Here is a 50,269-nt window from a genome sequence, read left to right on the forward strand (position 1 = left end):
ATAATAGGTTAGTCCGCTCGCTCCGCATCGCGTCCGTTTTGCTCCGCAAAACCGTCCGTTGGAGTCCGCCGACTGCAATGAATTTTACAAGAGTGCAAAATTGGTAAAGAAAATGTCGATATCAGGGATATATTTTAAACTCATTTCTTGAGATAATATAAACATATTAAAGCTTTATAAAAACTTAATAAAGGATATCTTAAAAGCTAAGGAGGTTCTAATTGCAATGAAAGTAGGATGTGTGAGAGAAATCAAGAACAATGAGTTCCGCGTAGGTATGACTCCGGACAATGTAAAGAGCTATGTAAATGCCGGACATGAGGTGTATATCGAAAAGGATGCCGGCGTAGGATCTGGTTTCATGACGGATGAGTATGTTGCGGCGGGAGCAGTGATTCTTGACACAGCAAAAGAGGTTTGGGACACCGTTGAAATGATGATTAAGGTGAAAGAGCCCCTGAAAGAAGAATACCAGTACTTCCACAAAGATTTAATCCTTTATACCTATCTGCATCTGGCTGCTGACAGAGAGCTGATGGATGCTATGCTTGAGGCGGGAGTAAAAGGTGTTGCTTATGAGACATTGATTGAACGGGACAGAAGTATTCCGCTGCTGGCACCTATGAGCCAGATCGCAGGAAGACTGAGTATCCAGGAAGGTGCGAAATACCTGGAAAAACCCTTTGGAGGATCTGGTGTGCTGCTTGCCGGCGTTCCCGGAACACCTAAGGCAAATGTAGTAATCCTGGGTGCTGGTACCGTGGGAACCAATGCATGCAAAGTGGCAGTAGGAATGGGAGCCAATGTTACAATTATTGACATCAGTCTTTCCAGACTTGCATATTTAGATGATATCTTCGGCGCGAGAATTCAGACGTTGATGAGCACAGACGCCAATATTGAGAATGCAGTTGCACAGGCAGATTTGGTAATCGGTTCTGTGTTGATTCCAGGAAAAGCAGCGCCTAAGCTGATGAAAAAAGCTTATCTTAAAAATATGCGTCCCGGCAGCGTAGTAGTGGACGTGGCTGTGGATCAGGGCGGATGCTGTGAGACAACAAAGGTTACATATCACGATGATCCTACCTTTGTAGTGGATGGTGTGGTTCATTACTGCGTTGGCAATATGCCTGGGGCGGTTCCAAGAACATCTACCATTGCACTGACAAATGCCACACTGAAATATGGTCTCCAGATTGCAGGAAGCGGACTGGAAGAAGCCTGCAGGAAAAATGATGTATTGTATTCTGCAATTAACACCTATGAGGGTGAGATTACCTGCAAGAACGTGGCTGACAGCTTTGGTCTTCCCCACAAGGAGGCGAAAGAATTAGTTGGTTAAACTAAAATGAAGGAGGTAGTATATGGATACTTTTGTAAGAATAGTTACTAAGATTAATGATTTAGTTTGGAGTTTGCCTCTGGTACTTTTATGTCTGGGTGCAGGCATCTTCTTTACCATTATGCTGAAGGGATGTCAGTTCCGTTTGATAAAAGATATGTTCAGGCTGATACGTTCAAAGTCTGAAGCTGAGAAGGGCGAAGGCGGTATCTCCGCATTCCAGTCATTTGCAACAACCGTTGGTTCCCGTGTAGGAATGGGAAATATTGCAGGCGTTGCAACCGCCCTTTATTTTGGCGGTCCTGGTGCCATTTTCTGGATGTGGTTAATCGCTCTTATTGGAGCCAGTTCATCTTTTGCAGAGTGTACATTGGCACAGGCTTATAAAGATAAAACCGGCAATGAGTACATAGGTGGTGCCCAGTTATTTATTACAAAGGGACTGAAATCAAAATCCATTGCAAAAGTTATGGCAGTTTTATTCGCCATTGCAGCTGTACTCGGGCCTGGTACTTTAATGCCTGGTCTGCAGATTTATCAGATTGCTTCTACATTCCAGAGTGCTTTTGGCACACCTCAGATGGTCATTGGTATTATCAGTACGATTTGTATTGCTCTTGTAGTTTGGGGAGGAATCAAACGTATAGGGCGGGTGGCTGAGTTATTAGCTCCTGTTATGTGTGTGATTTACCTTATCATGGCTATTGTGATTATTGGAATGAATATAACAGTACTTCCCTCTGTTCTTGCAACAATTTTTAAATCAGCATTTGGTGCAGATCAGGCGTTTGCAGGTATCATTGGTGCCGCTGTTTCCAATGGTGTAAAACGTGGTGTGTATTCTAATGAGGCTGGTCAGGGATCCGGAGCAATTGTATCCGCGGCAGCTGAGTGTTCTCATCCTGCAAAACAGGGCTTGATCCAGGCGTTATCCGTATATATTGATACGATTGTTGTATGTACAGCATCTACCATGATCATCATGGTTACAGGTAACTACAATATCGTGGATAAAGCAGGTAACTTTATTGTAAATAATACAATGAGTGAAAAAGGTGCACTTTGGGCCCAGGATGCAGTGAATCAATCATTAGGCGGCTGGGGCGGAAAGCTTCTGGCAGTTATGATTGCTTTGTTTGTATTCACCAGCCTTATGGGTTACTATTATCAGGCAGAAAGTAATATGCGTTTCCTGTTTAAAGAAAAGCCGGCAGGTACTTATCTGATGCGTGGTATCTTCCTGGTAGCAGTGTTCTCTGGTGTTATCGTAGATGGACAGACAATCTGGAGCATGGCTGATTTAGGTGTTGGTTTAATGGCTTGGGTTAACATCATAGGTGTCTTGATACTCTCGTCGAAGGTAAAAGCAATCCTAAAAGATTATGAACAGCAGAAGAAGGCAGGGCTTGATCCGCTCTTTGATCCTGCAAAATTTGGAATTAAAGATGAATCAGGAGCCTGGGATAAATATGCAGGTTTACTGAAAAAGAGAGAAGCAGAATCAGGTAAATAAACAAAGAAAATGGAGGAAATTATATGTTAAAATTTACAAAACAATCTGACCCTGAAATTGCAGCACTGGTTGGTGAGGAATTAAACCGCCAGGAACACAACATTGAGATGATCGCTTCTGAGAGTACTGCTCCCTTGGAAGTAATGGAGTTAAGCGGCAGCGTATTTACCAACAAAACTCTGGAAGGATATCCGGGAAGAAGATTCCAGGCTGGATCTGAAATTGCAGATAAAGTAGAGAGGCTTGCATGGGAAAGAGCAAAAGAACTGTTCGGCGCTGAGCATGTAAATATCCAGTCCTATTCCGGTTCAACCGCAAACTACAGCGTATTTGCATCCGTATTAAATCCTGGAGATAAGATTTTGGCTATGCGTCTTGACCAGGGCGGACATCTGACTCACGGTTCACCGGCAAACTGGGTTAGCAAGATTTATAACCATGTATTCTATGGGGTAGATAAAGAGACAGAGAGAATCGATTATGATGCACTTGACAAACTGGCAAAAGAGGAAAAACCGAAAATGATTATTGCCGGTGCGAGCTCCTATCCCCGTCTCATTGATTATGAAAGAATTGCAAAAACAGCAGAAGAAGTAGGCGCATACTTTATGGTAGATATGGCTCATATTGCAGGTCTGGTAGCTGCAAAGGTGATTCCGAGTCCTATTCCTTATGCAGACTTTGTTACTTCTTCTACAACAAAGACTTTCTGCAGCGCAAGAAGCGGTATGGTATTCTGTAAAGAAAAATATGCAAAGATTTTGGATAAAGGTACATTCCCCGGAAGTTTAGGATCCCTGATGTTCCATACAATGGCTGCCAAGACATGGTCCTTCAAGTATGCAGCTTCCCAGGAATTCCATGATATTATGCAGCAGGTAGTTGTAAATGCCCAGAAGCTGGCAGAAGAGCTTGCTGGCTATGGATTCCGTATTGTGAGCGGCGGCACAGACAACCATCTTTTAGTTGTTGATTTAAGAGGAAAAGGAATCACAGGTACTGTTTTCCAGGATGCGCTGGATGCAGTGGGAATTACTGTAAATAAAAATATGATTCCATTTGATCCGGAGAAACCGTCAGTGACAAGCGGTGTGCGTATTGGCCTTACATCCGTGACACAGAGAGGATTAAAAGAGCCTGAAATCGTAGAAATCGCCAGCATTATGAACCAGGTTGCCGAGGCACCTACAGATGAAGCAAACCTGGCAGCATGCAAGGAAAGGGCAGAGGCTCTTATCTCCAAATTCCCTCTGTATCCTGCAGGAGCATTTGAAGACTGATTTGAATCCCCATATAAAGCACCTCCGTTGTACCGGTAATTGCCCAGGCAGTTACAAAGGTTAATGTGCGAGGACATGAGCGCCGCAGCAAGGTGATATTCCCCTGTTGTGGCGCTTGTGCTTTTTGTGGAAGGCGGCTGGAAGGAGGTGTGGCCATGAAGATTCAGAAAACGGACTGGGGGTATATAGAATGGATTCAAAGGTCTGAGAACCAGCCCTCTATGAATATCGGAAAAGTTGTCTGCTATCCGGGAAAGCAGATGTACCCTCACATTCATTATGAAGAACAGTTTATCTATGTGCTGGAAGGATGCGGGACCGGATGGGCAAACGGATCCCTGCAGAGGATTCAACCCGGCGCCATGTATTATATGGAGTGCGGGTGCGAGCACTCCATGAAAAATGAGGGAGACGGCCCTATTATCCACCTTTTGGTTTCCAACCCGGTGCAGGTGGAAATGGACAGCTTTATTGACAAAGAGGAAACCTACAAAGAGCTAAGCAGCGAGGATCTCATTGTGGCCATTGAGGCGGTGAGGGGACAGTTTTTGGACAATCTCCACTCAGCATACGTGATATTTACAGAGCGTGGGAATCTGCTATATCAGGGCAGTTATTTTCCCACATACTGCAGGAGAACATGCAGCCCCCAGGAACACCCGGGAGAGTGCCGGTGTATGAAGAACTGGATGCATTTTCTGGAGACGACAGAACAAACCATAGAATGTCCCTATGGCCTGCTGGTATACAGAATCCCTATCTTTTTTAATAAAAGAGTGGTAGGATATATACTGGGCGGCTACATCAGGATATCATCGGAGGAAGAAGAGCCCATTGAAGGCGTTTATGATACCCCGGAAAGTACCGCGGAGGGACTGAAAAGCCTTCTGAGGAAAGCTTCCAGAGCGATCCGGACCTTCTGTGAATTTAACCAGTACAGAAAGGCACTGTTTGAAAAAGAGGCACTTCTGGAGGACAGCAAAAATTCCAGGGAGGCACTTCTGCATGACCTGAAGATGGCAGAGAATACGGTAACGGACCTGAAAATTAATCACCATTTTCTGTTTAATACCCTGAACCAGATGGCATCCCTGGCGCTGGAGGGGGGAGGAGTCCCCCTGTACGAATCCATTATCCATCTGGCCAGAATGTTTCACTATTCGTCTCAGACACAGGGAAACCTGGTATCCTTAAGACATGAGCTGAAGTATGTGGACTCCTATCTGCAGCTTCAGAAGTTTCGATATAAAGATGCTTTGGATTTCCGCTACGATATAGATGATGAGGCGCAGGATACTATTGTGCCGTTTAATTTCCTTCAGCCTTTGGTCGAGAATGCTTTTGTCCATGGCTGCGAGGCAGAGGAAAGAAAATATCTGGAGATAGAAATCAAAGCCAGGAAGGAATATGTTGACATATGGGTAAAGAATCGGGGAAAATGTCTGACTTCCCAGGACTGCTACCGGATTAATGTGGGGATGAGAGGAAATACAGTCCACGGACTGGGAATGATATACCATAAGCTGGGGTCTATCTATAAGGGCGGATTTACTATGAAAATAGGCACCAGGGAGAATTCTACGGTTATGTTTGTCAGATTACCAAAATAATTTAAGAAAAAGAGGCAGATACAAATGAAGGACAAAGAGCAGCAGCACAGAAGAGTATGCGCGTATGTAGATCTGGATGCCATTGTGTGGAATCTGGAACAGATACATTCCAATATAGCAGAGCAAACCCAGGTGGTTGCAGTGGTCAAGGCGGACGGGTACGGCCATGGGGCGGTTCCTATTGCCCGTAAAGTGGAACATTTACCTTATATCTGGGGATTTGCCTGCGCTACGGTGGAGGAGGGAGTAAGCCTTCGCGAGGCGGGAATCCAGAAGCCTGTATTGATTCTGGGATATACTTTTGAAGAACATTATGATATTATGTGTAGAATGGACATTATTCCTGTGGTATTTGAGACGGATATGGCAAAGAAGATGTCAGATACTGCGGTAAAGCTTGGGAAAAGGATGGAGATTCACCTGGCAGTGGATACCGGTATGGGAAGAATCGGCTTCCGGGATGATGAATCTTCTATTCCTGACTGTGTAGAGATCTCAAAAATGCCCGGACTGCTCATATCTGGGCTATTTACTCATTTTGCGAGGGCAGATGAGTGGGACAGCGCGCCGGCCAAAAGACAGATGGAGCGGTATCTGCACTTTGTAAGGCTTTTGGAATCGGCAGGCATCCGGATTCCTTATAAACACTGCTCTAACAGTGCAGGGATTATGAATCTGCCGGAGGCTAATATGGATTTGGTGCGGGCGGGAATTATACTGTACGGTCTGTTTCCCTCCGATCAGGTGTATACAGATAAAATCAAGCTGAAACCGGCGATGTCACTGAAAAGTCATGTGGTTTATGTAAAGGATATAGATCCGGGTACCCCAGTCAGCTATGGAGGAACCTATGTGGCCGAAGAACCCAGACGGGTTGCTACCATACCGGTGGGGTATGGAGATGGATATCCCCGATCTCTTTCTAACAAGGGATATGTACTGATCCATGGAAAGAGGGCTGACATTATAGGAAGAGTGTGTATGGATCAGTTTATGGTGGATGTCACAGATATTCCGGAGGTTAAGACAGGGGATGAGGTTACCCTGATAGGCACTGACGGGGGAGAAACCATTACAATAGAAAATATGGGGGATATAAGCGGCAGATTTAATTATGAGTTTGCCTGCGACTTGGGAAAACGAATCCCCAGAGTATACTTATAAGAAGGGACGGAAGCGTGTGATTAGAGCGGTTATCTGCGATGATGAGGCAGCAACAGTAAATATTATCCGGTATTATATAGAATCCAAGAATTTTCCCCTGGAGATTATTGGAACGGCGGAAAATGGCAGGGACGCATTGGCTTTGATTCAGAAAACCAAGCCCAATCTGGTCTTTATGGATATCCATATGCCGTATATGGACGGATTCCAGGTAATACAGAGTATAGAAAACTGTAAGGTGATTATCGTGACAGCGTATGATTCCTTTGAGTATGCCCAGAAGGCTCTCAGGGCGGGAGTCTGCGACATCATTGCGAAACCGATTGACTTTGAACAGCTGGAACAGGCCATCTACCGGGCGATTGGGTGGAGAGTGACACCCAATGAGAGTGTAAATGCTATCATAGAATTTATTAATTCTCACTATAAGGAAAAGATTGAGCTGGCCCAGCTGGCGCAGCTGACCTTCAGTACCCAGAGCTACATTACGAGACTGTTTAAAAAGCACATGAATATGACAATTATTTCGTACGTGCACATGGTGAGAGTGGAAAAATCAATAGAATTGGTGGAAAGTAAGAAGATGAGTCTGCAGGAGGCTGCGGAGGAAGTGGGTTACGGGAATCTGAAAAATTATTATAAGTATTTTAAGCTGTACAAAGGGCAGACACCCGCAGCCTATTTCCGGGAGTTAAATAATAAGGGGTTTGAAAAGTAATAGAAAAAGGGTACGGGCAGAAGCGCGGGAGTGGCGCTTCTGCCCGTACCCTTTTCCTGTAATTCCCCTGTTTTGCGGAAAAAGAATATGATATAATGAGCGATAGCGGGCCATGGGGAGCTTTGCTCATCTTTGGCGAGCGGCGAATGGCGATCATGCTGAAGGCATGATATAATGGACATGATCTAAAATACAAGGAGGACATGTATGAAATTTATTTCTTGGAATGTGAACGGGCTCAGAGCCTGTGTACAGAAAGGTTTTACAGAATTTTTTGACGGGATAGATGCTGACTTTGTTTGTGTTCAGGAGACAAAGCTTCAGGAAGGACAGATCGATTTGTCTTTGGAAGGATATGAGCAGTACTGGAATTATGCTGTTAAGAAAGGATATTCCGGAACCGCAGTCTTTACCCGGCATACCCCGCTAGGGGTCAGCTATGGAATTGGAATCGGGGAGCATGATCAGGAGGGCAGAGTGATTACTCTGGAATATGAGAACTTTTACCTGGTAACGGTATATACCCCCAATTCCCAGAGTGAGCTGGCACGCCTGGAATACCGAATGAAGTGGGAGGACGATTTCCGTGCATACCTGGCAGAGCTGGATCAGAAGAAGCCTGTAGTAATGTGCGGAGATCTGAACGTTGCCCACAGGGAGATCGATCTGAAAAATCCTAAGACAAACAGAAGGAATGCGGGATTTACAGATGAGGAGAGGAATAAATTTACAGAACTGCTGGAGGCAGGTTTTACAGACACATTCCGCTACTTCTATCCGGAGGCAGAGGGGATTTATTCCTGGTGGTCCTACCGGTTCCGGGCGAGGGAGAAAAATGCAGGTTGGAGGATTGATTATTTCTGCGTGTCAAAACGGCTTGAAGAGAAGCTGCTCTCCGCGGCAATCCATACAGAGGTTTTCGGATCCGACCACTGTCCTGTGGAAGTGCAGATAGACTTGTAAATGGATTGTATTGAGGGACAAGATCTGATAGAATAGAACCATTGAGATGAGAAAGGAGGAGCCCCATGAACGGAAAAAAGGATGTAAGACTTACGCAGATGACAAAAACAGCAGGGTGAGCGGCCAAGATAGGTCCTGAGACCCTTGCCCAAGTTTTGGGCAAGCTGCCGAAGTTTTACGATGAGAAGCTGCTGGTGGGGGTGGAAACCTCCGATGATGCGGCAGTGTATCAGATTACAGATGAGATTGCAATGATACAGACAGTAGATTTTTTTACGCCTGTAGCTGACGATCCTTTTACTTTTGGCCAGATTGCGGCGGCCAATTCCCTGAGTGATGCTTATGCTATGGGAGGTGAACCCAAGATTGCACTTAATATTGTAGGATTTCCCAATTGTCTGGATCCGGAGATTTTGGGAGAAATCCTGGCCGGCGGAGCTTCTAAAGTGCAGGAGGCCCAAGCTGTGCTGGTGGGCGGCCACTCGATTCAGGATGACGAGCCGAAATATGGCCTGTGTGTGACAGGATTTGTACATCCTGGTAAACTGTGGAAGAATTATGGAGCAATGCCAGGTGATGTGCTGATCCTGACGAAGCCTGTGGGAAGCGGTATTATCAACACTGCCGTAAAAGCCGGGATGGCTTCCGGTGAGGCAAAACAGGCAGTGATCAAAGTGATGACCGCACTTAACAAAACGGCGAAGGAGGTTCTGGAACGATATCCGGTACATAGCTGTACAGATATTACCGGATTCGGACTGGGGGGCCATTGCCTGGAGATGGCAAAAGCAAGCGAAGTTACATTGGAAATTCATACCCGGAAGATTCCTCTGATCCCGGAGGCAGATGCTTATGCACGCATGGGGCTGGTGCCTGCGGGGGCTTATCAGAACAGAAGCTATGCAAAAAACGATGTGATGCTGGCAGAATTGCCGGAATATCTGACCGATCTTGTCTTTGATCCCCAGACTTCAGGGGGACTTCTGGCATCTGTGGAGGAGAAGTATGCGGAGGATATCCTGCATGGATTTGCACAGCAGGGACTTGCCGGACAGGCCGCTGTGATTGGAAGGGTACTGCAGAAGGATAAAAAGTATCTTCATTTGTTATGACATGAGGGAACCGGACAGCTCCAAAAGGGGTGTCCGGTTTTTTAGGAAGTGAGAAAAAATGTATGGATAAAGGTAAATATTTCCGAAGAATACCTAAAGTAGATATTCTGTTGGAAGAGGCAAAGAAGGAAGGACTTTTGACTAAGTATGACAGAGATCTGGTGGTGGCTGGGATTCGCCAGGTAACGGATGAGCTGCGGAGCTTCCTCGGAGGATGCGAACAGGAACAAGCGGCAGAAAGAAGACTGGATACGGTTATGGAATTGCTGAAAGAGAGGCTTGAGGAGCAGGACAGATGCCGGGTTCAAAGAGTGATCAATGGAACAGGAACACTCCTTCACACGAATCTGGGAAGATCCCCTATTGGGGAAAAGCATGCAGAGTACCTGAGGCATGTGGTCACCGGATACTCAAACCTGGAATATGACCTGGATACTGGGGGACGGGGAGAGCGGTACAGCCATTTTGAGGACCTCGTATGTCAGATTACCGGGGGAGAGGCGGCTGTGGCGGTGAACAACAACGCGGCAGCAGTACTGTTGATACTAAGCGCTCTGGTAAAAGGAAAGGAAGCCATTGTTTCCAGGGGAGAGCTGGTAGAAATCGGCGGCAAATTCAGAATACCCGAGGTCATGGAGCAAAGCGGAGGAATTCTCAGAGAGGTTGGAACCACCAATAAAACCCGTCTGGAAGATTACAGAGCGGTTATAGGAGAGAACACAGGGGCGATTCTGAAGGTTCATACCAGCAATTACCGAATTACCGGGTTTACGGAGAGTGTGGGGATTGAGGAACTGGCGGGACTTGGCGCCAAATTTGGGGTGCCTGTGATTGAGGATTTGGGAAGCGGCGTAATGGTGGACTTGAGAGCTTATGGGCTTTCCCACGAGCCCATGGTTCAGGAATCTATAAGGCGCGGCGCCGATATTGTCTGCTTCAGCGGTGATAAACTGCTGGGAGGACCACAGGCGGGGATTATTACAGGAAAAAAAGAGTATATTGATAAGATGAAGAGACATCCTCTGATGAGAGCGATGCGGATAGACAAGTTTACAGTGACTGTGCTGGAACAGATTTTCAGGGAATACCGTACTCCCTCGAGGCTGGATCAGAATCTTCCGGTCTTTGCAATGTTGTCCCAGAGCGTGGAGCAGCTGAAAGAGAAGGCTGTCCGGCTGGCAGATTCTCTGCACATACATGAGAAGGATGCTGTGGTACAGGTGGAGCCCTGTGCTTCCCAGGTGGGAGGCGGAGCGCTGCCTGGAGAGGTTATTGAGAGTTTCGGGGTTACGGTACAGGGGAAAACCATAACCTGTGAGGAACTGGAGGAAAGGCTGAGAAAAGGGAATCCGCCTGTTATCTGCCGTGTGGAGAAAGACAGGATTTGGCTTGATATGAGAACCATCCAGGAGGAGGAGATTCCCCAGGCGGCTGAAAGGATGAATAAAATATTTGGAGACACTCACTTATGAAAAATATAATTATAGGGACTGCCGGACATATTGATCATGGAAAGACCACTCTGATCCGTGCACTGACAGGGCGGGAAACGGATCGTCTGAAGGAAGAAAAAAAGCGGGGAATTACCATTGATTTGGGCTTCACATACTTCGATCTGCCAGATGGAAGCCGGGCAGGTATCATTGATGTCCCCGGCCATGAAAAGTTTGTCCATAATATGGTGGCAGGGGTGGCAGGGATGGACATGGTCCTTCTGGTCATTGCAGCTGACGAGGGAATTATGCCCCAGACAAGAGAACATCTGGATATTCTGGAACAGCTGGGAGTTGAGAACTATATTATCGTTCTGAATAAATGTGACTTGGTGGATCCTGACCGGATGGAAGAAATGAAAAGAGGAATCCTGGAAGGACTGTCTGATTCCAGAGCCGCCAGTGCGCCCATGGTGGAAGTATCGGCGGCCACAGGTTACGGAATCCAGGAGCTGGTCCATGTGATCCAAAAGACAGCAGTCCTGCTTCCGGAGAGAGACAGAGACACAATTTTCAGGCTCCCCGCGGACCGTGTGTTTTCTGTGGCTGGCTTCGGAACCGTGGTAACAGGAACGGTTCTGTCAGGAGCGCTCAGCAGAGGAGAACAGGTGGAATTATTTCCCAGGGGGACGGTATGCCGGGTCAGAAGTATTCAGGTGCATGGTCAGGACTGCCAAAGCTGCAGTGCAGGGCAAAGGGCTGCCATTAATCTTTCAAATGTAAAGAGAGAGGAGGTTGCCAGGGGGGACGTCCTGGCGGCCTGCGGGAGCATGAAGAAAACCATGATGCTGGATGTGCGTCTGCATATGCTGCCTTCCTCCTCAAGAGTTTTGAAAAATAGAGCCAGGGTACATCTATTTACGGGAACCAGCCAGGTTCTCTGCCGTGCCGTGCTGTTAGAGACAGAGGAACTGAAGCCGGGAGAGTCTGCATTGGCGGAACTTCGGCTGGAAGATGAAGTAGCGGTGAGAAAGGAGGACCGGTTTATCATCCGTTTCTATTCCCCTGTGGAAACTATAGGGGGCGGCATTGTCATTGAGGCAAACCCCAGAAAAAAGAAGAGGTTTGAAGAAAAGGGACTTGAGGAGCTTAGAGGAAGGGAGCATGGCTCTCTGTCTCATATATTGGAACTTCAGGTGAAAAGCCATTGGGATACAGGAATTACTCTTCAGGAGCTTGCACAGATAGCCGGAGTATCAGAGGAGGAGGCAGAAGAGGGGATTTGCGTTCTGGAAAAACAGGGCAGTATCCTTCGATTTCCTATGAAAAATCAGGTTTATTTGTGGCACAGAAGCTATGCACAAGAGCTGTTGGAGAGAGTACGAGATAATTTGCGGGAATTTCATGAGAAGAATCCTTACAAACCAGGGATGAATAAATCTCAGATAAAAATGAATACGGCTGCGGCACAAAAAGCGGGAGTGTTTGACTTATTTATTGAGAGAATGGAAGGGGAGAAGCAGCTGGCGAGAGACAGAGAGTTCCTGCGCCTTTATGAGTTTCAGATTGAAAAGGATTCCAGGTATCAGAGAGTCAGAAGAAAAATGGAACGTGTTTTTCTGAAGGCACAGTTTGATCTTGTACGGTTCTCTGAGATTGTTTTTACGGAGACAGATCCTGAGGTCATCGCAGATGTTCTGGCTCAGGAAATGGCGGAAGGGCGCATTGTAAAGGTGGCAGAGAATCTGTATACTTTGTCCGGAATCATGGAGAAGGCAAAGGCGGCAATTCTTGAAAAGCTGGACAGAGACGGCTCTGTGACCATAGCAGAAGTCAGGGACCTTTTGAATACCAGCCGGAAAAGTGCTAAGCCTATCCTGGAATATATGGACGTACTTCACATTACAAGAAAAGAAGGCAGGGAAAGCGAAAGGGTGGCTTACTGATGAATCTGATACAACTGGAGGCTTTTATCCGGGTAGCTGACAGTGGCAGCTTTTCCCAGGCGGCAAGAGAGCTTTTTCTTACACAGCCTACTGTTAGTTCCCACATCTCAGGTTTGGAAAAGGAACTGAATGCCAGACTTTTTGTCAGAACGACAAAAAGTGTTTCTTTGACGGATCAGGGAAGGATTCTTTACCGGTATGCTTATAAGATATTGGAGCTGGAGAAGAAAATACTGCAGGAGTTTTCTACCGTTGAAGAAGAGAGTGATTCCCTGACTATAGCAGCGTCTACAATCCCGTCTCAGTATATACTGCCCCGGGTAGTGCCGGCATTCAGCGTCAAATATCCCCAGGTTCAGTTTTCTCTTCTGGAGAATGACAGCGAGGGTGTTGTTAAAAAGATTCTTGGAGATGAGGCTGAGATAGGGATCACGGGAACAAGGCTTCCCGGGTATCCCTGTCACTATCAGATGCTGTGCCGGGACAGGCTGGTTATCATTACACCGGATACGGGAAAGTTCCGGGAATGGAAGGAAAAGAGTTTTTCTCTGGAAGAGCTGATGAGAGAGCCTGTGATTATGAGAGAAGAGGGATCCGGAACCAGGAAGGAAGCTGAGAACTATCTGGTATCCCAGGGGATCCCTCTATCTGAAATCAAAGTCATCGCAAGTATCAGCAATCAGGAGACCATTAAACAGTCTGTGCGAAACGGACTTGGAATTTCTATTATTTCCAGTTGGGCAGCCCGGGAGGATGTACAGGAGGGGCGTATTTTGGAATTCAGTCCCAGAGAAGAGATGTATCGGGAACTTTACCTGGTGCGCAGGAAGGGACGCAATCTGCCCAAAAGCGCCAGGGCGTTCTGGGACTTTATCAGAGATTTTTTTCAAAGTAAAAGTGTATAGAGATATTTATTGATAAAATCTATAAGTGCAGGAGCCTTATAGATTTTATTGATTTTACAATAATTTTGTTTATTGATATAGTTATGGATAGAAAATATTGTCAAATATAGTAGGGGCAGGGAAGGAACTGTAAAATTATGATATATCTGGACAATGCAGCAACCACTCTTATTAAGCCGGATTGTGTTATTGAAGCTGTCTGCGGTGCTATGAGCCACATGGGGAATTCCGGCAGGGGCAGCCACGGCGCGTCCCTGGACGCTGCCAGGACAATCTATGAAGCGCGGGAGGCTGCAGCCCGCTTTTTTGGATTTGAAGATCCCACCCGCGTGGTGTTTACTTCCAATATAACAGAGAGTCTTAACACAGTGATAGGGGGGCTCTTTAAGGCCGGCGATCATATCATCACTACAGCGCTTGAGCACAATTCTGTTCTCAGGCCTTTATACCTTCTGGAAGAGCAGGGACTGGATCTAACCATTGTGCCGGCTGGAAAAGACGGCACTATCTGCTGTGGGGATATTGAGAGGGCGGTACGCCCTGAGACAAGGGCAGTCATATGTACGCACGCCTCTAATCTTACGGGAAACCTTGTGGATATCCAAGGTGTGGGGGACATCTGCAGGAACCATGAGATTCTGTTTATTCTGGATTCGGCCCAGACAGCGGGGGTTTTCCCCATTCATATGGGAAAAATGAAGATTGATATTCTCTGTTTTACCGGACATAAGGGGCTGTACGGTCCCCAGGGTACAGGGGGAATCTGTATCCGTGAGGGGATAGAGATACATCCACTGAAAGTAGGGGGAAGCGGAGTACATACTTATGACAGAAGGCATCCGTCTGTGATGCCTGCGGCACTGGAAGCGGGAACCTTAAACGGCCATGGAATTGCCGGGCTGCTTGCGGCCATACGCTGGCTGGAAGAGACTGGAATAGACAATATCCGCAGAAAGGAAGATGCTCTGATGCGGCGGTTTTATGAGGGGGTATGTACCATACCAGGTATAAAAATATATGGCGATTTTACGCAGAAAGATCGGGCGGCAATTGTAGCTTTGAATCTGGGGGACTATGATTCCGGGGAAGTGAGTGACGAGCTTTCCTGCCATTACGGAATCTCCACCAGACCGGGGGCCCATTGCGCGCCTTTGATGCATCAGGCCCTGGGAACCGTGGAACAGGGAGCAGTCAGGTTTTCTTTTTCTTATTTTAATACAGAGGAAGAAACAGACAGAGCTGTGGAGGCGGTCAGGGAGCTGGCGTGCTAGATGAAGACGGGGATTCCCGATTCATATATATATTACTTTTTGGAGGAGAAAGAAAATGAATGTATGCAGCTCAAAAAAAACACTACTGCTCTCAGGCGTGATTCTGGGAGTGATCGCAGCGCTGCTGGCCTATTTTGGAAACCCTAAAAATATGGCTATCTGTGTGGCCTGCTTTATCAGGGACAGCGCCGGAGCTATGAAACTTCACCAGGCGCCTATTGTCCAATACTTCAGACCTGAGATTGTGGGATTTGCAGGAGGCTCTTTTCTGATTGCCATAGCCACTAAGGAATACCGTTCTACAGCAGGATCTTCCCCTATGATACGCTTTTTGCTAGGGGTTATTATGATGATTGGTTCTCTGGTGTTTTTAGGATGTCCTCTTCGTATGGTACTGCGTATGGCGGCTGGCGATCTTAATGCCTATGTAGCCCTGGTGGGATTCGTCTTTGGGGTGGCAACCGGCAGTCTGGCGCTGAAGAAGGGCTTTAGCCTGGGAAGAGCCTATGAAACAAAGGCGGCAAGCGGTGCAGTTTTACCTGTTGTTCTGGGGGTTCTGCTTATTCTCAGTGTTACCACTTCATTATTTGCAGCCAGCACAGAGGGCCCTGGAAGTATGCATGCGCCAATATTAGTATCGCTTTTCGGGGCGCTGCTTTTCGGGGCTGTGGCCCAGAAGAGCAGGGCATGTTTTGCAGGCAGTATCCGGGATATTGTTCTTATGAAGAACTTTGATTTACTTACAATTATCGGCGGACTTTTTGCGGTCATGCTTCTGTACAATGCAGTCACAGGAAATTTTGTGCTTTCATTTACCGGACAGCCGGTTGCACATTCCATGCATGTCTGGAACCTTCTTGGGATGTATGTTGTGGGCTTCGCTGCAGTTCTGGCCGGTGGTTGTCCTCTCAGGCAGCTGATTTTGGCGGGCCAGGGTTCTTCGGATTCTGCTGTTACGTTTCTGGGGATGCTTGTGGGGGCTGCCGTCTGCCACAACTTCAACCTGGCGGGAGCAGCGGCAAAGGCGGCTACAGAGACTGAGGCAGCGGTGGCCGGAGGCCCGGCACTTCCCGGCAAGGTTGCTGTCATTGGCTGTATCGCTGTACTGCTGTTTTTGGGATTCTGCAGAAGAGAAAAACAGGAATGAGAAGTCTTAGAATAGAAAAGAGGTATTGTTATGATAGAAGTAGACGCAAGAGGGCTATCCTGTCCGGAGCCTTTGATGATGACCCAGGCAGCCCTGAAAAAATGCAAGGGTGAGTCTGTTAAAGTGCTGGTAAGCGAGGCGCACGCCAGGAGCAATGTGGAAAAATACGGAAAGGCCCAGGGAAAAGAGGTAACAGTCACTTCTGTGGGGAATGATTTTGAGATTGTGCTGGAATAGCATTCAGGTTTATTCTACAATTTCCCGGGTATAATCCACCTTTCGTTTTTCCTTTGAGATACCCCCGGCCATATGCTCTACCGGCTGCCTCAGGAATGAGGCACGCATCACGGCATCAGTTCCGAACTTTTTTCGTATCTCATCCACTGCCTGGTCCATTTTCTCCAGCTTTTCATAATCCGTATGATCAAACAGGGAGATCTGTCTTGCGGCATCATCTTTGGAAAGTTTTCCGGTATGAATGCCTAGATGGCGGATAGGGGTGCCGTCCCACAGCTCATCGAACAGCCTGCAGGCAGCCTGATGTATTTCTGCGGTAATGTTGGTGGAAGAGGGGAGCATCATTTGATGAGATACTGTATTCAATTCAAAATCTTTAATTGCTACAGACACCAACTCTGCCCGGATGCTGTCTCTCCGAAGTCTGGCAGAAACTGTCTCCGCCAGAGAGAGGAGAATCATCCGGGCTGTACCTCCGTCTGTAACATCAAAGGCTATGGTAGTGCTGTTGCCATAGCCTTTATTATCTTCAGGGACTGCCTCCACCACAGACATATCCCTTCCATTGGCAAAATTCCAGATGACTTCCCCATATTTTTTCAGATGATGCCTCAGAACATCAGGATCTGTATTGGCCAGCTCTCCTATGGTGTAGATGCCCAGAGTATTTAACTTCCTTTCAGTAGCCCTGCCGATAGAAAACATTTCCTTTACCGGAAGGGGCCACATCTTTTGGGAAATATGTTCCGGAAAGAGGGTGTGAACCAAATCAGGCTTCTTAAAATCAGATGCCATCTTAGCCAGCAATTTATTGGAGGAAACTCCGATATTCACAGTAAATCCCAGTTCCTCCCGTATACGGTCTTTTAACGTATGGGCAAATACTGTTAAATCTCCCAGAAGTCCTTCCATCCCTGTCATATCCATGAAGGCTTCGTCAATGCTGTACTGTTCCACTGCCGGAGAGTATTCTTTCAGAATATCCAAAAAGGCTTTGGAGCATTTTTTATATAGTTCATAGTGAGGCGGCACCAGTTTCAGATTTGGACACTTCTTAAGGGCATTCACCACAGGTTCGCCTGTTTTTACACCGTATGCTTTCGCGGGAATGGATTTGGCCAGTATGATCCCCCGGCGTTTTGCCATATCCCCCCCTACGGCAGCAGGAATGGTCCGCAGGTCCAGCGTTCCTTCCAGGTTGCGCAGCCTGTATACTGCCTCCCAGGACAGAAACGCGCTGTTAACATCAATATGATAAATAACTGTCTTCACTCATACCACCTCTGTTTTACTCGTTCGCTCCCGGAAGGGGATTCTTTTATTAGTTCACATACCATCCCACAGGTCCCGGATTCAGATTCATGTGAATCTGTTTTACCTCCTGATACTCTTCCAGACCGTAGATTCCCAGCTCACGCCCTGTACCGCTCATCTTATAGCCGCCCCAGGGTGTCTGATTATACCCCAGATTATAGCAGTTGATCCATGTAATGCCGGCCCGTATCTCTTTAATGACCCTCATTGCTTTTGCACTGTCGGAAGTGAATACGGCACCTGCCAGTCCGTAACAGGTATCATTCGCCATGGCGACTGCCTCTTTTTCAGAAGAGAAGGACTGTACCGTGGCTACAGGACCAAAGATCTCTTCCCGTACGATACGCATATCAGGGGAACACTGATCAAAGATAGTGGGAAGGACAAAATACCCATCTGCGCATTCCCCGTCGGTATACCGCTCTCCCCCGCATACCACCCTTGCACCCTCATCTCTTCCTATTTTAATGTATTCCAGAACGCGCTCCATATGTTCTTTTGTCACAAGAGGCCCCATATCCGGATCCTTCATGGGATCACCTAAAGTCAGAGCCTTTGTCTTTTTTACAAACTTTTCCATAAATTCATCTTTCACGGATTCCTCCACAAAGATTCTGGAGCCGGAAGAACATACCTCCCCCTGATTATAAAAGATTCCCATCATAGCCCACTCTACGGCGCCGTCAATGTCAGCGTCAGCAAAGATAACATTGGGAGACTTGCCCCCCAGTTCGAACCCCAGCTTTTTCATATTCCCGGCTGCCAGCTTCTGAAGGCTCTGTCCTACTTTTGTACTTCCTGTAAAGGTAAGCATATCCACGTCCATACTTTCCCCAAGCTCACATCCTATTGCGGATCCGCCCAGCACCAGATTGGCCGTCCCTTTCGGCAGTCCTGCCTCCTCCAGCAGTTCAAAGAGGCGGATGGTAGTCAGAGGGGTCTTGTGGCTGGGCTTAAACACAACAGTATTCCCCGCGGCAAGTGCGGGGGCCAGCTTCCAGGCGGCCATGGTAAAGGGATAATTCCATGGGGTGATCTGTGCACAGACGCCTACGGGCTCATGGACAGTGATGGAGTGAATCTCTCCGGATCCGTTGCTGACACTGCAGATTCCTCCCTGGGGAGCCTGGATAAGGCCGGCATAGTACCGGAAGGTTCCGGCGCCGTCTGCGATATCAATCAGGGACTCTCTCAGGGGCTTCCCCATGTTCTGTGTCTCCATGGCAGCCATTTCTTCCTGGTTTTCCTCTATGAGATCTGCAACCTTAAGCAGAACTCTGCTTCTTGCCTCCACATCCATATCCCGCCATTCACGGGTGATGTAAAACGCGCTTTTAGCGGCTTTAATGGCTTCCCTGACATCTTCAAGACTGCTTTCCCAAATCCTGCACAGAATCTCTCCGTTAAACGGATTCACTACATCTGATGTGGTTCCCGGACTTCCCTGGGTCCACTGGCCGTTAATATACATTTTTTTAGTTTCCATAAGAATAGTTCTCCTTTTTTACTAATATTTTCTGTTAAAAAACCCCCGCTTCGTATCTTTTATTGTAACAGAACATCTGTTCCTTGTAAATATGTATTCATAACTAGACTGTATTCTAGACTAAAGTTCACTTTTTGCCAAAATCTATTGTAATTCGTATGTGTTTCTGCTATAATCTTCAAAGAAACAGGGGATAGTACATTCCCCGGAACATAATTTGGCGAGGGATTTACGAGGATGTAAGTGAATAGTGTCTGAGAAGCGCTATACACTTTTTTTCATATCTAACAAAATACAAGGAGTGAAAAGAAATGAGCATGCAAACAATTTTGCTAAAACAGCACATTGGCGCACCGTGTGAACCAGTGGTTGCGGCAGGAGATCAGGTGCGAAGAGGAACGCTGATCGCAAAGCCTGCAGGACTGGGAGCCAATATCCATGCAAGTGTGTCCGGAAAAGTAGCTGCCGTCACAGAGACAGCCATTCAGATTGAAGCGGATGCAGAACAGCCGGATGACTTTGTATCCATTGAAGGAGAAACAAATCTTGATCTGATTAAAGCCGCAGGTCTGGTAGGCATGGGGGGCGCAGGCTTTCCAACGGCTGTCAAGCTGAATGTGGATCTGAAAGGCGGTTATATTCTTGTGAATGCCGCGGAATGTGAGCCGGTTCTGGAACATAATATGCAGCAAATCCGGACAAAAGCTGACATGACAGTACGGGGCATCAAGTACATTATGGAGATCTGTAACGCGGATCACGGTGTCATTGCAATTAAAGCAAAACATGAAAAAGAAGTGGCAATTTTAAATGAGGCAATAAAGGGTGATGATAAATTATCCATTCACCTGCTTCCTGACTTATACCCCATGGGGGAAGAGCGTGCGGTTGTCCGGGAAGTCCTTGGAACCTTGTTAGACCCAACTCAGCTTCCGTCTGCCGCAGACGCTGTAGTTATTAATGTTGAGACTGTGCTCAGAGCGGCGGAAGCGATTGAACTGCACAGACCTGCGATTACTAAAAATATAACGGTAATTGGCAAGCTGAAGGGTGGTCCTCAGGCCCATGTATTTATGGATGTCCCTGTGGGAACTACTGTTGGTGAGTTGATTGAACGCGCAGGCGGTATCGATGGAGAGTATGGAGAAATTATTCTGGGCGGACCTTTTACCGGTTCCGCAACTACACTGGATACGCCAATTACTAAGACTACAGGCGGTATTATTGTGACACAGCCCTTTGAAGATTTGAAGGGCAGGAAGGTTGGACTTCTTGTGTGCGCCTGCGGCGGCAATGAAAACAGAATGCGTGACATTGCGGCCAAAATGAACGGAGAAGTAATCTCCGTGCAGAAATGTAAGCAGGCTGCAGAGATTAAGGGTGCGCTGAAATGCGAAAATCCCGGCAACTGTCCGGGACAGGCTCAGAAATGCATCAATTTCAAGAAGGACGGATGCGAAGATATTATTATCGGAAACTGCAGCGACTGTACCAATACGGTTATGGGATCTGCGCCGAAGCTGGGTCTTGCCGTACATCATCAGACCGACCATGTACTTCAGACTGTGGGCAAGGAAGTGATGCGCCATCTCACTACTTCGAAAAAGCTGGAAGAAGCACCTGCAGAAGTTTCTGCACAGGTGTCTGCCGAGCCCCAGATGGCAGAAGCGGAAAAGCCCGCTGTGAAGTATACCGCTACTGTTAACGATGGAATTTTAAGAATTCATATTGAAGAGGGAAAAGACATCAATATTGAATTTCCATTCCATTGATATATAAAAAAGAAAAAGGAGGATTATCATTATGTCTATTACAGCCGAAACTGCGCAAGAGCATAAGAATGACCCGGCAGTCCTTTGCTGCCGTCTCGAGGCCGGGAATCAGATTCAGCCAGCTAACCTGGAAGATCCTGCTATCTTTGATGACCTGGTAGATTCCGGACTGTTAAATTTAGATGGATGCCTGAAGATTTCCCAGGTGTTAGGCGCTACGCTTACCAAAACCTGTGATTCACTCTCACCGATTACCGCGGATGCTGTGGATAAGATACAGGAAGAAGAGGAAGAAGCTCCCGCTTTAGAAGCTGCACCGGAGGAAGCCCCGACACCTGCGCCTGCTGTATCGGTAGCCAGCCCTGTGAGCGGCGGAACACTGAAAATCCACATCGGAGAGGGAAAAGAAATCAACATTGAAATCCCCATGGGTTTTAGCGGGGGAAATGGTGTGGCGGCGGTTCCTGCGGCAGCATCTGAAGAAATGAAGGATGCCCCAAAAGCAGAAGAACCCGCAAAAGTAGTCCGCAGTGTAACAAGAAAGCATTATGCCATTTCTGAGGTAAAAAGAGGCCCTGAGACTAAGATCGACGGAACGGTCCTTTACATCCGTGAGGGGATCGAGGAGGAAGCGGTAGCTTCTCAGGAACTGGTACATGAATTAAAGCTGGATATTATCACCCCAGACAAATACAATACATATTCAGAAACGATTATGGATGTACAGCCCATTGCTGCAAAAGAAGGGGAGGATGAGATCGGAAGCGGTGTCACCCGTGTTCTGGACGGTGTCATTATGATGGTTACCGGAACGGATGATAAGGGGGTACAGATCGGAGAATTCGGTTCTTCAGAGGGTATTCTGGAAGAAAATATTATGTGGAACCGTCCCGGCGCTCCGGATAAAGGCGAAATTTTTATTAAAACAGAAGTTACCATTAAAGAGGGCACCAATATGGAACGTCCAGGTCCTCTGGCCGCACATGCTGCCACGGATGTGATCACACAGGAAATCCGTGAGGCCCTGAAGAAGTTAGAAGACGACAGCCTTGTGGTGAATACGGAAACCTTTGAACAGGTACGCCGTCCCGGCAAAAAGAAGGTTGTCATTGTAAAGGAAATTATGGGACAGGGTGCTATGCACGATAATCTGATCCTTCCGGTTGAGCCGGTGGGCGTTCTTGGTGCAAAGCCAAACGTTGACCTGGGCAATGTACCTGTTGTGGTATCTCCTGTTGAGGTACTGGATGGATGTATCCATGCCTTAACCTGCATCGGGCCTGCTTCCAAGGAAATGTCCCGCCATTACTGGAGAGAGCCCTTAGTGCTGGAAACACTGCACGATCCGGAAGTTGATTTATGCGGTGTCATCCTGGTGGGAAGCCCGCAGATTAATTCTGAAAAATTCTATGTGTCCAAGCGTGTAGGTATGACCTGCGAGGCAATGGATGTAGACGGAGCATTTGTTACCACCGAAGGGTTCGGCAACAATCACATTGACTTTGCCAGCCATATTGAACAGATTGGCATGAGAGGAATCTCTGTGGTAGGAATGTCCTTCTGTGCAAAACAGGGCGCACTGGTAGTGGGAAATAAATATATGACCAATATGGTGGACAATAATAAGTCAGAAGGCGGTATTGAAAACGAAGTGCTTGCCTGCAATACTTTATGCCATGAAGACGCTATCCGCGCACTGAATATGCTGAAGGTTCAGATGAACGGCGGCAAAGTAAAAGCAGCTGAAAAGCAGTGGAACCCAAATGTAAAAGCCAATAACGTAGAATTAATTTCTAATGTGACAGGCAAACCCATTGAATTGGTTCCCAATGAAACATCTCTTCCTATGAGCAAAAAACGCAAAGAAAAATACAGCTAGAAGGTATATGCATGAAATATGATGATAAGCTAATAACTATGGAAGGTGTCATAGTAGAAGTACATGACGGCTGCGTAGGCATTGATCTGAAGGGCCGTCTGGGATATATGAAGATTCCCATGCGTATGCTAATTACTGACTATGAGATTAAGGTGGGTCAGGAGGTAGGCTTTAAGATGAGCTTTGTAGAACAGCTGGGTCCTGAACCTAACCTTAAATATATCAGCAATCAACAGACTTATCAAAAAAGACAGGCAGAAAAAAAGGCTGCCAAAGAAACTGGAAAGGAGGAAACAAAGTGAGTTTAACTGTAGTAGATGGATTACAATCCGAGATTTATGTACCCATCACTCCACCGCCGGTATGGGCTCCAGTGACAAAACCATTAAAGGATATGACAGTGGCAATTGCTACTGCTGCCGGAGTTCATCACAAAGAAGACAAGCGGTTTAATCTGGCTGGAGATTTTACCTTCCGTAAAATCTTAGATACTATGCCGTCTGATGAACTGATGGTGTCCCACGGTGGATATGACAACGGAGACGTTAATAAAGACATCAACTGTATGTTCCCTATTGACCGTCTTCATGAACTGGCTGCTGACGGAGTTATCGGTAAAGTGGCCCCAGTACACATTGGTTTTATGGGAGGAGGCGGCAACCAGGAAAAGTTTAAAAACGAAACTGGTCCGGAAATCGCCCGTATTTTAAAAGATGAGGGTGTAGATGCTGTCATCCTCACCGCTGGCTGAGGTACCTGTCACCGCTCTGCAGTTTTAGTGCAGAGAGCCATCGAAGCCGCAGGAATTCCGACTGTGATTATTGCTGCGCTTCCGCCTGTTGTGAAACAGACAGGCACCCCAAGAGCTGCTGCCCCATTGGTACCAATGGGAGCAAATGCTGGAGCTCCTAATGATAAAGAAATGCAGTATAATATTGTAAAAGAATCTTTAGAGCTCTTAGAAACCCTGGAATCACCTGGTAAGGTAATTCCATTAAACTACGAGTATGTAGCAAAGGTTTAAGGGATATAAATTAGGGACGTGTTCTTTGTACAAAGAACACGTCCCTAATTGAGTTCAGCCTGTCCCATTTTACGATAGGCCTGTCCCTAAATGGAGGTATTGCATGGAAGAAGTTATATTACGGCGCCTTGTTATCAAGGCGTTTCATATAAACCAGGTCATATTTGGAGAAAAACCCCGAATAGATCCTTCGGGAACACTTATTATTGCCCGGGATTTTTTGCCATCCCTGACGGAATCGGAGCCTTTGATTGAAAAAATTGACATGGAAATTATTTCTCCTGACGCTCGTGAACGCTGGACGAATACAATTATGGATGTTATTCCTGTCTCTGCCAAGGTGCTGGGAAAAATGGGGGAAGGCATTACCCATACCCTCACGGGTGTCCGGGTGCTTCTGACCGGAGTGGACGCGGATGGTGTTCAGATTGCTGAGTTTGGTTCTTCAGAAGGCTGTTTAAAGGAACAGATCTTCTACGGCCGCCCCGGAACCCCTGATAACAATGACATTCTAATTTCTTTTAATGTAACACTCGCTCCCAAAGCAGGGGCATCCCGTCCGGGGCCTACGGCTGCCCACCGGGCCTGTGATGTTTTCTGTCAGATCCTGAGAGATGAGTTGAAAAAGATGAATGGAAATTTATGCACAGAGCGCCATGAGTATTTTGACAAGTCCAGGCCAGGAAAAAAACGGGTGGTTCTGATTAAGCAGGTAGCAGGGCAGGGAGCTATGTATGATACCTGCCTTTTTCCACGGGAACCTTCTGGTTTTAAGGGCGGCCGTTCTATTATTGATATGGGAAATCTTCCTGTACTTATCACACCCAATGAATACCGTGACGGTGCCATCCGGGCCATGTATTAGCAGGAAAGGAGATAATTTTTATTATGGGAATAGGACCATCCACAAAAGAGACAACGCTTCACCACTTCCAGGATCCCCTGGTGGATATTCTTTCCGGGGAAGATGAGTTTGATTTTCTGGGAATTATTGTTGTAGGCACTCCGCAGGACAATGAAGATAAATTGTTTGTAGGTACAAGAGCAGCAGTCTGGGCCGAGGCTATGCGGGCGGACGGAGCAATCATTTCCGCAGACGGATGGGGGAACAGTGACGTGGATTTTGCAAATACGATAGAACAGCTTTCTGTCAGAGGGATACCAACCGTTGGGGTGAATTTTGTCGGTACGGTAGCTGGATTTGTGGTAACCAATGAATATATGGATACAATTGTAGATATGAATAAAAGTGCCGAGGGCATTGAGACAGAGGTGTTGGGGGAAAATAGTGTGACAGAGCTGGAGGCCAGGAAGGCAGCGGCGTTTTTGAAGTTGAAGATGAGAAAAAAATTATAGTTTTGTGTATGTGAAGTTCGAGATAAAATAGTCGGCCAGCGCAGCGTTGCAGACGGACGGATATAGAAGGGAGCACCGGGGGGACAGGGCCAGGCCAGGGGCCGGGGGATAGGGACCAGTCAGCTCGAGGCTCCGTTCCCCTCAGCTAAGTCCTACCAGCTGCTAAGCTCGTCAGGAAAGCCTTCCTCGCTAAACAGCTGGTGGACTGGATCTTCGGCTCACTCCGCTTAACCTCCCTGACTGGTCCCTATCCCCCGGCCCCTGGCCTGGCCCTGTCCCCCCGGTGCTCCCTCCTATATCCTGGCAGAGACTCACTTCACATTCACGGAAAACGGGTGGGGAAGGTCGAACGTTGTACACTTTTCCTCTTGTTTCCCACTATTGATGACTCGATGTTTTGGATAAATAGCTCCCCCTGGAACTTCCCCATATCCAGGTGAGAGGAATTCTGCGGCGGTGGGCTGGTTGGTTCGGGCGGGAGGGAGGGCTTAAGTTCCGGGGACGATTCCGCAGGAGTGAGTAGAGAGTCTTAGGCAAAACCGGGATTCCCGCTGGAGATTTTTTCGGCAGTCAGGGCCGAAAAAAAGTGAGCATGGGCAGAGAATGCACATCAAGCATTCTTTGCCCATACGAACGGTGCTCCGGCGGGGATTCCGGTTTTGTCTTAGACTCTCTTCGCGACGGAGGTGTCCCCGGAACTTAAGCCCTCCCTCCTGTCCGAACCAGCCAGCCCACCGTCGCGGGATTTCTCTCACCGTCCCCCCGCCACCTCACACTTTCCGACTTGAATCACTTTAAGCCGAAGTCCAAGCGCTATACCCCTAAATCCCAATTAAGCTGAAAAACAATTCTATATTACACATACCAATGCACAGCTTCCGCCACGGCGTTCGGTTTTCTGTTTGGTATTGAAAGGGGTATTCTAGGCAAACGCAGTAACCGCGTCATGGAGAAACTGGGTACAGCCGCTTACCGCGCGGTCGTAGTAAGCGGTAAAGCGGGGATCACTGACATACATGGCGGCCAGTCCTCTATGAGCCTCAGGGGTATAGGAGGGCCAGGTATAAGAGAGCCATTCCTTGTGAAGGAGCACTATTTCCTTGCCGGCTGTGCTGTTGGGGGACAGGCTGTTCGATACTGCTTCTTCCAGTTTGGAGAGAATTGTTTCACCGAGCTGCTCCATGGCCTGGTATTGTTCTTCTGTCAGATTCATAAATTTTGTATTGTTTGTCTCTACGGAGTCATTTCCGTATTTGCTGCGGATTTCTTCCCCGTACATGTCTTCATTTTTCTGTATCATTTCTTTTTTAAATCCCTCAAATTTTTCTTTATTAGTCATATGATATTCTCCTTTTTCTTTCTGAATCGTTTTTGTGACATTTTTGATCAGGAGATCCAGATGTTCCCTGCGGCTTACCAGTTCCCTCAGGTGGGATGTGAGAACGGAAACCGAATCAAAGCCTGGGGAGAGAAGAAGCTGCCGGATGGTTTCCAGGGGAACATCCAGTTCCCGGTAAAAAAGTATATGCTGCAGTTTGTCTACCTCATCTTCCGTGTAGATGCGATATCCGCTTTCTGTGTAATGATGGGGGGAAAGCAGTCCGATCTCATCATAGTAGCGCAGGGTGCGGGTAGTTATTTTGGCCATCTGAGCCAGTTGCCGGATAGTATATTCCATGATCTGCCTCCTGTCATATTACTCTGTATACAGTATTGTCTTATGCGCATTATCTTAAGACAATTGTAGTATACAGGTTAACGTTGGGGCAAGGTCAATAGAAAAATAAATTTTTTTAATGCAACAGAATCTTAAAAAATGTACACTGTAATAGATAAGAAAGAGAACATAAGAAGAGGAGGCTGCTGTATATGATAGAAAAAATAGCGAAAACAGGAAAGATCATGATTCTGCTGCTGGCCGCCGGGATGTTGTGTCTTGCCGGATGTTCCGGAGACAGGCAAGAGCCAGAAATACCGGATCCGGATACCAAGGAGAATGTATTTCAGGGGAAAATCATAGAAAACCGGGAGGATGTGCTCCTGCTGTCAGGCATGAGTGAAACCTCCGCCAGCCTTGTATCTCTGTCCCCTAAGGAGACTCTTGTTACAGATCAGAACGGAAAGAAGACAGAGGCCTCAGGGCTTAAAAACGGAATGATTATTGACGTAATAATGGGAGAAGATGCGACAATTGCCGAATCTTATCCGGGACAAATACATGGACAGAAAGAGATACGTATAGTGGGACAGGAGAATGATATTACAGGCATGTACCTGGAGGCAATAAAAGAGATTTACCAGATCGATCCCGGTTTAAACAGCGGGGTGAAAATTATGGCGTTGGATCTGTCTATGTCTGTAAATATGAGTGAGGCGGAGAAAAGCGCCCTTGCGTATCAGTGGGACAGCTGGCTCAGAAGTCAGTCTCAGGATATGGATGTGTACCAAAAAACATATGATGAATTGGTAGAAGAGGGAATGATTGATGGGGAGAAGCTTTATTTTCCGGAGGGAATGCTGATCACAATTGAAGACAAAGAGATAAAAGGGGATAGTTTTGAATTTTCAATCTCCAAGTGGTGTTCTGGTTTGGGGGCTGACGGTCTGGAAAACTGTAAGGCTGTATTCGAGAATGGCATTGGGACATATACAAAGGGAACTGCCTGGATCTCCTGAGCGGGGAAAAGAGTTCCAATTAGGGCCCGCTGATGGTATAATGAGGACAATACCAGAGGTTGGGGGGGAATGGGGACAGATGAAGCCAGAAGATATCTTTTCTGCAGGGAGCGGTTTTCTTCTCTCTGTCTTGGCAGAAAAAACGAATCGGTCAGTCGACTCTAAAAAAGCGGAAGCAAGGCTGAAGGAGATGGAAGCAAGGATAGATAAAAAACTTGCGGCAGTTTCCCAGCCAGACATACGGGAACAAATGCAGAGTTACATACTGGAATATTTTAAATCTCATACGGATTCTTGTCTTACAGGCAGTCAAGTCAAAATGAAGAATTTTCCTGAAGATTTCCGCAGAAAAAAAGGATGCTATCTGAACAGGGAAAATGCCGGAATTTTGGAAGAATGTCTGGAAGAGATAGAAGAGGAATTCAAAAATTTTCTGGATCCCGGGCACATGATTATGTATCAGGAGATTCAGGATATTAAACAGATTGTTCAGGAGAGCAGTGATAACAGTAAACAAATTTTAAATCTGCTGAAGCATAAAGAGGGACTGATGCATGAGTCCGGGGAAAAAGAGGGGACAGAGCCAAAGAATTGTTCTGAAAATGTGACCTGTGAAGTACTGCGAATCCCTGAGAAGTCCCCGGCGGGGGCACTGCAGACAAAGGAGCCGCAGAAGAAGAGGCAAAAAAGAAGCAGGATTGGAGCTGTTCTGTGGGCTGCCTGTGCGGCTGTGGGAATTTACGGGGTACTGGTTACCGCCGGTACTCCCCGCAGGCTTATATGGGAGAATAAAGAGGCTGCTGTACTGTCCGTCCAGGAGGAACTGGCATATCAGCAGATGGAGGAAGTCTGTGGGGGGTGCCCGGTTAAAATGACATATGTGCCGGAGGGGACAAAGTTTCTGGAGGCTGATGTAGACAGAGATATTCAGACGGCGTGTCTTTCCTATTTGTACCAGGGCAGAAGTCTTACTTACAAAGCATTTTCCCAAAAAAGAGACGGGTCCTATGCCTTTGTATCAGGAGAAGAAATGCAGGAAGAGCGCACAGTAGATCTGCAGGCAGCTGAGGCCACCATATGGAAACTCCGGTCTAAAGAAAATGGGGAAAGCGGATATGCAGCCCGGATCCTGTATGATAATATCTGTTATATGGTAGTGGGAACCATGGAACGGGACGAGTTCCAAAAGATTCTTAATGGTCTGGAATTTGCGTAGGATACCTGGAAGGAGGCAGAGAATGAAAGGAAAAACAGCAGTCCTGCTGTGTATGGGAGTGGTATTGAGTGCCTCGCTCTGTATGGGGATGCCCCGGACAGAAGCAGAGGCTGCCGAAGAAAAGAATGGGATGGGGCAGGAAGGCGTTATCCAGTATGGGGATGCAGCGGTTACCAAGGATGAGAAAGAGCAGCTGCTGGCAGGAGGGATGACGGCAGCTTCCCAGACAGCGGATGAGATATCTGTAGAAGTGACAGTAGAAAAAGCGGAGGGGAACGGTACGTGGACAGAGGTTTATTCATGGAAGGCAGACAGAGAGAATTCAGTGTATCTTTCTTCCAGCAAATCCATTGTTGCAGGACCGGGATATTACAGAGTCAGGTGTGTCCACAGGGTAAATGAGGATGTACAGGAATCCTGCACAGATGCTGTGTGGATAGGCAAAGAGAGGGTGAGAATATAGAACCCCTCTCTTTTTATTTTAGAGGAATGAACACAGAGGCTTTAAAAACCTGGTCTCCCGGTTCAAATAAAACTAAGCCGCCGTGGTCTTCCACAATAGATCTGACGGAATGTATCCCCAGACCGAACCCCTTTCTTTTGGAAGAAAAGTATCGGCCCTCTTTCTCTTTTATTATCCCGTCAAAGCTGTTGTCTACCACAAGGCGCAGCTGCCGTCCTGTGGTCTCACCCCGAAGATAGACAAAACGCTTGCCGGAGGTCTGCCGTTCACAGGCCTCTACTGCATTTTCCAGAAGGTTGCCAAGGAGAATGCACAGATCTGTGTCAGAGATATTAAGGGACTCGGGAAGCTGAAGTACGGCGCTGAAATCCGCATGGATACGCAGAGCAGCTCCTGCATAATAGGAAAGAATGGCATCAGCTGCAGGATGATTGGAATAGGTCATGACATCCCGGGGCTCTGTATGGGGCTCGTACTCCTCCAGATATCTGCGGATATCCGGCAGAGAAGCTCTGTCTGCCAGTGTCCGCAGTGTCCGCATATGATGGCGCAGATCATGGGACGCCGTTCTGGCAGCCTCTATCTGCTGTGTCAGCTGTCGGTAATGTTCTTTCTGCATGGAGAGCTGGCGTTCCATCAGACGGTGTTCTTCGGCCAGAGTCAGGCTGCGCTTATAAGCCTCCCCCAGATCTCTGCAGAGAGCGCATGCCAGCCCCAGCATAAGTCCGGTGCCTCCGATTTCTATAAACCAGCCGCCCCGTATAGGTTCAAAAAGGGGCATCACCCTGTCTGCAAACAGAGAAACAGCAAAAAACTCTGAAGTATACAAAAGCAGCAGAGAGAATCTTCTCCGGTTCTGCACTGCTACGCCTGAGACGATTAAAAGGTAAACCGCAGATCCATATTTAAGTATGCCAGACAGCAGAGAGAAAAGATAAAAAGCAGTAAGACCCAGGTGAGCGGCGCTTATGCCGGTGATAAGGGCGATGACAGCTCCTGCTGCGCAGATAAGCGGCCAGATACAGGCTATTTTCCCTCTAATCTGACACAAACTGTTTTGCAGTAATACGGCCATCAGGAGCATGGCATAGAAGCAGAAAAGCTGTATGGCATACCAGGGATGCACGTGTGTGGCAAAAAAACGGTGCAATAGGGGGAAAGCAGTATAGCCAAGAAAGAAAATACACTGCAAAGCATATAGCAGTCCTTTGTTCCAGCGGGCTCTGAAGCCAAGGTAAAGAGACAATAGAAGTCCCAGTGAGCCCAAAAGCAGGGCCGCCATCCGGAGGAGCAAGTAGTTTTCCCGGGCGTTTATGACAGTATCTGCCAAGCCAAAAGCAGGGGGATATGTGAGCCCGCTGTAGATCCAGGAATAATCAGATACGGCCAGAAGCAAGTTTACAGTGCCTTCCCCCTGGAAGACAACCGTTTTTTCTTTTATGCAGGGGGTATATGATTCCGGATTGGGATCCCCGGATTGTGCCAATAATTCCTGGTTTATATAGAGAGAATAGGAGGAAAAGATCTCCGGAAGTTCCAGTGCATACGTGCGTGCTCCCTTTGGAAGCTGAATAGTCAAACGGTATGTGCCGCTGCCGTGTGGAGAACGGTGGGTATTTCCTGCTTCCAGGCCTCCGTACTGCCCCACAGAAATATATTGCCGGTAGGAACCGGGCTCTTTTGCAGCAAAGGTCTGCGGTGTAAACAGGACATCAGGATAAAACTCCCATTCCCGGATAAGATAACGCAGGGGAGCTTGTTGCAGATCCTTCTCCGACAGGGAAAGGATCCCGCATATGGGCTGTGAGGTTTTTTTCGTATATTTATTGTCTGTCTGATAAAGAAAGTAAAAAAACAGGAAGGAAGACAGCAGTATAGCCAGAGAGACTGCACCCGTAAGCAGAATTCTTTTAAAGCGTTTCATGCATTTTCCTCCTTCTGAAAAGGATAAGTAAGGCTATGACAACAGCAGACAGAAGAAATACAAAGAGAAGGACCGGAAGATTTATTGCGGCCGATACTGCTTTCTCCGTCTCCGTAACATAGTATTCTCTTAGAGTAAAACTGCCTGTTTCGTATATTTTAGCAGAAGCAATCCGGTGCTTATCACTGTATGTCACGGGTTCCTCGGAACCAGTGCCCACATGAACCAGTGCCAAAAGGCTGTAATCTGTCCCCTGAGAAGGGGTGTAAGGAAGGGAAACGGATGCTTCAGGCAGGGTTACAATCTCCTTTCCGTCTGCGGTAACGGACAACTGAAAAGAAAAATCGTCAGTTTTGCGAAGGAGAATTTCCAGCAGCCCCTCATCGCTCAGAGCAAGAGAGGACAGAAAAGAAGAAGGAATCTCTACCGATATACCATTTTTTTCAAAGAGAACAGAATTTGGATTGATTTCCAGAAGCTGTCTTAATCTGGCACCTGAGATGGCCGTTATGGAATCTGTACTTTCTTCCTTGACCTGGGAGTTTTTTTCTTCCTTGGGTGATATACTTTCTGCAGGTGGTGTTTTAGTGCCTGCAGGCACAGAGGGTTCCACGCTGTCCGGTGTATCTGAGGTGTTGTCTGTTCCCTCCGGAGGGTATACAGCTTGAGGCGGAGTGACCGGAGGGGAAGGCACAGTCATTTCAGGGATATCCTGGGAGACCGGAGGCAATTCCTGCTCTGTGCGATCCCCTCCATCGTTGTCCCCGCCTCCGAAAGGATCAGGCTCTCCGAAGGTAAAGGGAAGAACATTAGAGATTCCTTCTATTGGGCCCCCAGTTACAGTAAGACAGAATAGATAAGACTGATCTTCATTCAGGCCGTATACCTGAGCACCATAACAATCGATATAGCTTCCGGGCAGTTCCAGAATATCGTTCCAGGATGTCCCATTGTCAGCGGAATAGTACATGTGTATCTCTGCTGCCTCTGTAAGTTCAGTGAAAAACTGGATCCCTACGGAGTCCGTCAACTGATAAGCTGCTCTTAAAAACGGCCGGCCAGGATCCACAATATGAACCGGGATCTCCAGGGAAGGCAGTACTACAGGAAACCAGTCAGGTACCTGAGGGGTAAGGGTAGCCAGGTAAGTCCCGGGGAAGGAATAATCAACCAGGCTGTCCTCCCAAAGGAACTCAGTCAGATATGAAAGATCATATACATCTTCTTCCCTGCAGACTAGACGGTAGCTTAATGCGGTCTTGTAAACCTCTTCCCGGGAAACGCCCTGGGGAAAGCACAGGCCTCTCTCCTGGATTCTTTCTTCCGGCATTACGGAAGAACGGCTGATTACTTCTGCATCCTGCAGTGCAGGAGTGACAAGGCATTGATCCAGCCGGACAGGTTCAGATGTATTCACTGCCTGTCTGTCTTCACTGGATATATTGCAGAGAACCAGCTGAAGAGGACGGTGAGAATCAATGCCCACAGAACCATTTCCCTCAGCCTGTACCCTGGAGGCGGTTACTTCCGATAACGGACCACTCTCAAAGTATACCCCTGTAGAATTAGGGCCGTCCACAAAAACAGAAGAAAGATCGGAGTACCAATACCCGTTTTCGCCGATAAAAATAGCTGTGGCAGAATTCCCCCGGGCGGTAATCTCAACCTGTTGCTCCATAGACAGTGAACCCTCAACAACAAACAGGGGCCGGACCGTCCCGCTTCCCTCAAAGTGTACGGGGCCCTGAATGTACAGTTCATAATCTTCTGGTATCAAAATACTGAAGTCACCCATATTAATTTTGGTGGGAGCGGATACCTGAGGCAGAGGCGTACAAGTATCCCATATAATATCGTCCGTAAGGGAGATGGCGCTGCCCGGATGGGTCAGCAGTATCTGATGAAGCTCCTCCGCAGTAGAACATTCATACTGTGAGGAGGCAGCCTGGGCGGAAGCAGGGAAAAAGCAGCAGGAAACTAAAAGCCAGCACAGTACCCAAACCAGAAACAGCGTCCTTCTTTTCACGGAAATTCCCCCTCTCGAAGTCCCTTCAGAGTATACTCCAGAAATGTTTTTTTGACCACACCTCTTCCCCGCTGGCGGACAGGTACATGCTCTTGATTTTTCATGATAAATTCATCCTGAAGTACACATTCTACCCAGTCCATATTCACCAGGACATTCCGGTTGCAGGACAGGAACCGGGCATCTTTAGACAGTATTTCCAGAACGGAGGCAATGGGATTGTCAATAACCAGCTGTGTCTGCTCCAGATGTATATGAGTTTTTCGGGCCAGGCAGTCCACAAACAATATATCCTTCATAAGCAGTTTCATATTCAGCTGGCCTTTGACGGAAACTGTCAGATATTTATTGGCTTCTGTCAAGCGGGCGCATACACGATCCATAGCCTGAAAAAAAGCAGACTCTTTCAGAGGTTTTGTCAGATAGTAAGCGGCCTGTACTTCATAGCTCTCCACAGCATGCATCTGGCTGGCAGAGATGAAGAACAGGGGGCAGGATGCATCCGTCTGGCGAACTGTTCTTGCTGTGTCCATGCCGCTGATGCCGTCCATATAAACATCCAGAAAAACAAGATCATACCTTCCCGGCTGAAATGCTTTCAGAAAATCTTCCCCTGTTGCATAGGTATCATAAGTGTACAGTGCGTTCTCTCTTTGGAAATATACGGTAAGCTTCTGAAGCAGTTCGTGCCTCTCGCTTTCATTATCTTCTACAATTGCTATATGCATGTACCTATCGCTCCCTTCTTTGACACTATTTTATCATATCCCTCTCTGTTTTACATTGTCTAACTGTGATTTTGGGTAGCAAAAAATGACTTTCGGAATAAAAACAGGCTGCTTTACGGTAGACAAATATGTCTTTGAGCAAAGAACGGTTTTTTCTTTTTTCTTCGCATGCTATGATAAAACATATAGCCCAATTCAGGGCGTTCTGCTATGAATTCACCGGGCGGACCCTGCAGACATCCTAGGGCTGTGTTTGGACAGCGTAAAACAGGAGGTGTCAAGATGGAAGAGAAGGAAAAGATTTATATAACTATATCTGGACGCAGTCATTATTCTTGGCAGGGCAGTATAGCATGTAATGGAAAGGTTTCTGCATTCAGCAGCGAGCTGGAATTGATAAATATACTGGAAAACTATCTTCCCCCTGTCTCTGTAATTCTGGAGTTCAGGGGAGAAGAGGAGAATAAGTAATTATAGGATTACGGTAAAGGTGGCCCCGCCTCCCGGGGTATCTGTTACCAAAAGTTTTCCTTTGTGAAGCCGTACAATCTCTTTTGCAATGGACAGACCCAATCCAAAATGTTCCTTGCAGGTACGGGCCTGATCCCGGCGGTAGAACCGCTGAAAAATCCGCTTTTTTTCCTCATTTGGGATTCCCGGTCCGTTATCGGCCACGGAAAGATGAACCTTATGGCCAGTACAGCACAGTGAAAGGCAGATTTTTCCTCCCGGAGGAGTGTAGCTTATGGCATTATCCATAAAAATTGAGAGAATTTGGGAAACTCTTTCCTCGTCACAGAGTATTGGAGGAACTTCTTCGTCCGGCAGCCGGACGGTTAGATCCAGGCTCTTCTCTCTGGCCAGAAGCTCGTATTTTTCGTATACTGTAAGTACTAAGGTATCTATGGCAGCGGGAGCAAACTGGAGATTCCAGGAATGGCTGTCTGCATTTGCCAGCTGCAGCATTTCGTCAATAAGATGGGACATCCTTTTTCCCTCCGTACGTATAATTTCTGTAAAATGCCGGGATTCTTCAGGTGAAACATTCTGAGATGCCGTCAGACAGGAAAGGATGACTGCCAGAGGGGAACGAAGCTCATGGGAGGCAGATGCTATGAAGCCTGCCTGCTGCCGTCTATTTTCCTCCAGAGGGCGGAGAAGCTTTCCCATAAAGAACCAGAAAAAAATACCCAGGAGAAGGACAGCGGCAGCATCCGCACCGGCAAATTGCCAGCGCTGTGCGGAGAGCTGTTTTTTTTGCGTCTCAAGAGGCTGGAGAACGATGATGCTTAAGTGTCCTGACTTTTTTGGAAGAAGGATTCCTGAAGCAAAGTACTCGGTACCATCGGGAGTCTTCAGCTTAAATTCCGTATGCCGGGAAAGAAGAACGGAGTTGCCCGGGGCGTTCAGGTCCAGCCCGTAGGAGTCTTTGGCCTTTGCAGCTGCCTGTGCAAAGACCTCACGCTCTTTTGGGCTTCTGCGGAGTTCCTGGTAAAAGAGCGCCTGTCCGTTGTCATAGATGGAGAGAAGAAACTGATGATTTTTCTCCATCTTGGCGATCCACTGAAGTGAGATGGTAGACTGACTTTCCAGATGAGTAAGCATGGAGCTTAAATTATTGGAAAAGGCAGTCTCCGCGTTTTTTATCTGGTTTGACTGGGAAAAATAAAGACAGATGCAGGTCATGGCAATCAGTATAACGCCGGTGATGCCTGTACAAACAAGGGTAAGCTTAAACTGCAGTTTTTTAAACATCCGATTCCTCCAGACAGTATCCCACTCCGCGAATGGTTTTCAGTGTTAAGGCAGCATTCACTGCTTTCAGACGCCTGCGCACAAAATGGATATAGTTATCCAGATTGCCTTCCTCGACCTCCGCATTTGGTCCCCATACCCGGGTTAGTATGGTGAGCCGGGGCAGAGTCTGGCGGGGGTTTCTTAGAAAGAATTCCAGAAGAGCGCCTTCCCGTTTTGAGAGAATCACTTGCTTTCCGCTGCCGCCTGTGAGCTGTTTCAGGCTGGGATTGTAGATGATATCGCCCACGGAAATCTCCGAAGACAGCTCCAGTCCTATAGGCCGCCGGCTGATACAGCGGATACGGGCCAGCAATTCCTGAAATTCATAGGGTTTTACCAAATAATCATCTGCTCCGCTGTTTAATCCGGTTATCTTATCATTCAGATCTCCCAGAGCAGTAACCAGAATCACTGGCGTCATTATCTGATCCTGCCTCATCCGATCCAAAATCGTAAGTCCGTCTAATGAAGGAAGCATCCGATCCAGCAGCACCAGATCATGGGCCTGCTGCCGTATCATATCCAGTCCGTCCTCCCCGTCACAGCATACGTCAGACAGAATACCCTCCCGCTTCAGCTGAAACTGCAGAGATTCACTTAACTTTTCGTCATCTTCTATTATTAATATTCTCATAATCTTCACCTCTTACCAGTAATTACATTCAAAGTATATCACAGGAATCTTTATTTTATCTCTAAAAATAGAGAAAATTTAGAGACAGCTTTAGAGAAAAAATAGAGACAGGAGTGTTACTATAGAGGAAATCAAAGATAAGAGGAGGAGTTTCATGAATACATATTGGAAAAAAGCCGTCTGCCTGGCGGTGTCTCTGACCCTGGCAGTATCAGGGCTGGCCGGATGTGCCAAAGGAGAAAAAAAGAATGAGGAGAAAGATAAAGAGACTGCAATGGGGAGATATCTGGAGTCTGATATGCCTCTGCCTGAGGGGACTGAGAGAATACTGGCGCTGGGAAAGCTGGAGGATGGCAGTCTGGAGCTTTTCGGGGAAAGCGGTGAGGGAGGCAAAAGAGTGCTGTGGCAGTCAAAGGACCAGGGGGAGAGCTGGGAGGAAATCAGCTGCCCGGATATTATGAAGCTGGAAAACAGTGAATATCTGGACCGGGCGGTGATTTCACCCAAGGGAGACCTGGCAGCTCTGGGAGTCGCCAATGGGGAAGAAAAATATGCTCTTTTCTACGGCGGGGCAGGAGAAAGCGGACAAAAAGTCCCGGTGGAACTGCCTGCGGCTGAAGGCGGAAACGAAAATGGGATATCGGATATGAAATTTGCACCGGACGGGAGGATGCTGATACGGGACTATGCGGGAAATGTTCATACCATAGATCCTAGCAGCGGACAAATCCTTCAGACTTATAAGGGATCCGGAGAAAAGATTTGGATGTTTGAGGTATTGGATGACAAGCTTTTGGCTGTAACAGAAACTCAGGTGCAGCTTTTGGATCTGGAATCAGGAGATCCTCTGGATAAGGATGAAGTACTGGAGGAACAGATTTTTAACGGTGAAGGCATTAAGAATACTTCGTCTGCCGGGTTTAATCCCATGGTGTTTTTGCAGGGGAAAGAAGAGAATACGTTATTTCTTTGCGGAAGGGACGGCATCTACAGGCATATCTCCGGGGGAAGTGTGATGGAACAGGTAGTGAACGGCGGGCTGACTTCCCTGGGGAATCCCAGTCTGGGACTTTTGCAGATGATAACGCTTGAGGATGGAAGCTTTATGGTTTCCTGTGCCATTGGAATAGACTACCAGCTTCTGAAGTATACGTATTCTCCGGATACACCGGCAATGCCTGAGAAAGAGCTCAAGGTGTATTCTCTGGAGGATAATTCGGATATCCGTCAGGCAATCTCCGTATATCAGAAGGAGCACACAGATGTATATGTGAATCTGGAGGTAGGCATTACCGGAGAGGACGGTGCTACGGTATCAGATGCCCTTCGGACGCTGAACACCGATATAATGGCAGGGGAAGGTCCGGATCTTTTGTTTTTGGATGGTATGCCCATAACCAGCTATATAGAAAAGGGGCTGTTAGCGGACATTAGTGACATCCCGGCAGAGGCAGGGGGCCAGGACGGTTTGTTTGAAAAGGTGGCAAATGCATTTGCAAAAGACGGGAAAACCTATGGAATCCCCTTAGGCTTCCGGATCCCATTGTTCCAGGGGGATGAAGAGACAGCCAAGGCGGCCGGCAATTTATCCTCCCTGGCAGAAAGAGTGAAGAGTCTGAGGGCCGGTAATCCGGAGATAGAATCAATTTTGTCTCCTGCTGATGCCTGGGGCCTTCTGGAAACCTTGTACCGGCTGGACTGTGCAGACTGGCAGAAGGAAGACGGAACCCTGAAAGAGGAAGCAGTAACCGAATTTCTGCGCCAGGTAAAGGCAATCTATGATACGGGAATCCCCAAGGAGGAGGATACCTCAAACGTCGGAACCTTTGAAGTTGGAGCAGGGGGAGCGGGCGGATTTCTGTCCATGCGGGTAGATTATATGAGTCTTATGATGAAAAAGGCTCTGGCCAGTGTGGGCTGGATGGGCTCTGCATCTGAGTATTCCTCAGTCATCTCAGCTCAAAAGGATTTGGAAGATAACGTATATAAGAACATTGAGAAGGATGGAAAGAAAGTATTTCTTCCTTATCTCACAGCGGGAGTCAGCAGTAAAAGTGAAAACAAAGAGCTGGCGGCAGACTTTTTAAAGGCGCTGCTGCAAGAGGAGATCCAGAGCAGTATCACCGGAGCATTTCCAGTGAACAAAAAAGGCTTTGAAGGTACGCTGAAGAATCCTTATGGGGAGGAGGGCGGAGCTGAACTGGCTGTTTCCGGTGAGGGAAGCGATGATATGTTTACCATGTCTTTGCTTTGGCCCGATGAGGAACAACTGGAGGAATTACGGCAGATGCTGGAAGCGGCCGATACGCCGTCGCTTACTGACGAGACCATATGGAATGTGGTAAAGGAACAGGGAGAAAAATATCTGGAGGGCAGCCAGGAACTGGAAGAAGCAGTGAATAATATTATGCAGAAAGTAAATCTGTATCTGGCTGAATAAAAAATGAAAGTTATGACAGAGAAAATGAAAGTGAGCATGTGTACAAAAAGAGGGCGGACCGGACTGTTGTTTCTGATGCCCAGTCTTGTGGGGGTATTTCTGTTTGTATTAATTCCTTTTTCGGATGTAATACGGAGATCCTGTTTAGATGCCATGGGGAATCAGTTTACCGGTCTGGATAACTACCGGGAATTGTTTGCCAATCCTGCCTTTGGTCTGGCGGTGAGAAATACGCTGCGGTTTACCCTTATCTGTATACCTGTCCTTTTGCTTCTGTCTTTAATGACCTCAGTTTTTTTGCACCGGCAAAGGCGGTGGGGACAGATGCTCAAAAGTGTGTATCTGATCCCTATGGCCATTCCGGTAGCCTCTGTTGTCCTTTTGTGGAGAGTGCTTTTCCATCAGCAGGGGATTGTAAACGGGATGATCCAGTGGCTGCATCTACCGGCAAAGGACTGGATGAATTCAGACGCGGCTTTCTGGGTACTGGTCTTCAGCTATCTCTGGAAAAATCTGGGGTATGATATTATACTGTGGACCGCCGGACTGGGCACAATCCCGGATAGTCTCTATGAGGCGGCTAAGGTAGACGGTGCAGGAGAGTGGATGTGCTTTTTTAAAATCACCCTCCCCAATCTGCTGCCTGCATTCTTCACCATCAGTGTATTGTCTCTTCTGAATTCCTTTAAGGTGTTCCGGGAGGCGTATCTGGTGGCAGGAGATTATCCCAATGAGAGTATGTATCTTCTGCAGCATGTGTTCAATAACTGGTTTCGGGAACTGTCCCTGGACAAAATGGCGGCAGGGGCAGTTATGACTGCCCTGGTCATTCTGGCCCTGGTTCTGCTGCTGGAGAGGGCCTGGGATAAAAAAGAGTGAGGTGGTAACAGTATGAAACAAAAATTAATACTCTTTTTCCTGGTCATTCTGGCGGTTGCTGCCTGCTACCCAATTATTTTTTTAATCGCAGGCTCACTTATGGGGTATCAGGAGCTGGGAGCATATCTGGCTCCTGTTCTGGGAGAGGCAAAAGGCTTTGCCGGATGGACGCTGTTCCCGGTGTATCCTACATTGAGAGGGTATGTGGAACTGCTGCTGGATTCCCCGTCCTTTTTTATTATGTTCTGGAATTCTGCGGCAATCACCGGGGGAATTCTGATCGGACAGCTTCTCACTGGGGTGACTGCGGCATGGGGCTTTGCCAGATATGAATTTGCGGGAAAGCGGGTGCTGTTTACAATTTATATAGCTCTGATGATGATGCCGTTTCAGGTGACTATGCTTTCCAGCTATCTGATACTGAACAAACTGGGGCTTCTCAATACCTACTGGGCGCTGATACTGCCCGGAGCGTTTTCTACTTTTTCAGTATTTCTTATGTATCGGTTTTTTACATCCATCCCCGAGGCAGTGATGGAATCAGCCAGGCTTGACGGGGCGGGAGAATGGCAGATATTTATGTATATGGGACTGCCTCTGGGCTCCGGGGGGATTGTATCTGCAATGGTTTTGGGATTTCTGGAGTGCTGGAATCTGATTGAGCAGCCGCTGACATTTTTAAAGGACAAATCCCTTTGGCCCCTGTCTTTGTATCTTCCGGAAATCAGCCTCCAGGACGCGGCAATGGCTTTTGCGGCATCGGTGATAACACTGGCGCCTGCCCTTTTCGTGTTTCTAGCGGGGCAGGACTATCTGGAACAGGGGATTGTAGCAGCGGCAGTAAAGGAGTAGATATGAGAGAACTTTGGAAAAATCACGAGGCCATACGCAGAAAGGCTCTTGCTGCATTTGCCGTTTTTCTGGGAATGATGCTATTTTTTACCGTGGTTTCCCGTGCGGCTGACAGTGTCACAGTTCCTCAGATAGTGGCAGAGAAGCCCTCCGGCAGGGCGATTGAGCACAAGATTGAAAAGGAAGGCAAGGTAAGACAAAATCGGGAGCAAGCAGTTCTTACAGAGCCGAACCTTACGGTAGATGCCATCTACGTCCAGGAAGGACAGCAGACAGAGGCAGGGGAGCTTTTAATGCAGCTGAATATGACGGACATTGAGGAACAGATTCTGACTCTGGAGCAGGAGATAGAAAAGCTAAAGCTGAATAACCGGGATCTGAACAGCAAGAAGAAAGCAGATCAGGAAAAAAAGGCAACTGGAGAGGAACGGGCCAGGGAGGATTATCAGGAGGCTGTCCGGAAAGGAGAAGATGATGTGGCCAGAGCAGCAGAGGATCTGGCACAGGCCAGAAAAGCCCTTGATGACTATTACCAGAATGCGGAGGAAGCACAGGAGGACTCGGGAGTGCTTGAGACACTGGAAAAAAATTATGGGGAAAAAAAAGAACAGGCCCAGACTCTGGAACAAGAAATTACAAAGATTGAGACCCAGACAGAGGTGGAGGTCCAAAAAAGAATTGAGGAGGCAAAGGCCAAAAATGGGGGGAGCAGTCTTACGCCTCAGGAGGAAAAGAAGATCAGGGATCAGGTAGAAGCAGAATACGCACCTAAGCTGGAGAAAGCAAGATCAGACGCCGAAGCGGCCCGGGAGGCGGCTCTGGAGGCAGAAGCGGCATGGAATTCCTATGTGCAGGAGATGGGCTCTCTTAGCCAGCAGGGATCGGAAGCCCAGGAACAGCAGCTCCTAGAGGCAGTGTCTGCCGCGGAAAAAGCATACCAGGACGCGGCATACGCCGCCCAGGAGTCCGCAACTGCTGCCGGCAGGGCAATCGAAGATGCCAATGCTCCGGAGGGCAGTGACAGCACATCAAAAATAAATGAACTTGATATAGAGAAAAAAAATATGGATCTGGATAAGCTGAAAGCTTTACAAGAACAGGAAGGCAAAATCCTCTCTCCGGTGAAAGGGGTGGTTACTAAAATATCTGTAATGACCGGGGATAAAACCCAGGAAACCGCAGCCCTGACTCTTGCGGATATAAGCTCGGGCTGTAAATTTGTCACTCAGATAGACAAAGAGGAAGCAAAATATCTGAGCAGAGGTGATGCCGTCAGCCTGACGCCTGCCAATAACGGAACCGTCATTCAGGACCTGAAGGCGGACAGTATTACCCCAAATCAGGAGGATCCTGCGCTTATGGATGTTACGGTTCTTCTGCCGGCAGATACTCTGGAGATTGGGGCATCCGCCACTATGACAGCAGTGCAGAAATCATCTCCCTACGAAATCTGTGTTCCGGTGGAGGCGCTTCACCTGTCAGAAGGAAAGTACTATGTGCTGATCCTTCAGGAAAAGGAGTCCGTGCTGGGAAAACAGCTCGTGGCAGAGAGGAAGGATGTTATTGTAAAGGATAAAAATGAGAGCTTTGCAGCTTTAGAGAACGGAAGCCTCACACCCAAGCAGCAGGTCATTACCCAGTCGGATCGGGAAATCGGAGCAGGCAGCAGAGTACGCCTGCAGGAACCGTGAAAGGGCAGTTGGGAGTGCTGGGAAGGGCAGCAGCGGCAGGCCTTTGTCTAATCTGCTTTTCTCTGGCTCAGACAGAGACCTTTAAAACAGCACTTCCCAATGATACAGAAGAAATTATACTGGAGCAGGGCGCCTGGAGCCGGGAGCAGTGGGAAGAGATGGCCGTAAACGAAGAGGACAGGGAATTTCCGGATGCTTTTATCCTGTGGGGAGAAAAGGAAGAGGTGCAGATCGTCAGCCGGGATCTCACCAGAACCGCCAACGTAAGTGCAATTGAGGCATGCGGTGATTCCCGCCTCCTGCTTCGGGAAACAGTCTCTCTCAATGAAAAAGATACAGAGGGCTGTCTGCTCTCGGCAGACGCTGCCTGGAAATTATTCGGCAGCACAAGGGCAGTGGGGGAAAAAATACAATACGGAGAGCGGACACTGACTATCCGGGGGATCCTGAGGCAAATGAAAGGCACCCTGTTCGTTCAGGCAGAAAAAGGCGGTGAAGCTATCCTGAATACTGTGACATTAAAGGCCGGGGGGAAGAGCGGCTCCCTGGAGGATCCTGCCAGAAGTTTTATGATGCGGTATGGGATTCAGGGGAAAAAGGTGCCGGTAAAGTACTATAACAGCTGGTCTGTCTTTCTCGTCTTTACCCTGCCGCTGTTTATGCTTCTCCGGGTGCTGGCAAAATACTGGAAATCCATAGACAGAGGAGGGAAGCGGGCAGAAGCAGTATGGGGCATAGTGCTGATGGCGGGGATGGGGATTCTGTTCCTCTATGCCTTTGGCTTTTCCTTCACCCTGCCAAAAGATTTAATTCCAACCAGATGGTCAGATTTTCAATTCTGGAACAGTTTGGGAGAGCATAAAGGGGAGGAGCTTCTTCTCCTTCTCAGAATGAGAAAAAGAAAGCCGGAACTTATGATTGCCCAGCCGTTTTTCAACTGTGTAAAATATATGGCCGGGGCCTGGATATGCTATGGAGCTGCTTTTGGAAGATGGAGAAGAGTAAGCGGCAAAGCAGCGGTGTCCGGCATACTGCTGGCCTGGCTCCTGGTGTTTATTGTAATTCTGCTGAGAAAAGAAGAGGGAAGTCTGCTGATGCAGTCCAGAGGAGTGTGGTTCCTTCTGCCGTTCGAACTTACCGGAAGGTATTTGTATTCCGGGACGTGTTCCTTCGCAGAAGAACACGTCCCAGAATAGGAGGGACCTGTCCCCTTTTGAATATTTGCCCGCCAGAATTTCAAAGAAAGACTAATGGTTATAATTTTATCGTCATAATGATTGGTATGGATGCATATTATATAATATAAAAATGCTAATTATGTCTAATATATCCGAGGAAATTGGGAGTTACCCTATTTCTAAAAGGGGACGCTGTTCTGATTAAGAACAACGTCCCCTTTGATGTCAGTTATTTAGTATTCGCTGTACTAGAGACAGAAAACAGACTATTCCTGAATTCCGGGAATCTTAGGCAGTCTTGCAAAGCTGGCTGCCAGCTCTTCGTCGGTGGGAATGTAATCCTGCATGGTTTTATCCATGTAAGACTGGTAAGCCACCATGTCGAAATAACCGGTTCCTGTAAGACCGAAGAGTATGGTTTTTGCCTCTCCCGATTCCTTGCACTTTAAGGCTTCCTGCACAGCTCCGTAAATCGCATGAGCAGACTCCGGTGCAGGGAGAATGGTCTCCTGCTTTGCAAAGGTAACGGCAGCATCGAAGACTTTCGTTTGTTCCACGGACATAGCTTCCATATAACCGTCGTGGTACAGCTTGGAAAGAATCGGAGACATTCCATGGTAACGGAGACCGCCGGCATGGTTGGCGGAGGGAATAAAATCACATCCCAGGGTGTACATTCTGGCCATAGGAGTTACCTTTCCGGTATCACAGAAGTCATAGGCATAACGTCCTCTGGTGAGAGACGGACAGGAGGCCGGCTCTACAGCTATGATTCTGGGATTCGATTTTCCGGTTAATTTATCCTGCATAAATGGAGCAATTAATCCTCCCAGATTTGAACCGCCCCCGGCGCACCCTACTACTACATCTGGATATTCATCCAGCATTTCCATGGCGGTTTTGCTTTCCAGACCGATGACAGACTGGTGAAGCAGTACCTGATTCAAAACAGAACCCAGTACATATTTGTAGCCCTCCGTAGAAACTGCCTTTTCCACAGCCTCAGAAATAGCACAGCCCAGACTTCCTGTAGTATTTGGATTTGCTTCCAGGATTGCCCGGCCTACATTGGTGGTGGTACTGGGGCTGGGGATAATGTCTGCGTCAAAGGTATGAATTACGGATTTGCGGAAGGGTTTTTGTTCATAGGAACACTTTACCATGTATACCGTAAGGGGCAGATGATAAAAGGCACAGGCTTCTGCAAGTGCAGTTCCCCACTGTCCGGCACCAGTCTCGGTGGTGATACCCTTCAATCCCTGTTCCTTGGCATAGTAAGCCTGAGCAATGGCAGAGTTCAGTTTGTGGCTTCCGGAGGTATTATTCCCCTCGAACTTATAATAAATTTTGGCCGGAGTATCCAGGTACTTTTCCAGATTGTAGGCGCGAATCAGGGGGGATGGACGGTACATTTTGTAGAAATCCTGGATTTCCTCAGGGATATCCACATAGCGGGTGTCGTTATCCATTTCCTGATGGGCCAGCTTTTCACAGAAAACAGGATACAGATCCTCTTCTGTGGCAGGCTTTCCTGTTCCGGGATTAATCATAGGATCAGGAAGTTCCTTCATATCTGCACGCAAGTTATACCATTGTTTTGGCATCTGCTCCTCAGTTAAATATAGTCTGTGTGGAATTTTTTTCATAGTCAATAATCTCCTTTCTGATGGTTGATTGCTGTGTATCCCCTGCGAACCCGGAACTGGTCAGCTATGTGTTACATCTCTCAGAAAGCGGCAGAAAAAAACGGCTTCTGCCCCTTGTTCAGGGACAAAAGCCGTAACACGTACGATCTTCTGCGGTACCACCCGGATTGATGTTATACATCCACTCTGTCATACACTAACATGCATGGTTCCTTGATAACGGGTGAACATCCCGTCGGATATTACTCGGCTGCGCCTTTCCTTCCGACCTCATAAGCCCATTCAATATCTGCTTTCTTATCTCACTCGCACCACCTGAGACTCGCTGGAAACAAAGGAAAGATATCTACTCTTCTTACTCTGCGGTTTCGCTTTGGTTGGTATTATAATATAAAGCATTTGGAAATTTGTCAATATGTTTTAGAAAAAAATATTATTTTTTATTATCTGTACAGCTGTTTTAACTGTCATATGGCAGCAACTCGTTTCGCAGGAATCCCCAGTCAATCTGCATGATATGGTCGCTTTCTCAAATAAGAACTGCTCAGGACAAAGTACACATTCGAACAAAAAGGCACACGAAATAACTTTCTGCTATGCAAGCAAATCACACAATAGCTTATTAAACCTTTCGCTTTCGCTCCATTGGGGAAAGTGACAGGAATTCTCAAACCAATAAAACTGCTTTTCCGTTTCAATCCGATCGAAGTATTTCTTTACCAGAGCAGAAGACACATGACTGTCATATCTGCCCTCGATAAATATGAGGGGGGCACCATAGTGTGTCTGTTCTTCAAAGTCTGTCTGCATGACTTCCTGCCACAGATATTGTATGGCTTGCAGGCTGCCCTTTTGGCGGCGTATCAAATCAGGAAGTGTGTAATACGGGGAGAACAAAAAGGGAATGACCAAATCATTATAATTTGTTCTCCCATAAAGAGAACCCTTATGCCTGACCACCTGCCTTGTAACAAAAAGCAGGTCGTTTAGCCAACTGTCCGTTTGATAGGAACAGTCGATCCCTCTTAATTTTTCTAAGCTCTTTTTATCAGCGTGTGCCAGTGCATACTCATAGGCTGTTTTGCTGGATTGTCTCATATTGACGACTTGCCCACAGCCTATATAAGTACGCACCAATTCTGGATATGCCTCGACAAAGCGCAGCCCCAGAATGCTCCCCCATGAATGGCCTATCAAGTACAACGAATTTTGTTGAAACCGGGACAGCAGATAGTTCACAAGGACGTGGAGATCATTCAGAAAATCGTCGATTGTAACGGGACCGATAAATTTGTAATAGGACTTCCCTGCCCCGCGCTGCTCCCATACAACGACTGTGAACTGCTGTTCCAACATCTTGTTGTACTTCATCACCAAAGGCAATGCGGCGTCTCCGGGGCCGCCATGCAGATAGACCAGCAAAGGAGCCTCTTTTTTTTCCCCGCGTATAGAAACAAACTGAGGCACACCGTTTAGATTCATTTTAGACTGTTCATTTATAAACATTTCTGCTACCCTCCCTATTCGCTAAGTAGAATGGGCAGAGTTCGCCTAAGGCGCCCAAACACATATTTAGCTTTTCCATTTCTAATATGAGCGCATGGAAATGTCAAACAGCTCATGTTGTTTTTCTGTTTCTTGCCCCTGTTTGTCCGCTTGGGCACATTTTGCCCTTTACCGTATTGTATTGCACACAGCAGAAATATGGGTTTTATGGACTTTTCCGGTTGGGAAAATGGTTTATAGGCGCTGATAGTTCTATTTTTTATTCTTTTTACATTCCACAGCATCCACAGCGTCTAAGACCGCGGCACGAAGTCCGCCCCGCTCTAGGGCAGCAACGCCGACGATGGTTGTACCTCCCGGAGAGCATACAGAATCCTTCATCGCTCCAGGGTGCTTTCCTGACAGAAGATGCAGCTTTCCCGTTCCCGCAACCATCTGACTGGCCAGAGCGTACGCCATCTGTCTGGAAAGCCCGTGGGTTACACCTGCATCGCCCAGCGCTTCCAGGAACATACTGGCGAATGCCGGCCCGCAGCCGCTGATGGTACCGGCTGCACTCACATGGGCAGAATCCAGCACCTGAACCAGACTAATGCGGGACAAAAGCCCTGTGAGCAGAGAAAACTCATCATCCGTGAGAGAATGCTGTTCTTCGCAGATAAAGATTCCCTCGCCCACAGCGACTGGAGTATTGGGGATTGAGCTGATATGATGGGTGCCGGGAAGAAGCTCCTCCAAAGTCTCAAAGGGATAACCGTCTGCCACAGACAGGATGATTTTATCCTGGAGCAAGTCGCGTACAGGCTCCATAACTTCTTTTACCATATATGGTTTAACAGCGATTACGACGATCTGGGACCGGGACACTGTTTCCCTGGCATCTCTGCAGGCGTGCATTCCCTGATCCTGTGTATTTCTGCAGAGCTTATCCCAGTTTTTCGCACAGGCATAAATCTGCTCCGGCTTCAGCACTTCTTTGTAAAGCAGCCCCTGGGCAATTGCCTGAGCCATATTGCCGTATCCCAGGAAACCGATGGTAATATCTTTGTATTCATTCATGAAAATGACCTCTTTTCTCAGATGTGATAGTTTATTCTTTACCGTTAAAACAGTAGGTGCACAGTTTACAGGGAGGCAGGCCGATGGACGCAATCAGGTCATCCAGACGGTGAAAACGCAGGGTAGTAAAGTTCTGTTCCTTGCGTATAGCCTCAAGCAGCGCCGCATAGCGTTCGGTAGTAGGATCTGCGTAGTCAGCCAGTGCTTCCTCTACATGCTCTCCTTCCCGTTCCCTGATAATCCTGCGGGTGATAAGATCCAGTTCTGATTTAGAACGGGAAAAATTCAGATATTTGCATCCATAGATGAGAGGAGGGCATGCCGGACGTACATGTACTTCTTTTGCCCCGCTGTTGTACAGGAATTCCGTGGTTTCCCGAAGCTGTGTCCCACGCACAATAGAGTCGTCAATTAACAGAAGCTTTTTTCCCTTAATCAGAGCATGTACAGGGATAAGCTTCATCCGGGCAATCAAATTCCTCTGGGCCTGGTTTTGCGGCATAAAAGAGCGGGGCCATGTAGGGGTATACTTTATAAAGGGCCTTGCGTATGGAATGCCAGATTCATTGGCATAGCCGATGGCGTGTGCCACACCGGAGTCCGGAACCCCTGCCACACTGTCCGGACGAACCAGATTCTCATCTCTTTTGGCAAGCATACTGCCGCAGCGGTAACGCATTTCTTCCACACTAATCCCCTCGTACGAGGATGTGGGATACCCATAATATACCCAGAGAAAGGAACAGATTTTCAGTTCATCCCCCGGTTCCTTTAATGTTGTCACAGACTCGGGGGTTACAAATGCGATCTCTCCAGGCCCCAGTTCTTTATAATGGCTGTAGCCCAGATTAATATAGGCAAAGTTTTCAAAAGAAACGCAGTAAGCGCCCTCTTTTTCCCCGATTACCAGGGGCGTCCGTCCGTAGCGATCCCTGGCGGCGTATATTCCCTCTGGGGTTAAAAGCAGAAGTGTCATGGAGCCGTCTACCATCTCCTGTACGTACTGGATTCCCTCTAAGATGGAATCCTTTTGATTCATAAGGGCAGCTACCAATTCAGTCGCATTGATCTGCCCGCCGCTCATTTCCAGAAAATGGGTGTGTCCGTTTGCATAAATCTGCTGTACCAGCTCGTTCAGATTGTTAATCTTGCCTACGGTAGTAATTGCAAAACTTCCCAGATGAGACTGTACCAGAAGGGGCTGGGGTTCATAATCAGAGATACATCCAATCCCCAGATTTCCCTGAAGTTCCTCTACATCCCGCTCGAACTTGGTGCGGAAGGGAGAATTCTCAATGTTGTGAATGGCCCTGCTGAAGCCCTTTGCTCCGTGGACAGCCATTCCTCCTCTTCTTGTACCAAGATGTGAGTGATAATCAACGCCGTAAAACAGATCCAGCGTACAGTTTTCTTTTGCGGCAACGCCAAAAAAGCCTCCCATGTGTTTATTTCTCCTTTGATTGTAATAGATTAGGTTTGTAGCACAGATATAGAATTAGTTTACCATATATTTACCAAAAACGAAAGGGATTATGAAAATTGGGATTTGACTTCCTAAGCTTGAGACTGCACAGTCGGAAGGTATGGGGGGGGGGGGCAGGGGGACGGTGAGAGGATCCCGCGGCAGCGGGCTGGCTGGTTCGGACGGGAGGGAGGCTTAAGTTCCGGGGACACCTCCGTCGTGAAGAGAGTCTAAGACAAAACCGGAATCCCCGCCGGAGCACCGTTCGTATGTGCAAAGAATGCTTGATGTGCATTCTCTGCCCATGCTCACTTTTTTTCGGCCCGGACTGCCGAAAAAATCTCCTGCGGGAATCCCGGTTTTGCCTAAGACTCTCTACTCACTCCTGCGGAATCGTCCCCGGAACTTAAGCCCTCCCTCCCGCCCACCGCCGCAGGATTCCTCTCACCTGGGTATAGGGAAGTTCAAGGGAGTTGGCTATTTATCCAAAACATCGAGTTATCAATAGTGGGAAACCAGAGGAAAAGTGTACAACGTTCGACCTTCCCCACCCGTTTTCCGTGAATGTGAAGTGAGTCTCTGCCAGGTCAAGGGAGGAGGTCTTGGGGCCAGGGGTACTG

Annotated in this window: 40 protein-coding genes and 1 pseudogene; 29 read left to right on the forward strand and 12 right to left on the reverse strand. The window is 47.6% G+C overall.

Features of this window, described 5'->3' with window-relative positions; genetic code table 11:
* Nucleotides 1–226: 226 nt before the first annotated feature.
* The 14 genes from ald (at nt 227) to GKG41_RS19340 (ending at nt 16,641) form a co-directional block, all read left to right on the forward strand.
* Complete coding sequence (ald, locus tag GKG41_RS19275) at nt 227–1,342, forward strand: alanine dehydrogenase (protein WP_154261464.1); 1,116 nt, start codon at nt 227–229, stop codon at nt 1,340–1,342.
* Nucleotides 1,343–1,364: 22 nt separating this feature from the next.
* Nucleotides 1,365–2,855 carry an alanine/glycine:cation symporter family protein gene (locus tag GKG41_RS19280; protein WP_154261465.1) on the forward strand — a complete coding sequence of 497 codons (1,491 nt, stop codon included), beginning with the start codon at nt 1,365–1,367 and terminating at the stop codon, nt 2,853–2,855.
* Between the two features lie 23 nt (nt 2,856–2,878).
* The gene (gene glyA, locus GKG41_RS19285) at nt 2,879–4,135 is read left to right on the forward strand and encodes a serine hydroxymethyltransferase (protein ID WP_154261466.1); all 1,257 of its coding nucleotides are present in this window, start codon (nt 2,879–2,881) and stop codon (nt 4,133–4,135) included.
* 155 nt (nt 4,136–4,290) lie between these two features.
* On the forward strand, nt 4,291–5,745 hold the full coding sequence (locus tag GKG41_RS19290; protein ID WP_154261467.1) for a histidine kinase: 1,455 nt from the start codon (nt 4,291–4,293) through the stop codon (nt 5,743–5,745).
* Between the two features lie 24 nt (nt 5,746–5,769).
* Nucleotides 5,770–6,909 carry an alanine racemase gene (gene alr / locus GKG41_RS19295; RefSeq protein WP_154261468.1) on the forward strand — a complete coding sequence of 380 codons (1,140 nt, stop codon included), beginning with the start codon at nt 5,770–5,772 and terminating at the stop codon, nt 6,907–6,909.
* Between the two features lie 16 nt (nt 6,910–6,925).
* The gene (locus tag GKG41_RS19300; protein WP_226904348.1) at nt 6,926–7,627 is read left to right on the forward strand and encodes a response regulator; all 702 of its coding nucleotides are present in this window, start codon (nt 6,926–6,928) and stop codon (nt 7,625–7,627) included.
* Nucleotides 7,628–7,834: 207 nt separating this feature from the next.
* Complete coding sequence (locus GKG41_RS19305) at nt 7,835–8,590, forward strand: exodeoxyribonuclease III (protein WP_154261470.1); 756 nt, start codon at nt 7,835–7,837, stop codon at nt 8,588–8,590.
* Nucleotides 8,591–8,655: 65 nt separating this feature from the next.
* Nucleotides 8,656–9,702 carry a selenide, water dikinase SelD gene (selD, locus tag GKG41_RS19310; protein WP_154261471.1) on the forward strand — a complete coding sequence of 349 codons (1,047 nt, stop codon included), beginning with the start codon at nt 8,656–8,658 and terminating at the stop codon, nt 9,700–9,702.
* Between the two features lie 62 nt (nt 9,703–9,764).
* The gene (selA, locus tag GKG41_RS19315; protein WP_154261472.1) at nt 9,765–11,174 is read left to right on the forward strand and encodes an L-seryl-tRNA(Sec) selenium transferase; all 1,410 of its coding nucleotides are present in this window, start codon (nt 9,765–9,767) and stop codon (nt 11,172–11,174) included.
* A complete protein-coding gene (gene selB, locus GKG41_RS19320; protein WP_154261473.1) occupies nt 11,171–13,081 on the forward strand; it encodes a selenocysteine-specific translation elongation factor in 1,911 nt (636 codons plus the stop codon). Before selA ends, selB begins: the two co-directional genes overlap by 4 nt.
* Nucleotides 13,081–13,986 (forward strand): selenium metabolism-associated LysR family transcriptional regulator, encoded by a 906-nt coding sequence (locus tag GKG41_RS19325; RefSeq protein WP_154261474.1) that lies wholly within the window; start codon nt 13,081–13,083, stop codon nt 13,984–13,986. Before selB ends, GKG41_RS19325 begins: the two co-directional genes overlap by 1 nt.
* 137 nt (nt 13,987–14,123) lie before the next feature.
* The gene (locus GKG41_RS19330) at nt 14,124–15,257 is read left to right on the forward strand and encodes an aminotransferase class V-fold PLP-dependent enzyme (protein ID WP_154261475.1); all 1,134 of its coding nucleotides are present in this window, start codon (nt 14,124–14,126) and stop codon (nt 15,255–15,257) included.
* Nucleotides 15,258–15,312: 55 nt separating this feature from the next.
* The gene (yedE, locus tag GKG41_RS19335) at nt 15,313–16,404 is read left to right on the forward strand and encodes a YedE family putative selenium transporter (RefSeq protein ID WP_154261476.1); all 1,092 of its coding nucleotides are present in this window, start codon (nt 15,313–15,315) and stop codon (nt 16,402–16,404) included.
* A gap of 30 nt (nt 16,405–16,434) precedes the next feature.
* Entirely contained in the window at nt 16,435–16,641 is a 207-nt protein-coding gene (locus GKG41_RS19340) for a sulfurtransferase TusA family protein (protein ID WP_154261477.1), read from the forward strand.
* A 9-nt stretch (nt 16,642–16,650) separates the two neighbouring features.
* On the opposite strand, the gene GKG41_RS19345 is transcribed toward GKG41_RS19340, so the two are convergent.
* Both GKG41_RS19345 and GKG41_RS19350 read right to left on the reverse strand, forming a co-directional pair.
* The gene (locus GKG41_RS19345; RefSeq protein ID WP_226904354.1) at nt 16,651–17,913 is read right to left on the reverse strand and encodes a DNA polymerase IV; all 1,263 of its coding nucleotides are present in this window, start codon (nt 17,911–17,913) and stop codon (nt 16,651–16,653) included.
* 49 nt (nt 17,914–17,962) lie between these two features.
* On the reverse strand, nt 17,963–19,441 hold the full coding sequence (locus GKG41_RS19350) for an aldehyde dehydrogenase family protein (protein WP_154261478.1): 1,479 nt from the start codon (nt 19,439–19,441) through the stop codon (nt 17,963–17,965).
* A gap of 317 nt (nt 19,442–19,758) precedes the next feature.
* Here GKG41_RS19350 and prdC point away from each other — a divergent pair.
* The 6 genes and pseudogenes from prdC to GKG41_RS19380 form a co-directional block, all read left to right on the forward strand.
* Nucleotides 19,759–21,027 (forward strand): annotated as a pseudogene (gene prdC, locus GKG41_RS19355) (proline reductase-associated electron transfer protein PrdC); the annotation flags it as partial.
* Between the two features lie 217 nt (nt 21,028–21,244).
* Entirely contained in the window at nt 21,245–23,092 is a 1,848-nt protein-coding gene (prdA, locus tag GKG41_RS19360) for a D-proline reductase (dithiol) proprotein PrdA (RefSeq protein ID WP_154261480.1), read from the forward strand.
* 5 nt (nt 23,093–23,097) lie between these two features.
* Entirely contained in the window at nt 23,098–23,394 is a 297-nt protein-coding gene (locus tag GKG41_RS19365) for a CBO2463/CBO2479 domain-containing protein (RefSeq protein ID WP_347563386.1), read from the forward strand.
* Nucleotides 23,391–24,116: a D-proline reductase (dithiol) protein PrdB gene (prdB, locus tag GKG41_RS19370; protein ID WP_084067571.1), complete on the forward strand. Its 726-nt coding sequence runs from the start codon at nt 23,391–23,393 to the stop codon at nt 24,114–24,116. The genes GKG41_RS19365 and prdB overlap by 4 nt, the downstream gene beginning before the upstream one ends.
* Nucleotides 24,117–24,219: 103 nt before the next feature.
* Nucleotides 24,220–24,981, forward strand: coding sequence for a proline reductase cluster protein PrdD (gene prdD, locus GKG41_RS19375; protein WP_154261482.1), 762 nt, complete (start codon nt 24,220–24,222; stop codon nt 24,979–24,981).
* A 23-nt stretch (nt 24,982–25,004) separates the two neighbouring features.
* A complete protein-coding gene (locus GKG41_RS19380) occupies nt 25,005–25,472 on the forward strand; it encodes a glycine/sarcosine/betaine reductase component B subunit (protein WP_154261483.1) in 468 nt (155 codons plus the stop codon).
* Between the two features lie 922 nt (nt 25,473–26,394).
* Here the strand turns inward: GKG41_RS19380 and GKG41_RS19385 are convergent.
* Nucleotides 26,395–27,150 (reverse strand): MerR family transcriptional regulator, encoded by a 756-nt coding sequence (locus GKG41_RS19385; RefSeq protein ID WP_154261484.1) that lies wholly within the window; start codon nt 27,148–27,150, stop codon nt 26,395–26,397.
* Nucleotides 27,151–27,341: 191 nt separating this feature from the next.
* Here GKG41_RS19385 and GKG41_RS19390 point away from each other — a divergent pair, with 191 nt between their 5' ends.
* The 3 genes from GKG41_RS19390 to GKG41_RS19400 all read left to right on the forward strand — a co-directional run bounded on the left by GKG41_RS19390 (nt 27,342) and on the right by GKG41_RS19400 (nt 29,827).
* Nucleotides 27,342–28,148 carry a hypothetical protein gene (locus GKG41_RS19390; RefSeq protein WP_154261485.1) on the forward strand — a complete coding sequence of 269 codons (807 nt, stop codon included), beginning with the start codon at nt 27,342–27,344 and terminating at the stop codon, nt 28,146–28,148.
* A gap of 79 nt (nt 28,149–28,227) precedes the next feature.
* Nucleotides 28,228–29,364: a DUF4367 domain-containing protein gene (locus tag GKG41_RS19395; protein WP_173015586.1), complete on the forward strand. Its 1,137-nt coding sequence runs from the start codon at nt 28,228–28,230 to the stop codon at nt 29,362–29,364.
* Nucleotides 29,365–29,386: 22 nt separating this feature from the next.
* Nucleotides 29,387–29,827 (forward strand): DUF6147 family protein, encoded by a 441-nt coding sequence (locus GKG41_RS19400; protein WP_154261487.1) that lies wholly within the window; start codon nt 29,387–29,389, stop codon nt 29,825–29,827.
* Nucleotides 29,828–29,840: 13 nt separating this feature from the next.
* Here the strand turns inward: GKG41_RS19400 and GKG41_RS19405 are convergent, their stop codons facing one another.
* The 3 genes from GKG41_RS19405 to GKG41_RS19415 are packed head-to-tail and all read right to left on the reverse strand — an operon-like array spanning nt 29,841 to nt 34,505.
* The gene (locus GKG41_RS19405) at nt 29,841–31,751 is read right to left on the reverse strand and encodes a GHKL domain-containing protein (protein WP_154261488.1); all 1,911 of its coding nucleotides are present in this window, start codon (nt 31,749–31,751) and stop codon (nt 29,841–29,843) included.
* Nucleotides 31,738–33,777, reverse strand: a complete 2,040-nt coding sequence (locus tag GKG41_RS19410; RefSeq protein WP_154261489.1) for a hypothetical protein — start codon at nt 33,775–33,777, stop codon at nt 31,738–31,740. The genes GKG41_RS19405 and GKG41_RS19410 overlap by 14 nt, the downstream gene beginning before the upstream one ends.
* Nucleotides 33,774–34,505 carry a LytTR family DNA-binding domain-containing protein gene (locus GKG41_RS19415; RefSeq protein ID WP_154261490.1) on the reverse strand — a complete coding sequence of 244 codons (732 nt, stop codon included), beginning with the start codon at nt 34,503–34,505 and terminating at the stop codon, nt 33,774–33,776. Before GKG41_RS19415 ends, GKG41_RS19410 begins: the two co-directional genes overlap by 4 nt.
* A gap of 282 nt (nt 34,506–34,787) precedes the next feature.
* Between GKG41_RS19415 and GKG41_RS19420 the strand changes: the two genes are divergently transcribed.
* The gene (locus tag GKG41_RS19420; protein WP_154261491.1) at nt 34,788–34,976 is read left to right on the forward strand and encodes a hypothetical protein; all 189 of its coding nucleotides are present in this window, start codon (nt 34,788–34,790) and stop codon (nt 34,974–34,976) included.
* Here the strand turns inward: GKG41_RS19420 and GKG41_RS19425 are convergent, their stop codons facing one another.
* Nucleotides 34,977–36,260 (reverse strand): HAMP domain-containing sensor histidine kinase, encoded by a 1,284-nt coding sequence (locus tag GKG41_RS19425; RefSeq protein ID WP_154261492.1) that lies wholly within the window; start codon nt 36,258–36,260, stop codon nt 34,977–34,979.
* Nucleotides 36,253–36,936 (reverse strand): response regulator transcription factor, encoded by a 684-nt coding sequence (locus GKG41_RS19430; protein WP_154261493.1) that lies wholly within the window; start codon nt 36,934–36,936, stop codon nt 36,253–36,255. Before GKG41_RS19430 ends, GKG41_RS19425 begins: the two co-directional genes overlap by 8 nt.
* Before the next feature lie 154 nt (nt 36,937–37,090).
* Between GKG41_RS19430 and GKG41_RS19435 the strand changes: the two genes are divergently transcribed.
* Genes GKG41_RS19435 through GKG41_RS19455 form a run of 5 tightly spaced genes read left to right on the forward strand, consistent with a single transcriptional unit; the run spans nt 37,091 to nt 43,994 of the window.
* Entirely contained in the window at nt 37,091–39,376 is a 2,286-nt protein-coding gene (locus tag GKG41_RS19435) for an extracellular solute-binding protein (RefSeq protein ID WP_154261494.1), read from the forward strand.
* A 3-nt stretch (nt 39,377–39,379) separates the two neighbouring features.
* Nucleotides 39,380–40,255 (forward strand): sugar ABC transporter permease, encoded by an 876-nt coding sequence (locus GKG41_RS19440; RefSeq protein ID WP_347563388.1) that lies wholly within the window; start codon nt 39,380–39,382, stop codon nt 40,253–40,255.
* A 12-nt stretch (nt 40,256–40,267) separates the two neighbouring features.
* A complete protein-coding gene (locus tag GKG41_RS19445) occupies nt 40,268–41,107 on the forward strand; it encodes a carbohydrate ABC transporter permease (RefSeq protein WP_154261495.1) in 840 nt (279 codons plus the stop codon).
* A 2-nt stretch (nt 41,108–41,109) separates the two neighbouring features.
* The gene (locus GKG41_RS19450) at nt 41,110–42,798 is read left to right on the forward strand and encodes a hypothetical protein (protein ID WP_154261496.1); all 1,689 of its coding nucleotides are present in this window, start codon (nt 41,110–41,112) and stop codon (nt 42,796–42,798) included.
* The gene (locus GKG41_RS19455) at nt 42,795–43,994 is read left to right on the forward strand and encodes an ABC transporter permease (RefSeq protein WP_154261497.1); all 1,200 of its coding nucleotides are present in this window, start codon (nt 42,795–42,797) and stop codon (nt 43,992–43,994) included. Before GKG41_RS19450 ends, GKG41_RS19455 begins: the two co-directional genes overlap by 4 nt.
* A gap of 248 nt (nt 43,995–44,242) precedes the next feature.
* Here GKG41_RS19455 and GKG41_RS19460 read toward each other — a convergent pair whose 3' ends face one another.
* The 4 genes from GKG41_RS19460 to GKG41_RS19475 form a co-directional block, all read right to left on the reverse strand.
* A complete protein-coding gene (locus tag GKG41_RS19460) occupies nt 44,243–45,622 on the reverse strand; it encodes a TrpB-like pyridoxal phosphate-dependent enzyme (RefSeq protein WP_154261498.1) in 1,380 nt (459 codons plus the stop codon).
* A 594-nt stretch (nt 45,623–46,216) separates the two neighbouring features.
* Nucleotides 46,217–47,128: an alpha/beta hydrolase gene (locus GKG41_RS19465; RefSeq protein ID WP_154261499.1), complete on the reverse strand. Its 912-nt coding sequence runs from the start codon at nt 47,126–47,128 to the stop codon at nt 46,217–46,219.
* Between the two features lie 252 nt (nt 47,129–47,380).
* Complete coding sequence (proC, locus tag GKG41_RS19470; RefSeq protein ID WP_154261500.1) at nt 47,381–48,187, reverse strand: pyrroline-5-carboxylate reductase; 807 nt, start codon at nt 48,185–48,187, stop codon at nt 47,381–47,383.
* 31 nt (nt 48,188–48,218) lie between these two features.
* Complete coding sequence (locus GKG41_RS19475; RefSeq protein WP_154261501.1) at nt 48,219–49,628, reverse strand: amidophosphoribosyltransferase; 1,410 nt, start codon at nt 49,626–49,628, stop codon at nt 48,219–48,221.
* Between the last annotated feature and the right edge of the window lie 641 nt (nt 49,629–50,269).

The organism is Lactonifactor sp. BIOML-A5 (assembly GCF_009677585.1).
In the GTDB taxonomy this organism is placed as follows: domain Bacteria; phylum Bacillota; class Clostridia; order Lachnospirales; family Lachnospiraceae; genus Lactonifactor.

Coding starts and splice junctions, on each gene's coding strand:
- GKG41_RS19395 (WP_173015586.1), top strand. CDS start 28,228: ATGAAGCCAGAAGATATCTTTTCTGCAGGGAGCGGTTTTCTTCTCTCT.
- GKG41_RS19380 (WP_154261483.1), top strand. CDS start 25,005: ATGGGAATAGGACCATCCACAAAAGAGACAACGCTTCACCACTTCCAG.
- GKG41_RS19465 (WP_154261499.1), bottom strand. CDS start 47,128: ATGTTTATAAATGAACAGTCTAAAATGAATCTAAACGGTGTGCCTCAG.
- GKG41_RS19420 (WP_154261491.1), top strand. CDS start 34,788: ATGGAAGAGAAGGAAAAGATTTATATAACTATATCTGGACGCAGTCAT.
- proC (WP_154261500.1), bottom strand. CDS start 48,187: ATGAATGAATACAAAGATATTACCATCGGTTTCCTGGGATACGGCAAT.
- alr (WP_154261468.1), top strand. CDS start 5,770: ATGAAGGACAAAGAGCAGCAGCACAGAAGAGTATGCGCGTATGTAGAT.
- GKG41_RS19450 (WP_154261496.1), top strand. CDS start 41,110: ATGAGAGAACTTTGGAAAAATCACGAGGCCATACGCAGAAAGGCTCTT.
- GKG41_RS19475 (WP_154261501.1), bottom strand. CDS start 49,628: ATGGGAGGCTTTTTTGGCGTTGCCGCAAAAGAAAACTGTACGCTGGAT.
- GKG41_RS19460 (WP_154261498.1), bottom strand. CDS start 45,622: ATGAAAAAAATTCCACACAGACTATATTTAACTGAGGAGCAGATGCCA.
- GKG41_RS19330 (WP_154261475.1), top strand. CDS start 14,124: ATGATATATCTGGACAATGCAGCAACCACTCTTATTAAGCCGGATTGT.
- GKG41_RS19340 (WP_154261477.1), top strand. CDS start 16,435: ATGATAGAAGTAGACGCAAGAGGGCTATCCTGTCCGGAGCCTTTGATG.
- GKG41_RS19425 (WP_154261492.1), bottom strand. CDS start 36,260: ATGTTTAAAAAACTGCAGTTTAAGCTTACCCTTGTTTGTACAGGCATC.
- GKG41_RS19325 (WP_154261474.1), top strand. CDS start 13,081: ATGAATCTGATACAACTGGAGGCTTTTATCCGGGTAGCTGACAGTGGC.
- selB (WP_154261473.1), top strand. CDS start 11,171: ATGAAAAATATAATTATAGGGACTGCCGGACATATTGATCATGGAAAG.
- yedE (WP_154261476.1), top strand. CDS start 15,313: ATGAATGTATGCAGCTCAAAAAAAACACTACTGCTCTCAGGCGTGATT.
- GKG41_RS19430 (WP_154261493.1), bottom strand. CDS start 36,936: ATGAGAATATTAATAATAGAAGATGACGAAAAGTTAAGTGAATCTCTG.
- GKG41_RS19385 (WP_154261484.1), bottom strand. CDS start 27,150: ATGGAATATACTATCCGGCAACTGGCTCAGATGGCCAAAATAACTACC.
- glyA (WP_154261466.1), top strand. CDS start 2,879: ATGTTAAAATTTACAAAACAATCTGACCCTGAAATTGCAGCACTGGTT.
- GKG41_RS19305 (WP_154261470.1), top strand. CDS start 7,835: ATGAAATTTATTTCTTGGAATGTGAACGGGCTCAGAGCCTGTGTACAG.
- selA (WP_154261472.1), top strand. CDS start 9,765: ATGGATAAAGGTAAATATTTCCGAAGAATACCTAAAGTAGATATTCTG.
- GKG41_RS19435 (WP_154261494.1), top strand. CDS start 37,091: ATGAATACATATTGGAAAAAAGCCGTCTGCCTGGCGGTGTCTCTGACC.
- GKG41_RS19280 (WP_154261465.1), top strand. CDS start 1,365: ATGGATACTTTTGTAAGAATAGTTACTAAGATTAATGATTTAGTTTGG.
- GKG41_RS19350 (WP_154261478.1), bottom strand. CDS start 19,441: ATGGAAACTAAAAAAATGTATATTAACGGCCAGTGGACCCAGGGAAGT.
- ald (WP_154261464.1), top strand. CDS start 227: ATGAAAGTAGGATGTGTGAGAGAAATCAAGAACAATGAGTTCCGCGTA.
- GKG41_RS19405 (WP_154261488.1), bottom strand. CDS start 31,751: ATGAAACGCTTTAAAAGAATTCTGCTTACGGGTGCAGTCTCTCTGGCT.
- GKG41_RS19440 (WP_347563388.1), top strand. CDS start 39,380: ATGAAAGTTATGACAGAGAAAATGAAAGTGAGCATGTGTACAAAAAGA.
- GKG41_RS19290 (WP_154261467.1), top strand. CDS start 4,291: ATGAAGATTCAGAAAACGGACTGGGGGTATATAGAATGGATTCAAAGG.
- prdD (WP_154261482.1), top strand. CDS start 24,220: ATGGAAGAAGTTATATTACGGCGCCTTGTTATCAAGGCGTTTCATATA.
- prdA (WP_154261480.1), top strand. CDS start 21,245: ATGTCTATTACAGCCGAAACTGCGCAAGAGCATAAGAATGACCCGGCA.
- GKG41_RS19390 (WP_154261485.1), top strand. CDS start 27,342: ATGATAGAAAAAATAGCGAAAACAGGAAAGATCATGATTCTGCTGCTG.
- GKG41_RS19415 (WP_154261490.1), bottom strand. CDS start 34,505: ATGCATATAGCAATTGTAGAAGATAATGAAAGCGAGAGGCACGAACTG.
- GKG41_RS19445 (WP_154261495.1), top strand. CDS start 40,268: ATGAAACAAAAATTAATACTCTTTTTCCTGGTCATTCTGGCGGTTGCT.
- GKG41_RS19400 (WP_154261487.1), top strand. CDS start 29,387: ATGAAAGGAAAAACAGCAGTCCTGCTGTGTATGGGAGTGGTATTGAGT.